We start from the raw sequence: 54,905 nt of genomic DNA on the forward strand, positions 1-54,905 counted from the left end.
AGGACTACTCCGGCGACGAGTACGTCTACACCGTGCGGGACAAGGAGTTCCGCACGAAGCTGACCCGCGAGACGCTGTCCGGCAACCCGGTGCGCCGGGTCGCGCTGCCGAAGTTCGACGACGACGCCGCGCTGCTGCGCTTCCTGCGCCGGGAGAACCTGCCCGGCTTCTACCCCTTCACCGCCGGGGTGTTCCCGTTCAAGCGGGAGGGTGAGGACCCGGCCCGCATGTTCGCCGGCGAGGGCGACCCGTTCCGCACCAACCGGCGGTTCAAGTACCTGTCGGAGAGCTCGGACGCCAAGCGGCTGTCCACGGCGTTCGACTCGGTCACCCTCTACGGCCACGACCCGGACACCCGCCCCGACATCTACGGCAAGGTCGGCACCTCGGGCGTCTCGATCGCGACCCTGGACGACCTCAAGGCCCTCTACGACGGCTTCGACCTGTGCTCGCCGACGACCTCCGTGTCGATGACGATCAACGGCCCGGCGCCGACGATCCTCGCCTACTTCCTCAACGCCGCGATCGACCAGCAGGTCGACCGGTTCCGCGACGAGCAGGGCCGCGAGCCCGACGGGGGTGAGCGCGAGGAGCTCGTCGCCTACGCGCTGGCGAACGTCCGGGGCACGGTGCAGGCCGACATCCTCAAGGAGGACCAGGGCCAGAACACCTGCATCTTCTCCACCGAGTTCTCGCTGCGGATGATGGCCGACATCCAGGAGTGGTTCATCGCGCACAAGGTGCGCAACTTCTACTCCGTCTCGATCTCCGGTTACCACATCGCCGAGGCCGGGGCGAACCCGATCAGCCAGCTCGCCTTCACCCTCGCGAACGGGTTCACCTTCGTCGAGAGCTACCTGGCGCGCGGTATGGACGTCGACGACTTCGCGCCGAACCTGTCGTTCTTCTTCTCCAACGGCATGGACGCCGAGTACACGGTGATCGGCCGGGTCGCCCGCCGCATCTGGGCGGTCGCGATGAAGGAGCGCTACGGGGCCAACGAGCGCTCCCAGAAGCTGAAGTACCACGTCCAGACCTCGGGACGGTCCCTGCACGCGCAGGAGATGAACTTCAACGACATCCGCACCACGCTGCAGGCGCTCTGCGCGCTCTACGACAACGCGAACTCCCTGCACACCAACGCCTACGACGAGGCGGTCACCACGCCCACGCAGGAGTCGGTGCGCCGCGCGATGGCCATCCAGATGATCATCAACAAGGAGTGGGGTCTGTCGCTGAACGAGAACCCGCTGCAGGGCTCGTTCGTCGTCGACGAGCTCACCGACCTGGTCGAGGAGGCCGTGCTGCGCGAGTTCGAGTCGATCGCCGAGCGCGGCGGCGTGCTGGGCGCGATGGAGACCGGCTACCAGCGCGGCCGGATCCAGGACGAGTCGATGCTCTACGAGCACCGCAAGCACACCGGTGAGCTGCCGATCGTCGGCGTCAACACCTTCCTCAAGCCGGCCGACCCGGACGAGGCGCACCAGGAGATCGAGCTGGCCCGCGCCACCGAGGCCGAGAAGCAGTCCCAGCTCGACCGGCTCGCGGACTTCCAGTCCCGGCATCGCACCGAGGCCGAGCAGGCGCTGCGGCGGCTGCAGGACGTCGCGACCGGTGACGGCAACGTGTTCGACGAGCTGATGCGGGCCGCGCGGGTGTGCTCGCTGGGTCAGCTGACGACGGCGTTCTTCGAGGTCGGCGGACAGTACCGGCGCAACATGTGACGGCGGGCGGGGCCGGTCCACCCGGCCCCGCCTCCCTCACCAGCGGCCGCGCCGGTTCGGGATCCGCGCGGCCGCCAGGCCGACCACCGCGAGCGCCACCGCCAGCACCCCGTAGGCGATCCCGGCGGCCACGCCCGGGTCCTCGGCGGCGGTGACGGCGGCGGTCAGCACCGACACCGCGGCGATGCCGCCCATCTGCCGGAACATGATGCGCAGCCCGGACACCGCAGCGACCTCGTCGGGCACCAGGTGCATACCGGCGTTGTTGGCGGCCGGCCCGGACAGGCCCGTGCCCAGGCCGAGCAGGGTGGAGCCGGCGAGCAGCCACACCGTGGGCCCGCCGAACAGGGGCGCGACCGCAGTGACCACCAGCCCGGCGACGACGGCGACCAGGCCCCCGAGCAGCAGCGGCCGGAAGCCCAGCCGGCGCAGCAGCGCGACCGCGGCCGCCGAGGTGACGATGGTGCCGATCGCGCGGCCGGTCAGCAGCGCCCCGGCGACGAACGCGGGCAGGTCGTAGCGGACCTGGGCGTAGAGCGGCAGGGTCGCCGAGAACCCGATCACCACGGCGCCGAAGACGACGTTGGTGACGTTCATGATGCCCAGACCGCGTCCGGCGAGCAGGTGGACGGGGACGACCGCGTCGGGCCGCCGCCGGGCGTGCCGGACGAACACCGCACCCGTCGTCAGCGCGACCACAGCGGCCAGGACGGTCCAGCCGGGCCCCGACCCCGGCGAGCCGAGCCGGGTGATGGTGAGCATCGTGGCCAGCAGGGTCACGACGAGCAGCGCGATCCCGACGGCGTCGATCCGCGCGGTCCGCCGGTGCGGAGGGTCGTCGACCAGGGCCAGCCCGACGGCGACGAGCAGGATCCCGATCGGCACGTTCACCAGGAAGATGCCGTGCCAGGTCCAGGTGGTGAGCACCAGCCCGCCGACCAGCGGTCCGAGGATCGCGCCGATCGGGAAGACGCTGGTGAACAGGGCGAGCGCCCGGTCCCGGTCACGTCCGAACTGGTGCGCGACGATCCCGTTGGCGGCCGGCAGCATCACGCCGCCGGCGAGGCCCTGCACCAGCCGGCAGGCGATGAGCACGCCGATCGAGGGGCTGAGCGCGCTCAGCCCGGACATCACCGTGAACACGGCGACCCCGGCCAGGAACATCCGCCGGCCGCCGAAGCGGTCGGACAGCCAGCCGCCCAGTGGCAACGCCAGGATCTGCCCGACGGCGGCGACGGTCACGACCCAGCCGGTCCAGGCCAGGTCGGCGCCGAGGTCGCCGCTGATCGTCGTCAGCGCGGTGGCGACCGACGTCCCGTCGAGGGAGAACATCAACAGCGCCAGACCGACGACGGCGAAGACCGGCACGCGCCGGGGCAGCGGGTCCTCGCCGGGCGGCCCGGCGGAGCCGTCCCCGGCCGGGCGGTGGGTGTCGTGGGCGGCGTCGGTCACGTGGTGGGCACACCTGTCTTCCCGGAGGAACCGGACATGATGTGCTTACCACAAGCTAAACAGTCGGGCGGTGGCAACGCCCACCGACGTCAGCGGCGGGGCCGGCTCCGGCGACGCCCGCGGTTCCACCCGCCGAGGATGCCGATGGCCTCGACGAACGACTCGGCGGCCTTGGAGAGCTTGCGACCGGCCTTCTTCATCGGGGGTCCTCCCGGGGTGCTGCTGGGGTGATGGGGGCTTCTCCACCGTGGCAGACGGCGGAGCGTGCCGGACGGCGGGGGTGTGCTCCACACGGGTGACGAAACGGACACATGTCCTCCCGTTCCGAAGACGATTCCACCTGCCCGGAGCACCGTCTCCCGGCGTGTCGCACACCTGCGTACGCGGACGGAGCAGCGCGCCCCGCGTTCCGGAGCGTCACTCCTCCATGCGGAGGGACCTGCCTGTGTTCACCGCGCGTGATCGCCGGCGGGGCGGGATGCTGCTCGGACGGGTCTCGTCCCGGAGGGGGATCACCGATGTCACCGGACGTCATGCTGTGGGTCGTCGTCGCCGTCGTGGTACTGGTCGTGCTGGGCCTGGCCCTCGTGGTCGGGTCCCGGGTGCGCGGCCGCCGGAGGACCGCCGCCCTGCGCCGGCACTTCGGGCAGGAGTACGACCACGTCGTCGAGCAGTCCGGTGGGAAGGACCGCGGCGAGACCGAGCTGCGCCGTCGGCTGAGCCGGCGCCGGGAGCTGGACGTACGCGACCTCGACGCCGACGAGCGCGAGCGGTTCGCCGGGGACTTCGCGGGTGCGCAGAACGCCTTCGTCCGCACCCCGCGGGCCGGGCTGCGCGACACCGACCTCCTGCTGCAGCAGGTGATGCGCACCCGCGGCTACCCGGTCGAGCACTTCTCCGAGCGCGAGGAGATGATCTCGGTCGACCACCCCGACCTGGTCGGGCACTACCGTGCGGCACACGCCGTCGCCGTCGCCGAGGACGACGCCGACACGGAGTCGCTGCGCCGGGCGATGCTGGACCACGGCTACCTGTTCGACGAGCTGATCGGCGCCGGGCACCCGGAGAGCACGCAGCGGACGCTGCCGGCGTCGTGAGCGGGACGGCCGAGCTGCCGGGCGCGGCCGGACCGGAACGCACCGACGAGATCCCGTCCGGCCTGCCGGGCGCGGGTGACGTGGTGGGCGGGCGCTACGAGCTGCGCCACGTGCTCGGCCGGGGCGGGATGTCGACGGTGCACCTGGCCCACGACCGGGAGCTGGACCGCCCGGTCGCGGTCAAGCTGCTGCTGCGCGCGGGCGACCACGGCGACGTCGCCCGGCTGCGCGACGAGGCCCGCGCCGCCGCCGCGATCGACCACCCCGGCGTCGTCACCGTGCACGACACCGGCACGACCGGTCACACGGCCTGGGTCGTCATGTCCTACGTCGAGGGCGAGACCCTCGCGCGGCGCATCGGGCGGACCGGCCCGCTGGAGCCGCGGGAGGTGACCCGGATCGGGGCGGCCGTGTCCGAGGCGCTCGCCGCCGCGCACCGGGCCGGGGTGGTGCACCGCGACGTCACCCCCGGCAACATCATCCTGCGCCCGGACGGGACCGTCGTCGTGACCGACTTCGGCATCGCGCGCCTCGGCGACGGCGCCGGGCGCACCCGGACCGGTCATGTGATCGGCACCCCGCTCTACCTGGCCCCCGAGCAGGGCCGCGGCGCCGCGCACCTCGACGGCCGTGCGGATCTGTACGCGCTGGCCTGCTGCCTGTTCACCGCGCTCACCGGACGGCCGCCGTTCACCGACGCCGACCCGCTCGCGGTGGTCGTGGCGCACCTGCGGGAGACGCCGCCACGGCCGTCGTCGCTGCGCCCGGGCGTCCCACCCGCGCTGGAGGAGGTGCTCCTGCAGTCCCTGGCCAAGGACCCGGGCCGGCGCCCGCGCGACGCCGCGGCACTCGCCGCCCGGCTGCGCGCGGTGCACGGCGACCCGGCTCCCCCGCCGGTCGGCACCCGGGAGCGACCCGCCGGTGACGACACCGTCCCGGCCGCGCCGGGGGTACCCGGGGACGGGGCGGGGACGCACGCGCTGGACAGCACGCTGGCCGAGGTCGACCACGACGACGGTGCCGCCGCGGACCGCCGTCGCAGGGCCGGAGCGCTGCTGCTGGTGCTGGCCGCGCTGCTGCTGCTCGGCGCGGTCGTGGCCCTCCTGCTGCTCTGAACCGGGCTCAGGCCGGGGCCGGGGTGCGCCGCAGGACCAGGGCGAGCCCCAGCGCCCCGGCCAGCAGGGCGCTGACGTAGCCGACGACGCCCGCCCAGCCGGCGTGGTCGTAGGCGACCCCGCCGACGGCGCCGCCGATGCTGGACCCGGCGTAGTAGCCGACCAGGTAGAGCGACGACGCCTGGGCCGGCACCGCACCGGGCAGCATCGCCGAGCGCCGCCCCACCCAGGAGCTGGCGACCGAGTGGGCGCCGAAGAAGCCGACGGTCACCAGCAGCAGCCCGGCCAGGGTGGTGAGGAGCAGGTCGGGCAGGGTCACCCAGATCCCGCCGAGCGCGACCAGCGTCGCCACCCACAGCACCGGGCGGCGCCCGAACCGGTCCCCCAGCCTGCCCGCGCCGGTGGAGGCCCAGCTGCCGGCGAGGTAGCCGAGGAACACCAGCCCCACCAGGGTGCCGGGCAGCGAGAACGGCGGGGCCAGCAGCCGGAACCCGAGGTAGTTGTAGACGGTCACGAACGCGCCCATCAGCAGGAACGCCATCCCGAACAGACAGAGCAGGCCCCGGTCGGTGAGGTGCCGGCGCAGCGGTCCGCCGAGGTCGCGCAGCCGCGTGCGGGCCGGGGCGGGCGCCGTCGCGGGCGGCAGGAGCAGCCGGAATGCGACGGTCGCGAGCACCGAGACCGCACCGACGGCGGCGAGTCCGGCCCGCCAGCCGCCGAGCTCGGCGACCCAGGACGCGACGAGCCGCCCGGACAACCCGCCGAGGGTGTTGCCGGCGATGAGCAGACCGACCGCGCCGCCGAGGTGCCGCGGCGCGACCTCGTGGGTGAGGTGGGCCATCGACAGGGCGGGCAGCGCCGCGAGGGCGATGCCCTGCAGCCCGCGGACGACGACGAGGGTCTCGAAGGTGGGCGCCAGCGGGGCGAGCAGTGCGAGGACCGCCGACGCCGCGAGCGCCCAGGTCATGACCCGCGCGCGGCCCCAGGACTCGGTGAGCGCGGACAGCGGCAGTACGGCGAGGGCGAGGGTGCCGGTCGTCGCCGACAGGACCAGGCTGGCCGTCGACGAGGGCACGCCGAACTCCGCCGAGAGCGTCGGCAGCAGCCCCTGCACGCTGTAGACCAGCACGAACGTCGCCAGACCCGAGAGCCACAGGGCGATGCCGAGCCGCCGGTAGCCGGGGGTGCCGCGCTCGTGGGGCGGGGCGGACCGGGTGGCGGTCGGAGCCGGGGGGCGCTCGGTCGTTGTCATCGCACACGACCGTAGGCGTCGGCGTCGGATGCGTCCAATGCATGCGTCGTCGACGTAGCATGCATCGATGCATGAGTCGTTGGCACCGGCGCTGCACCGCTTCGTCGCGGTCGCGCGCGACGGTCACCTCACCCGCGCCGCGGAGCGGATCGGGGTCCCGCAGCCCACGCTGTCGCGGGCGATCGCCCGGCTGGAGAGCGAACTGGGCGTCGCGCTGTTCCGGCGGTCCGGGCGCCGGCTGGCGCTGACCGCGGCCGGGCGGACGCTGCTGCCGCGGGCCGAGGCCGCGCTGGCCGAGCTCGGTGCGGGCGTCGCCGAGCTGGCGGGCGACGCCGACCCGGTCACCGGCCGGGTCGCGCTCGGCTTCCTCGGGACGATGGGCACCTTCGCGGTGCCGGGGATCCTGCGGGAGTTCCGGGAGCACCACCCGCGGGTGCGGATCGAGCTGGTGCAGGTGCCGCACGCGGCACTGCTGGAACGGGTCCGTGACGGCCGGGTCGACCTTGCCCTCACCTCCCCCGTGCCCGACGAGCCGGGCCTGGTCGCGACCCCGCTGGCCGAGGAGGAGCTGCGCCTCGCGGTGCCGTCCGGGCACCGGCTGGCGGGCGCTGGTGCCGCGGACCTCGCCGAGGTCGCCGACGACCCGTTCCTGCTGTTCGCCCGCGGCTACGGGCTGCAGGGGGTGGTGGAGTCGTGGTGCGCGCAGGCCGGGTTCCGCCCGCGCCGGGCGTTCGAGGGCGGGGAGACGGCGACGCTGCGCGGTCTGGTCGGGGCCGGGCTGGGCGTCGCGCTGCTCCCCGCCGGGCCGGACGTGCCGGGGGTGGTGCAGGTGCCGGTGCGCAGCCCGCACACCGTGCGGACGCTGGGGATGGTGCACGCGGCCGACCCGCGGCCGACGGCGCCGGTGCGGGACCTGCGGGCGTTCGTCGTCCGGCACGGGCCACGGTGGCTGGCCGACCACGGGTGAACCGGGGTCGGCGGGCCCGGCGGACGGCCGCGGTGCTGGACAGGGACGCGTCCGGCCCGGCCCCGGGATACCGTCGGCCCCATGACTGCGCGGACTGCGGCACCGGTCGACGACGAGGGCCGCGAGGTCGGAGTCCCGGGCAGCGTGCGGCGGGTCGTGTCGATCGTGCCGTCGCTGACCGAGGCACTGGAGGCGACCGCGCCCGGCATCGTCGTCGGCGCGACCGACTGGTGCACCCACCCCGGCGACCTCCGCGCGGAACGGATCCGGGGAACGAAGAACCCCGACGTCGAGCGGATCGTCGCGCTGGCCCCGGACCTGGTCGTCGCCAACCAGGAGGAGAACCGCCTCCCCGATCTGGACGCGCTGCGCGCCGCGGGGCTGCCGGTCTACGTCACCGACATCCGCGACGTCGACGGCGGCCTCGCCTCGCTGGGCCGACTGCTCGACGCCTGTGGGCTCGGCGAACCCGGCTGGCTGCGCGAGGCCCGCGAGCTGTGGGCCGACGTCGAGCCCGCGTCGCCGCGGCGGCGCGCCGTGGTGCCGATCTGGCGGCGGCCGTGGATGGCCGTCGGCTCGGACACCTTCACCGGCGCGGTGCTGGAACGGATCGGGATCGACAACGCACTCGCCGGCTCCCCCGAGCGCTACCCGCGGATCGACCCCGCGGCGCTGCCGGAGCACGACCTCGTCGTGCTGCCCGACGAGCCGTACCTGTTCACCGCCGACGACGGGCCCGAGGCGTTCGACGCGCCGTCGGCGCTGGTCAGCGGGCGGCTGCTGACCTGGTACGGGCCGAGCCTGGTGGAGGCGGCGCGGGAGCTGCCCGCCGCGCTCGGGACCCGCTGAGCGCCCCCGGGCGTCGTCACCGCGGCGGGACGAGCGCCGCGACGAGGGCACGCAGGTCGGCCGCCATGTCGAACCCGCCGGGGTCGGCGGGGTCGGCCGGGGCGACCGGGGCGCCGCCGGGAGGGCGGTCGAGCAGCCACTGGACCTGCAGCCCGTCGGCCGCGGCCAGCAGCAGCCGGGCCACCCGGTCCGGGGTGAGCTCCCCGGCGGGCGCCGCGCCGGCTCCGGGGTCGGCACCGGGGTCCGCACCCGGACCCGCTCCGGGCTCCAGCTCCGCGACGAGCGCGGTCCGCAGCCGGTCGTAGCGCCGGGCGAACCAGTCGTGGGCGGCGTGACCCGGATCGGTCGCCTCGGCCGAGGTGACCGCGTACAGCCGGACCAGACCGGGCTCGGACCCGTTGTCGCGCACGGTCTCCAGCAGCGCCTCGGGGCCGCTCCCGGGCTCGGCGCGCGCGGCGGCGGAGCGCTCGTCGCGGGCCTGCAGCACCGCGACCAGCAGCGCCTGCTTGGACCCGAAGTAGTGGAACAGGGTCGGCTCGCTGACCCCGACCCGGCGCGCGATCTCCTTCGTCGACGACGCGTGGAACCCGCCGGTCGCGAACACCTCCAGCGCCGTGTCCAGGATCTGCTCCCGCCGCTGCCGCCCCTTGGCGTAGCGCCCGCGTGCCGTCGTCACCGGTCGAGGCTAACCCACGAATCCCGAGTGTCACTAGGTTTTCACGGGTACGGTGGCCCCATGCCTTCCGTCGACGAGGACCTGCTCACCACACTCATCGCCCGGCTCGATCTGGAGGCGAAGGTCCGGCTGCTGACCGGGGCCGACTTCTGGTCCACCCCGGCCGAGCCCGCGATCGGGCTGCGCCGGATGGTGCTGTCGGACGGCCCGTCCGGGGTGCGCGGGGAGAGCTTCGACGAGCGGTCGCCGTCACTGTCGCTGCCGTCGTCGACGGCACTGGGGGCGACCTGGGACCCGGAGCTCGCCCGCCGCTACGGCTCGGCCCTGGGCGCCGAGGCCCGCCGGCAGCACGCCGACGTCGTCCTCGGGCCGACGATCAACCTGCACCGCACCCCCTTCGGCGGCCGCCACTTCGAGGCGCTGTCGGAGGACCCGCTGCTGACCGGCGAGCTCGCCGCGGCCTACGTGGAGGGGCTGCAGGCGCACGGGGTCGCCGCGACACCGAAGCACTACGTCGCCAACGACGCCGAGTCCGAGCGCTTCACCGTGGACAACGCGGTCGACGAGCGGGCGCTGCACGAGCTGTACCTGGCCGCGTTCGAACCGGCCGTCACCCGGGCCGGGGCGTGGGCGGTGATGTCGGCCTACAACGCCGTCAACGGCGCGACGATGAGCGAGAACCCGCTGCTCGCCGAGCCGCTCACCGGCGAGTGGGGCTTCGACGGGCTCGTGATGTCGGACTGGGGCGCGGTGCGCACCACGGTCGCGTCGGCGCGCGCCGAGCAGCACCTGGTGATGCCCGGCCCGGTGGGCGCCTGGGGCGAGCGCCTGGTCGCCGCGGTGCGCGACGGCGAGGTCGAGGAATCCGTCGTCGACGGCAAGCTGCGGAGGCTGCTGCGCCTGGCCGCCCGGGTCGGCGCGCTGGAGGGGGCACCGACGCCGCCCGCCGTCCCGGCCGCCGAGGACGGCGCCGCCGTGGCCCGCGGGCTCGCCGCCGCGGGCAGCGTCCTGCTGCGCAACACCGGCGAGCTGCCGTGGGACGCCTCGTCGCTCGGCACGGTCGCGGTGCTCGGGCACAACGCCGCGCTCGCCCGCACCCAGGGCGGCGGGAGCGCCACGGTCCGACCCGCCGCGGTCGTCGCGCCGCTGGACGGGCTGCGCGCCGCGCTCGGCGAGGACCGGGTGCGGTACCGGCTGGGCGCGCAGGTCGCCGAGGGCGTGCAGCCCTTCGACCCGGCCACGGTCACCGACCCGGTCACCGGGGAACCCGGACTGCGCGCGGTGTTCCGCGCCGCGGACGGCTCCGCGCTGCGCAGCGAGCACCGGCTCGGCGCCTCGCTGATCTGGATGGGCGCCGAGATCCCCGACGGCGCCGAGACCGTCGAGGTGTCGGCACGGTGGGCACCCGAGCCCGGGACGCACCGGGTCGGGGCCGCCGCCGTCGGGCACGTGACGGTGCACGCCGACGGGACGGCGGTGCTCGACACCGAGGCCGTCCTGACCGGCGACGAGGGTCCGGGCGCGGCGATCTTCGAGGCCCCCTCGGTGACCGGGGAGGTCGGCACCGACGGACCGGTCGACCTGGTGTTCCGGTTCCGCCCGTCCGGCGGCGAGGCCGGCATGGCACTGTTCGCGCTCACCGTCGGGACCGAGACCGTCGTCGCCGACCCGCAGGCCGAGGTGGCCGCGGCGGCCGCGCTGGCGGCGGCCTGCGACGTCGCCGTCGTGGTGGTCGGGACCAGTGACCGGATCGAGAGCGAGGGCTTCGACCGCACCTCGCTGGCCCTGCCCGGCCACCAGGACGACCTGGTCCGGGCCGTCGCCGCGGCCAACCCGCGCACCGTGGTGGTGGTCAACTCCGGTGCCCCGGTGCTGCTGCCCTGGCGCGACGAGGTGGCCGCGGTGCTGCTCGGCTGGTTCGGCGGCGAGCGCTTCGGCGACGCCGTCGCCGACGTGCTGCTCGGGCACGCCGAGCCGGGCGGGCGGCTGCCGACCACCTGGCCCGCCACCGGCGAGGAGCGCTCGGTGCTCTCCGGGCGCCCGACCGGCGGCGTCCTGCGCTACGACGAGGGCGTGCACGTCGGGCACCGCAACTGGCTGCGCCACGGCGAGACGCCGGCCTACCCGTTCGGGCACGGGCTCGGCTACACCACCTGGACCCTCGACGACGCCGTCGCCGGGCCCTGGTCGGCCGACGGCGTCGCGGTGACGGTCACCCTGACCAACACCGGCGACCGGGCGGGCCGCCAGGTCGTGCAGGCCTACCTGTCCCGGCCCGGCTCCGACGTCGAGCGGCCCGCCCGCCGGCTGGTCGGCTGGGCGGTCGTCGACGCCGCCCCCGGCACGACGACGGCCACCGTGGCGGTGTCACGGCGCGCGTTCCGCCACCGTGCGGGCGGGACGTGGGCGACCGAGCCGGGGACCTACGACCTGCACCTCGGGTTCTCCGTGTCCGACACCCCGCTGCACGCGACGGTGGAGGTCGTCGGCGAGGGCTGAGCGGTCAGCCCGTGGCGGGCTCGAGCGTGACCTCGTCCACCGGACCGGCGCGACGCACGTGACGCTGGACAACTCCGCCGACGACGTCCCGGTCGACGACCTCGTCGACCGGCACCTGGCGGCCGTTCCCGGCTGAGCCGGGCCGGTCGGGTCAGCCGGCGTGCGCGGCCCGCACCAGGTCCGAGCACTTCTCCCCGATCATCATCGTGGTGATGTTCGGGTTGATCGCCGGCAGGAACGGCATCGCCGACGCGTCGGCGACCCGCAGACCCTGCACCCCGCGGACCCGCAGCTGCGGGTCCAGGACGGCGCCCGGGTCGCCGTCGGCGCCCATCCGCGCGGTGCACGCCGGGTGGTAGACGGTGTTGTGGGTCTTGCCGATGTAGTCGGCGAGCTCGTCGTCGGTCACGGCGTCCGGGCCCGGCGCCAGCTCGGCGGCGATCCACTCCTTCAGCTCCGGCTGCTCGGCGATGCGGCGGGCCAGCCGGATGCCCGCGGTCATCACCCGCATGTCGTGGCCCTCGGGGTCGGTGAAGTAGCGCGGGTCGACCCGGGCCCGGTCCCGGAAGTCGCGGGTGCGCAGCCGCACGGTCCCCCGGGACCGGCCACGGGTGACGTTCGGGGTGAGGCAGAACCCGTTGTCGGTGGTCGGGTAGCCCCACCGCAGTGTGTTCATGTCGAACGGCACCGAGCCGTAGTGCATCATCAGGTCCGGCCGGTCCAGGGCCGGGTCGGTACGGGCGAACAGCCCGATCTCCCACCACTGCGTCGACTCGGTGACCATCGGCTTCGCCGCGTCCCAGAAGACCAGGCCCTCGACGTGGTCGTCGAGGTTCGAGCCGACACCGGGCAGGTCCGAGCGGACCTCGATGCCGAACTCGCGCAGGTGCTCCCCCGGGCCGATGCCCGAGAGCATCAGCAGCTTCGGGGTGTCGATCGCCCCCGCGGAGAGGATCACCTCGCGCTCGGCGTGCGCGGTCTCGCGGCCCGGACCGATGCCCCGCTGGTACTCGACGCCGGTGGCGCGGGTGCCGTCGAACAGCACCTGCGAGGCCCAGCAGTCGGTGCGCACCTCCAGGTTCGGGCGCGAGCCCAGGATCGGGTGCAGGTAGGACACCGACGCCGAGGCGCGGGTGCCGTCGGGGAAGGAGTTGATCTGGAAGTACCCGGCGCCGTCGGTGACGGTGTGGCCCTCGTTGAACCGCACCGTCGGCATGCCGACCTGCGCGGCGGCGGCCAGCACGGCGTCGCCGCAGGGGTCCTTCGCGGGGATCTGCATGAGGTTGACCGGGCCGGAGCGGCCGTGGCCGTCCCAGTCGCCGTCGTTGGTCTCCAGGCGCCGGATCAGCGGCCAGCACTCGTCGGCGGACCAGCCGGTCAGGCCGGACGCGGCCCACTCGTCGAGGTCCTCGCGCGGGGTCCAGAAGGCGATGCAGGAGTTGTGCGAGCCGCAGCCGCCGAGCACCTTCGCGCGGGCGTGGCGCATGTGGGAGTTGCCGCGCTCCTGCGGCTCGACCGGGTAGTCCCAGTCGTAGCCGGAGTCGAGCAGCGCCATCCAGTCGGTGAGCCGCAGGATGTTCGGGTCGCCGACGTCGGACGGGCCCGCCTCCAGCAGCAGCACCCGCGCCGCGGGGTCCTCCGAGAGCCGCGCGGCGAGCGCGCAGCCCGCCGAGCCGCCACCCACCACGATGTAGTCGAACCGGTCGGTCACGCCGTCTCCCCCATGCCCTGCTCGATCTCCTTCGCCCGGTGCTCGGGCAGACAGCCCAGCCCGTGGCGGCCGCGCAGCCGGAACCACGCCAGCCCGGCCAGTGCCACGACCCCGATGAACAGGAACGCGATGAACCGCAGCCACCCGGTGCCGTAGACCTCCTCGCGCGGCCAGGCCAGGTTGATCGCCATCGCCGCGCCCCACAGCACCGCGAGCACGTTCACCGGCAGGCCGAGACGCCCCAGCGAGAAGTACCCCTTCTGGCCCTCGTCCGGCCACTGCCCGCGCAGCCGCCGCACCAGCATCGGCACCGTGACCAGCAGGTACGCGATGTAGATCATGATGATCGCGACGCTGGTGACCGCGGTGAAGACCTCGGGCACGCCGACGTTCGCGACCAGGATCAGGATCGCGACCAGCCCGACGACGATCGCCGGCACCACCGGCGTCTTGTGCCTCGGGTCGATCCGCGCCAGCACGGAGCCGGCGGGCAGTGCGTTGTCGCGGGCCATCGCGAACATCAGCCGGATCGCCGCGGTGTGCACCGCGAGCAGGCAGACGATCACCGCGATGCTGATGGTGATCAGGAAGACCCGCCCGATGGTGCCGCCGGCGACCTCCAGCAGCACGAGCTGCCCGCCGCCGTCCTTGCTGCCCAGGCGCGGGTCGGCCAGGTCCGGTGCGGCCAGGATGATCCCGAGCAGGATCAGCCCGCCGAGCACGAACGACGCGACGACCGCACGCAGGATCGCCGCCGGGGCGGTGCGCCGCGGGTCGACCGTCTCCTCGCCGAGCGAGCTGGCGGTGTCGAAGCCGTACATCACGTAGGCCGAGGCGAGCGCCGCGACCAGGAACGTGCCGAAGTAGCCGCCGCCGCCCGCCGCCGGCGCCGGGGTCTCGAACAGCACCGAGACGGGGTTGCGGATGCTCAGCAGCAGCGCCACGACGATGACGACGGCGGCGATCAGCTCGATGAACACCCCGGTGGAGTTGATCCGCGCCATCAGCTTCACCCCGACCGCGTTGATCACCGTGGTGAGCACGATCAGGATCGCGCCGAGCAGCACGCCGTTGACGGCGGCGTCGCCCGCGTCGGAGGTGTCGCCGACGAGCTGGAAACCCGACCAGATCTGCGGGAACGTCAGCTGCGCGGCCAGCGCGACCGCCGCCAGCGACACCACCGAGGCGGTGAACATCATCCAGCCGGCCAGCCAGGACACGGTCGGCCCGGCCAGCTGCTTGGACCAGTTGTAGACCGACCCGGCGACCGGGTAGCGCCCGGCCAGCTCGGCGAAGGACAGCGCGACCATGAACTGGCCGGCGAACACCATCGGCCAGGACCACCAGTAGGCCGCGCCGCCGGTGCCGAAGCCGAAGTAGAACAGCTGGAACGTGCCGGTCAGGATCGAGATGTAGCTGATCCCGGCCGCGAAGCTGGCGAACTTGCCGATGCTGCGGTCGAGGGTCTGGCTGTAGCCGAACTCGGCGAGCCCTCCCCCGTCGCCGTCGGCGCCCGGGGAGCGGTCCCGCCGGGTCGGTTCGGGAACGGTCATCGTGGACCTCCTGGGCCGTTGCGTCGCGTCATCATGGCGGCCTCAGCGGCCCGAGAACCATCCCTGGGGCTGCGGAGCGGTGTTGGTCCACACGTGCTTGATCTCCTGGTACTCGGCCAGCCCGGTCGGGCCCAGCTCGCGGCCGTTGCCGGACCGGCCCATGCCGCCCCACTCCGCGCCCGGGAAGTACGGGTGGAAGTCGTTGATCCAGACGGTGCCGTGGCGCAGCGCGGACGCGACCCGGTGGGCGCGGCCCATGTCGGCGGTGAACACCGCACCGGCCAGCCCGTACTCGGTGTCGTTGCCCAGGCGGACGGCCTCCTCCTCGGTGGTGAACCGCTCGACGGTCAGCAGCGGGCCGAAGGTCTCCTCGCGGATCAGCCGCGAGTCCGGCGCGAGGTCGGTGATCACCGTCGGCAGGTAGAAGTAGCCCTTCCCGAGGTCCGGGTCGTCCGGGCGGGCGCCGCCGCAGCGGATCGTGGCGCCCTCGGCGCGGGCGGCCGCGACGAAGTCCTCGATCTTGGCCAGGTGCGCGGCGGAGACCAGCGGGCCGACCTCGACGCCGTCGGTGAGACCGTTGCCGAGCCGGATCCGCTGCGCGCGGCGCACCACCTCGTCCACGACGGCGTCGGCGACCGAGCCCTCGATGATCAGTCGGGCCCCCGCGGAGCAGACCTGACCGGAGTGCAGGAACACCGCGAGCATCACGTAGTCGACGGCGAGCTCGAAGTCGGTGTCGGCGAAGACGATGTTCGGGTTCTTCCCGCCCAGCTCGACGGCGGTGCGCTTCACCGTCTCGGCCGACGCTCGGATGATCTTCTGGCCGGTGGACAGGCCGCCGGTGAAGCTGACCATGTCCACGTCCGGGTGCTCGGTCAGCGGGGCGCCGACCGACGGCCCGTCGCCGAGCACGATGTTCACCACGCCGGCCGGGACCCCGACCTCCTCGCACAGCTCCACCAGCACGATCGAGGTCAGCGGGGTGACCTCGCTGGGCTTGATCACCATCGTGTTGCCGGCGGCGATCGCCGGGGCGACCTTCCAGGACAGCTGCAGCAGCGGGTAGTTCCACGGGGTGATCAGCGCGCAGACACCGACCGGCTCGTGCACGATCCGCGACACCACGGCCGGGTTGCCCGTGTCGACGATCCGGCCGGCGTCCTTGTCTGCCAGCCCGGCGTAGTAGCGGAAGACGGCGGTGACGTCGTCGACGTCCTGGCGGCCCTCCGCGATCGTCTTGCCGGTGTCGAGGGTCTCCAGCCGGGCGATCTTCTCGCGGTCCCGCACCAGCAGGTCGGCGATCCGCCCGAGGAGCGCACCGCGCTCGCCGGTCGTGGTCCGCCGCCACGGTCCGTCGTCGAAGGCACGGCGCGCGGCGGCGACGGCACGGTCGACGTCGTCGGGTCCGGCCTGGTCGACCTCGGTGACCGTCGAGGCGTCGTAGGGGTTGATCACCGGGGCGGTCCCGGCGGACCCGGTGGTCCAGCTTCCGTCGATGTAGAGGCTCGGCACGGCGCGAGCTTTCACCGGGAACCGGTCGGTGTGCAAACCCGGGCCGGGCACCCGTGTGCGGGGACACGGTCCCGCTTTCCAGCCGCCCCACGTGGCGACGTACGGAATGCCGGGTTAGGGTTGCGCAATGAGCAACACGGTGCGCGGACGGGAGCCCGGGGTGCAGTCGGTCGACCGGGCCATCACCCTGCTGACCCTGCTGGCCGACCGCAGCGAGGCGGGGGTCAGCGAGCTCGCGGCCTCGCTCGACGTCCACAAGTCGACCGCCTTCCGGCTGCTCGGGGCGCTGGAGGAGCGCGGCCTGGTCGAGCAGATCGCCGACCGCGGCAAGTACCGCCTCGGGTTCGGGCTGATCCCGCTCGCCGGCCGTGTCGCCGAGCGCCTGGAGGTCACCACCCAGGGCCATCCGGTCTGCGAGACGCTCGCGGAGCGGCTCGGCGAGACCGTCAACATCGCCATCCCCGACCGCGGGTGGGCGGTCAACGTCGACCAGGCCCGCGGCCCGTCGATGGTCACCACGTTCAACTGGCTCGGCCGGATCACCCCGATGCACAACACCTCCAGCGGCAAGGTGCTGCTCGCCTCGGTCGTCCTCGACGACCCGGGAACGATGCCGGACACGGTGCCGGAGCAGGCCCGCGACACGCTCGTGGAGGAGCTGCGCCGGGTCCGCCGGCACGGGTACGCGTGGTCGCTGGAGGAGCTGGAGACCGGCCTCAACGCCGTCGCCGCGCCGGTGGTGGACCACGGCGGTGCGGTGGTGGCCGCGCTCTCCGTGTCCGGGCCCGCCTACCGGCTCTCCGCCGAGCGGATCGAGCGGATCACCCCGGAGGTCGTCGCCGCGGGGCGTGAGATCAGCCGTCGCATGGGGTTCTGGCGCGACCGCTGAGCCGCGGGCCTACGGCGGCGGGGCCGGCGCGGGCCCCTGCAGGCGTTCCAGCACCGGCGGCAGGGTGCGCTCCAGCTCGTCGCCGTGCCGCTCGAACTCGCGCCGCAGGAACGGCGCCGCCAGCTTCAGCAGACCCTTGAGCCGTACCCGGGCGTGGAAGCTCACGACGCTCCCCCCACCCTCGGCCGGCTCGACGACGATCTCCTCGGTCGCGGTGACCGTCGGGTTCTCCCCGACGAACACGACCCGACCGGCCGTCAGCTCCCGCAGCGTGTGGTCGAGCTCGCTCTCCCGTCCGCCCCACACCGACACCGTGTGCCAGGCGGCGCCGACCGCGACCGGGCCGCCGCCGTCGGAGCGGGTGCTGGAGCGCACGGTGGGGTCCCAGATCTCGCTGTGCCCGTGGTCGGCCAGGTAACCGAGCACCGTCTCGGCAGGGGTGGACACCGTCATCACCCGCTGGACGCCGACCACGACGCTCCTCTCCCCGACCGGGCGCCGCTCGGGACCCGGCCCGCTGCTCCCGACCGGCGCAGATGGTCTCACGGCGACCGGTCATGATCGCGGGCCCCGTGCCGGTTTCCCCGGAACGCCCGTGCCGGGGGCGCGCGGCACGCACACTCCTCCCGACGCGGGCGGGCCGGGCGGGCCCGCCACCGACGACGGAGGTGCCGCGGTGCACGACCGAGACCGACCGGGGACGCCGTGGACGAGTGGCGGGCCCCGCCCCGGACCGCGCCCGTCGTCGGACGGGACGGCGCACTCCGACCCGGACGGTCTCGACGTCGCCGCGACGGCGCTCGACCGCGTCGCCGAGGGCCTCACCGGGGACGCGGCGCTCGTCGGCCCCGCCGTGCCGGTGCCCGGCTTCGCGGCCGGGACGGCCGCCGCGGCCTGGGAGGACGCGATGGTGCGGGCCGTCCGGGAGCACGCGGGGCACACCGCGTCGACGGCGTCGGCCCTGCGCGCGGCCGCCGCGGCCTGGCGCGCCGCCGACGACGACGCCGCGGTGGCGTTCGCCGGACGCGCCTCGTGAGCGCCGGACCCGCGCTGGGCGACCTCGTCACCGCCGACCCCGGCGCGTGGCTGCGCCGCGCCGGCACCTGGGACGGGGTGTCCCGGGCCCTGTCCGACCGCGCGGCCGAGCTGGACCGCTGCGCACCGGGGTCGTGGAGCGGGGCCGACGCCGACGCGGCCGCGCTCGCCCGCGCCGAGCAGGTGCGCAGGCTGCGTGCCGACGCGGGTACCGCGTCCCGGGCCGCGCAGGTGTTGGGCACCCACGCCGGTGAGGTGCTCGACGCCCAGCGCCGGCTCGTCGTCGCCGCGCTCGCGGTGCACCCGCAGTTCGTCGTCGACCTCGAGCGCGGCACGCTGTGCGCCGGCCTCGGCGCGCACCCGCCGGGTGTGTGGCGGCTGCCGGCGATGGTCGCCCGCTTCGGAGCGGACCTGGTCCGCCTGTCCACCGCGGTCGCCGACGCCGTCGGCGCCGCCGCCCGGTCCGACCGCGCCACGGCCGCCGCGCTCGACGCGCTCCGCCCCGCCCCCGCGGCGGTGCCCCGCCCGGTCGCGTCCGCCGCGGCGCCGCCCGCCGGTGCGGACGGCGGCGCCGTGCGGTCCTGGTGGACCGGGCTGCCCGGGGCCGACCGGGAGCAGCTGCTGCACACCCGGCCCGGGCTCGTCGGCGGGCTGGACGGTGTGCCGGTCGCCGACCGGGATCGGGCGAACCGGGTCCTGCTCGACGCCGAGCTGTCCCGGCTGCGGGCCCGGGCGGCGCTGCTGGACCGGGCCGGGGACACCGCGGGCGCGGACCGCGCCCGGCGGGCCTCGGCCGGACTGGAGACCACCCGTCGACGCCTGGACGCCGGCGACGCGTACCTGCTCCGCCTGGAGCGCGGGAACACCGGCGGGCGGCTCGTGCTCGCCGTCGGCGATCCGGACCGCGCCGCGCACGTGCTCACCCACGTCCCGGGGACGACCGCGGGCTGGGGCACGGTGCCCGGTGACCTGGCCCGGGTCGAGGCGACCCGCGCCGCCGCCCGGGCGGCCGCGCCGGACGGTGCCGTCGCCGCGGTCCTGTGGACCGGCTACGACGCTCCCCCGGACCTGCTCGCGGCGGCGGACCCCGCTGCCGCCCGCGCCGCCGCCGGGGACCTGCGGTCCTTCCAGGACGGCCTGCGGGCCGGGCACGCCGGACCGGTGCACCTGACCGTCGTCGGGCACTCCTACGGCTCGACGGTGCTCGGGAACGCCGCCCGGGGCGGCGGCCTCGACGCCGACGACGTCGTGTTCGTCGGCAGCCCCGGGACCGACACGGGGCACGCCTCCGAGCTCGGCAGCGCACCCGGGCACGTCTGGGCGACGACCGCGCGGCACGACCCGATCGGCCGGGTGCCCGGGGTCGAGGTCTTCGCGACCTCGCGCGGTCTCGCCCCGACCGGGCTCCTGCACGGCCCGGACCCGGCGGCACCGGGGTTCGGTGCACGGGTGTTCGACTCGGCCCCCGGGTCGGCGCTCCCGCGCCCGGACGACCCGGCCACCCCGAACGACGAGTCCGCGTTCGCCGCCGCGCACGGCGGCTACTGGGACCCCGGCTCGCCGAGCCTGCGCACCCTGGGCCGGATCGTCGCCGGAGCATCCGTTCCGCCGTGACACTCCGTCGTGATCGATCCGCTTTGCGAGACCACCGCACGGCCGTCCGGCCGAACGAACGACCGCTCAACGAACCAGAGATGGGCCAGGTCACAGGTAGTCGTCAGACCAACCGCGACTAGCCTGTCCCGGACGTGGGCACGGGCAGTAGCATGCGGGCGTGACCGAGACCGAGAGCAGACCGGCACGGCGCACCGGCCGTCCGCCACTGACCGACCGCGCGACACTGCTGGCCGCTGCGCGCGAGCTCGGCTTCTCCGACCTGACGGTCGGCGCGGTGACCGCCCGGGTCGGCGTGAAGTACTCCACGTTCTACCGCCACTTCCCCAGCCTGGAGGCGCTCGTCGCCGCGCTGGTGGACGACGTGGTGACCGACGACGTCTTCCCCGCGACCGACGAGGGCCGGTGGCAGGAGCAGATGCTGGCGTTCGCGGCGGCGACGTTCGACGTGATGGCCGAGCACCCGGGCCTCGCCCCCGCGATGGTGCGGCTGCCGGAGTCACCCGACGCGATGATGTCGGCGTTCCGGCGACTGACCGACCGGCTGCTGGAGGCGGGCTTCACCGCCGAGGACGCGGCGCTGGGCGCCTCGACCGCCATCCACATGGGAATGCAGCCGTGGCTGACGGCCAGCTCCTCCGGCACCGGGGACGCGCGCCGGCGCGACCAGGTGCTGGAGTCGGCCGAGCCGTTCGACGCCCAGATCCGGGCGGTGTTCCGCGACCGGATCGACGACCCACCGCGCAGCTGGACGCTGAGCCGCGTCGAGCTGGTCGTCGCCGGGCTGGAGACCCGTCTGGCGTCCTGACCCCCGACACGACGACGCCCGGGGTGCTTCGCGTGAGCACCCCGGGCGTCGGCGTCGGATCAGGCGGTCAGGTGGGAACGACCTGGTCCGCCTGCGGACCCTTCTGACCCTGGGTGACCTCGAAGGTCACGGTCTGCCCCTCGTCGAGGCTGCGGTATCCGGAGGACTGGATCGCGCTGAAGTGGACGAACAGGTCCTGCCCGCCTCCGTCCGGCGTGATGAACCCGTACCCCTTCTCCGCGTTGAACCACTTGACGGTTCCCTGTGGCATCCGGATGTCTCCTCGCGTCTTGCCGGTTCCTACGGGGTGGACATTAGCCGCACCAGAGCCCGCCGTGCTACAGGCGACGTGCGATCGGGTACCGGCGCGTCGCGTCGGGCGTCCCGTTCGCCCGTTTTTCCGGGCCCCCGGCGCGCTCAGCCGAGGATCGCGGCCAGCACCAGCCCGCCGCTGGTCGCGACGAAAGACAGTCCGCTGACGACCCGGAAGACCGGGTGCCGGACGACGTCCGGTCTCCAGGCCATCGGCACGAACAGCGCCGGGTTGACCCAGGTCCCGAACACCAGTACCGCCACGAGCCAGCCCGGCAGGTCCGGCGCGGCCAGCCCGACGGCGACCAGGATCAGCCCCATCAACACGACGTCGAGATGCGCCTGCAGCAGCCGGCGCGGCTCCACGATCCCGATCCGCCGCCACGCGTCGGGGCGGGTCACCGACACGACCACCGCCCAGCCCAGCATCGCACCGAGAGCGAGCTCGACGAGCCCGATCCGCACCATCGCGTCCATCCGGTGATCATGACGGTCAACCGGCGACGGACCGGCACCGGCTCACCGGCGCGGGATCAGCCCGCCCGCGTAGAGCGCCCACGCCACCAGCAGCGGCTGCCCGGCCAGCCGCGCGGCGCGCTTCGTGTCGGTGTCGAGACCGAACCCGTCGACGCGGTTGCGGTACTGGGAGACGTTGCCGGGGACGATCGCGGTGAAGAACGCGGCGGCCAGGCCGCCGACCCGGCGGCGCTCCTTCGGGAGGCCGGCCAGCGCGGCGCCGAGCGCGATCTCGGCGGCCCCGGAGAGCAGCACGACGTCGTCGGTGTCCATCGGGACCCACGGCGGGACCTGGGCACGGAACTCGCGGCGGGCGAAGGTGAGGTGCGAGGTCCCGGCGAACACCAGCATCGCGCCGAGCGCGAGGCGGGCGACGTCCTGCCGGGTGCGGGTGGCCGTCGTGCGCGTCATGTTCCGACCGTGCCACGACCCGGGCGGGCGGGCGCGCCGGACCGCACCGCCGGGTGCCCCGTCAGGGACGCTCGCGCAGCTCGATCCCGCCCGGGGTGGTGGCCCCCGCCAGCCCGCAGACCAGGTCGAGCTCGGCGACGACGTTCTGCAGCACCTGCGCGACGCCGCGGGCCCCGTCCAGGGCGAGCCCGTGCACGAACGGGCGCCCCAGCAGTACGGCGCGGGCGCCGAGCCGGACCGCGGTCGCGACGTCGGCCCCGGTGCGCACCCCGGAGTCGAGCAGCACCGGCAGCGCGTCGCCGACGGCGTCGACGACACCGGGCAGCGCGTCCAGTGAGGCGACAGCGTGGTCGATCTGGCGGCCCCCGTGGTTGGACACGACGACACCGTCCACACCGGCGTCGGCGGCCCGGCGGGCGTCGTCGGGATGCAGGACACCCTTGAGCAGGATCGGCAGCCGGGTCCGCGAGCGCAGGGTCGCCAGGTCCTCCCAGGACAGCCGCGGTCGCGAGTAGACCCGCAGGAAGGTCTCCACGGCCGCCCGCGGGACGGGCGAGCGCAGGTTGTCCCGGAACCGTCCCGGGGCGTTGCGGGTGATCTCGAGCAGGGTGCGCACGGCCTGCGGGGTGACCCTCGGCGGCGCCCCGGCCGACGGCGCGGCGAGGGTCTGCTCCACCAGGCCGCGGAACACCGGGTCGGAGGTGTACTGGGCGATCCCGATTCCGCGGGCGAAGGGCAGGTGGCCCAGGTCGAGGTCGCGGGGGCGCCAGCCGAGCATCGTCGTGTCGAGGGTGACGACCACGGCGTCGCAGCCGGAGGCCTCGGCGCGGCGCAGGAAGCTGTCGACGAGCTCGTCGGAGGTGGACCAGTACAGCTGGAACCAGGTGGGGCCGCCGACCGCGGCGATGTCCTCCATCGGCGTCCCCGCCTGGTTGGAGATCACCATCGGGACCCCGGCGGCCGCGGCTCCGCGGGCGACGGCGAGGTCGGCGCCGCGCCGGACCAGGTCCAGCGCGCCGATCGGGGCGAGGAGCAGCGGGGCGGGCAGCGTGCGGCCGAACAGCTCGACGGCGAGGTCGCGCTCGCCCACGTCGCGCAGCACCCGCGGAACGATCTCCCGGCGGGCGAACGCCGCCCGGTTGGCGCGCATCGTGGTCTCGGCGCCCGCGCCGCCGGTGACGTAGGCGTCGGCGCGCCGGCTCATGGCCCGCCGCGCGCGACGCTCCAGCTCGTCGGGACCGGTCGGGACCCGGGGACGGGCGCCGGAGACGCCCTCGCGGTAGATCCGTTCCTGCCGAGCCCGGCCCGGTGCCGTCATGGCGCCCTCCCCCGTCGTCGCGCGGTCAGCCTACGGGCCGTGCCGCCCGCCCCGGACGGACGCGGGACCGGACCGCGTCCAGGGGGCGGTGGGCCGGACGGTCACCGTCCCCGCAGGTCGGCCAGGGCCAGGACCTGCCCACGGATCCCCCAGCCGCCGTCGGCGACCTCGTCGACGAGGACCATGATGTTGGCGCGGACGTCGTCGCCGAAGGTGGCGGCGTAGAGGTCGGTGACCTTCTCGACGAGCTCGCGCTTGGCGTCGGCGTCGAGCAGGCCCGCAGGGACCTCGAGGTCGGCGAACGGCACGGGTGTCTCCTGTTCCGGGTGGACGGTCGGGTACGGCGTGGTGGTCAGTGCGGGTCGGCCGCGTTGAGGCGGGCGACGACCTCGGCGTACTCGCCGCGGGCCTCCGCGTGGCGCAGCGGCAGCACCCGGTCGACGAGCACCTCCCCGCCCGGTGTCGGGGACTGGAGCAGGGTCAGCACCTCGGCGACGAAGTCGTCGAGCGGCATCGCGATCGGGCTGTCCTGCTGGCCGGGCATCAGCTCCGTCGCCACCGACGGCGGCACGATCTCGACGAGCTCGACGGTGGTGTCGGCGAGCTGCAGGCGCAGCGACTCGGTGAGCATGTGCACCGCGGCCTTGGTGGCGTTGTAGCTGGGCGTCGCGGCGAGCGGGACGAAGGCCAGACCGGACGACACGGTGACCACCGACGCGACCGGCCGTCCCCGCAGGTGCTCCACGAGCGCGCCGATCAGCCGGATCGGGCCGAGCAGGTTGGTGGTGACGACCTGCTCGGCCGAGGCGAGGAAGCCCTCGGGGCCGTGCCAGTCCTCGACCCGCATGATCCCGGCCATCGCGACGAGCACGTCGAGGTCGGGGTGCCGGTCGAGGACCTCGGTGACGGCCGTCGTGACGCTCGCCGGGTCGGCCGTGTCGATCTCGACGGCGTCGAGGCCGGGGTGGGCGGCGACGAGCTCGTCGAGCAGGTCGCGCCGCCGTCCGCCGAGGACCACGGTGTTGCCGCGCTCGTGCAGCGCCAGGGCCAGGGCGAGTCCGATGCCGCTCGTCGAGCCGGGGATGAAGACGGTGCGTCCGGTGATCTGCATGTCCCCACCGTCGCCGCGCGGCGGACGGGACGGCAGAGACCGGTCATCGGGGGATCGCGGGTCCCTGGTCGCCCGGCGGGTGCCCACGGATACTCGATGCCGTGGACCGAGCAGCCCTGGCCGACTTCCTGCGCCGGCACCGCGCCGGCCTCCGCCCCGGCGACGTCGGGCTCCCCGACGGGCCGCGCCGGCGCACGACGGGGCTGCGCCGCGAGGAGGTCGCGGCGCTCGCGGTCATGTCGACCGACTACTACACGCGGCTGGAGCAGCAGCGCGGCCCGCAGCCGAGCGAGCAGATGCTGGCGTCGCTGGCCCGGGCGCTGCGGCTGGGCACCGAGGAGCGCGACTACCTGTTCCGGTGTGCGGGCCGGAACGCGCCGGCGTCGGGCCCGGTGTCCGAGCATGTGGCCCCGGCACTGTTGCGGGTGCTGGACCGGCTGCACGACAGCCCGGCCCTGATACTGACCGTGCTCGGCGAGACGCTCGTGCAGAACGACATGGCCCGGGCGCTGTTCGGCGACCACACCCACCACACCGGGCTCGCCCGCAGCGAGGTCTTCCGCTGGTTCACCGACCCGGACGCCCGGCGCATGTACCCGCCCGACGACCGGCCGCGCCAGAGCCGCGCGCAGGTCGCGACGCTGCGGGCGGCACTGGCGATGCTCGGGCCCCGGTCGCGGGCCGGGGAGCTGGTGGGGGTGCTGTCGGAGCGCAGCCCCGAGTTCGCCGCCCTGTGGGAGCTGCACGAGGTCGGGCGCCGGTTCGCCGACCACAAGACGCTGCTGCACCCGGAGCTCGGCGAGCTGGAAGTGGACTGCCAGGCACTGTTCACCGAGGACCGGTCCCAGGCGCTGCTCGTGCTCACCGCGGCGCCGCGCAGCGAGACCGAACGACGCCTGGAGCTGCTCCGGGTGATCGGCAGCGAGCAGTTCAGCGCGGGCTGAACCGGGTACCGGTCATGCGTTCAGGCGCACCGGGAGCGCCGTGAGCGCGTGGATCAGCGTGCTCTCCCGGTGCTGCCCGGGGGCGCCGGCGAGCGCCATGTCCGGGAACCGTGCGAGCAGCGTCCGGAACGCGACGTCGGCCTCGAGGCGGGCCAGCGGGGCGCCGAGGCAGTGGTGGATGCCGTAGCCGAACGCGAGGTGCCCGGAGGTGTCGCGATCGGGGTCGAACCGCTGCGGGTCCGGGTAGCGCCCGGGGTCGCGGTTGGCCCCGATCAGCGAGACCAGCACGACCTCGCCGGCCGGGATCGTCACGCCGGAGTACTCGACGGGCTCGTCGGTGAAGCGGATCGTGGCGAGGTTGACCGGCCCGTCGTAGCGCAGGAACTCCTCGACCGCCTGCGGCACCCGGTCGGGGTCGGCGCGCAGCCGGGCGTGCTGGCCGGGGTCGCGCAGCAGCGCCAGCATGCCGTTGCCGATGAGGTTGACCGTGGTCTCGTGCCCGGCGACCAGCAGCAGGAACGCCATCGCGGTGACCTCGGCGGAGCTGAGCGAGTCGCCGTCCTCCGAAGCGCGGACGATCTCGGACAGCATGTCGTCGCCGGGGTGGGCGGACTTGTCGGCGACGAGCTCGGACAGGAACTGCGCCATCGACGCGGCGGCCGCGGCGCGCTCCTCGTCGGGGCCGCTGGAGAGCAGCAGGTTCGACCAGTGCCGGAAGTCCTCGCGACGCTCCCCCGGGACGCCGAGGATCTCGGAGATGACCGTCATCGGCAGCGGGAACGCGAAGTGGTCCAGCAGGTCCAGCTCGGGACCCGCCTGCTCGGCGGCGTCGGCGAGCTCGGTGGCGATCTGCTCGATCCGCGGCCGCAGCCGGGCGATCGCGCGGACGGTGAACGCCCGCCCGACCAGCTTGCGCAGCCGGGTGTGGTCCGGCGGGTCGGCGTTGAGCATGTGCCCGACGAGCGAGTCGGCGAACTGGCGGAACGAGGTCGCACCGTGCCGCTGCAGCACCTCGGGCAGCCGCCGGGAGTTCTTCCGCAGCCGCGGGTCGTTCAGCGCGGCGCGGGCGTCGTCGTAGCGGGTGATCATCCAGAACGTCAGCCCGTTCGGGCCGGTCGCACGGGTGACCGGACGCGCGTCGCGCAGCTCGCGGTAGAGCGCATCGGGATCGTCGAAGAAGTCCTGGTCCAGCACCACCGGCCGGGTGTCGTGGTCGATCGTCATCGTCGGCTCCTCGTCCTGGGTGACCTCGGCTCTCGCCAGGATTGCACTCCTCGTGCAAAAATGCACTTGTGAGGAAAGGGACGGAACGGCGGTCGTCGGCCCGGGAGCGGAACCGGCGGTCCATCCTGGACGCCGCGCAGGCCGTGCTGCGCGAGGACCCGGACGCCTCGCTCGACGAGGTCGCGGCCCGCGCCGGCGTCGTCAGGCGCACCGTCTACGGTCACTTCACCAGCCGTCACGACCTGGTGGTCGCACTCGTCCGGGCGGCGTCGGCGGACTTCGTCGGACAGATCGGGGAGGTCGACCCCGACGCACCCGACCCGGCCGGCGAGCTCGCGGCCACCCTCCTGCGCACCTGGAGCACGTCGCGGCGCTACGGCCCGGTCATCGCACTGGCCCGCCGGACCGCCGACGACGAGATCCGCGCCGCGATGGCGCCGTTCCACACGATCATGATCCGGCTGCTGGAGAACGGGCAGCGGGCCGGTGTGTTCTCCCGGCACGTCGCGGCCCCGGTGCTGGCCGAGGTACTGCAGGCGGGGTCGATGGCCTACCAGCACGCCGCACAGGACGGGCGGTGGGACGGCGACGAGGCCGACGTCGCCCTCGGGCACCTGCTGACCCTCGGGGTCCCCGTGGCCGACGCGCGTGCCGCGGTCGCCCGGGCGACCGCGGCTTGACCTCGACCCGACTCCAGCTCCTACGGTCGCCGGCATGTTCACCGACGAGGAGATCAGCTACCTGCGCGGCCAGCGGATCGGCCGGCTCGCGACCGCCCGACCGGACGGGACGTTGCAGGTCAACCCGGTCGGATTCGGCGTCAACACGACGCTGGGGACCATCGACGTGGGCGGGTTCCGGATGGAGCGCAGCCGCAAGTTCGGCAACGTCGCCGCCAACGGTCAGGTCGCGTTCGTCGTCGACGACGTGCTGTCGACCGACCCGTGGCGGGTGCGGTTCGTCGAGATCCGGGGACGGGGCGAGGCGCTGACCGAGCCGACGGACTCCGCGGGGCAGACGACGAGGTCGGGACCGATCATCCGGATCCACCCGACGCGGGTCCTCACCCTCGCGCTGTCACCCGAGGATCAGCAGGTGGATCCGCACGAGGCGGGGATCCGGGCGCGCGACGTGGGGTGAGACCGCTACAGCATCGCGTCGATCTCGCTGCGGTGGAACGCGAGCGGCGTGGCGGGGAACCCGTAACGGTCCTGGTGTCGTGTCCCCGACCCGCACCACCCGCAGCGGCCCACCGCGTCGTAGACCGCCCGGCCCTCCAACTCGGCCCGGCGGGCCGTGACTGCACGGTCGGCGCGGGTCGGCCGCGGGGCCGACCGCCGCGCGGGGCGCGCCGTCGAGCGGCCGGACAGGCGGAAGTACAACCAGATGCCCGCCACCGGCAGCGCGACCAGACCGGCGGCGACCACGAGCCACTGCAGGACGCCGATCACCGTGCCGACGACGAGGACGGCGAGCACGACGATCCCGATCGCCTGGGCGAGCTTGAGCACGAGGTTCGACATCGCGGGTCCTCCACGTCCGGTGTGGGTGATTGCGGCCCCGATGTCGAATCGCCGCGGTATCGCGTTACACCGCCCCGGCGGGCCCGTGCACCGTCGCGCGCGGCGGTCAGCCCTCCGCTTCGCGGACGTCGGCTCCCCGCTCGGCGAGCGGCGGTACGTCTCCTCCTGCTTGCACTGCTGGTCCGCCACCCGCTGACGCTCCCGCTCCGCAGCCTGCTGTGACTGTTGCTGCGCTCGCTCCGCCGAGCGGCGGACCTTCTCAGCCTCTCGTTGAGCTGCGACGGCTTCGTCTAGCTTGAAGAGCGCCACGACCGACTCCGTCATGCGTAGGGGCATCTACCCCCGACATCGGCCGAACGGACCACCCCGTTGCATTAGGCACTTGCGAGGTGTAAACGAGATCGACTCCCGGAGCCGTTCGTGTTGGTGGCGCGGCCGCCGATGTCCGAGTTGGTCTGCGCCGTCGCGAGACGGTTGCCTTGGGGCGGTCACTCGATCGCCGTGCTCCCGGTTGTGTAGACAATTGCCCCGGGTTCCATGTTGCGCAAGGCGGCGATGACGAACGAGCTTGCCATCGCGCCGGCTCGTTCCGGGCTCGTTCGTTCGACGACGACAGCTTGGTATGTGCCATGGACGGCTACACCGATGATCATCGCGGCGATCATGTCGGCGGAGGCTGAGGCGTGCGGGTGGCGAGCGTCGAGGGTCCGGCGGACCCGCCGCGCGACCTCATCGCGGATCGTGTCGAGCAGCGTCTGACGGATGCGTGCGGCGGGTCCGGCGGCCTCGGGGCCGAACAGCAACATGAAGCCGGCGGGGTTCGTGGCGGCGTGGTGGAAGAAGGCGAGCATGTCGCCTTCGAGCTGCTCGGACACGCTCAGTACGTCGGCGGACTCGTATGCGGTCACCAGGTGGACGCGCATTCGCTCGGCCTCGCGGTGCAGGCACGCGGTGTAGAGGTCGTCCTTGCTGCCGAACCGGCTGTAGTACGTGGCTTTGGTGGCCGTGGACCGTTGGGTGATCGCGTTCATCGTCGCGCCGTGATAGCCACTCTCGCCGAAGACCAGGACGGCGGCGTCGAGGAGATCGTCGGTGCGCCACCGCATCCCGTTGCGGGTGCGGGCGCCCTCCTCGGCCGGACTCATGGAGCCAATCTACGGCCCACCCGTATCCCCTGAGTTATACCGCTCGTTCTGACTCAGTGAAGGCCATCACCGGTCGAGGAGGACGGGCATGATGAAGAAGGCAGCGGTACGGCCGCTGGCCGCAGCAGCTACCTGCGCCGCACTGGCCGGCCTCGTGATGGTCGGGCAGGCCCAGGCCGACCCGGCCCCGGCCGCAGATGCCTCGACCGCCTGCCCGTTGCCGTCCGGTTCGGCCGCACCAGGCCGCTCCGACCCGGGCGCCCAGCAACTCGACCCGGCCGCCGTGCGCGATGCCGTGGCCTACGCCCAGGCGAACATGCGGCTCTCGGTGCGGATCTACCGCAACAACTGTCTGGTCGGGACCGGACCGCTGGACCCGGCCACTCAGAACGTGCCGTTCAACGTGTTCAGCTCGACCAAGAGCGTCGTGTCGATGGCCACTGGCGTCGCCTACGGTCAGCGCAAGCTTGCCCTCGACGACCCGATCGGCAAGTACCTACCCGAGGGGCCCGGCTGGGGCGACGCCGAGCACCGAGCGATCACCATCCGCAACCTGCTCAACGAGGCCGGCGGGCTGGACGAGGCGATCCTCAGTGAGTTCGCCACGGTCGGCAACGACCCGAATGTGGCACGTCAGGCACTCGCCCTGCCGATCACTCACGAGCCCGGCACGAACTTCGACTACAGCCAGCGCACCCCGGACCTGGTCGCCTTCGTCGTCGCCCGCGCCGTCGGACAGGACTTCCAGGACTTCGTCCAGGACAACCTGTTCGACCCGGTCGGCATCGACCGCAGCAGCTACTTCTGGCTGCGCGACCGCTCGGGCAACACCTACGGCTACGCGAACCTGTTCATCCCCAGCGAGCAGTTCGCCCGCCTCGGCCTGCTCATGCAGAACGGCGGGCGCTGGAACGGTGAGCAGGTCGTCCCGGCCGACTACGTCGAACAGGTGAGCGTCCCCTCCGCGCCCAACCCCTGTTACGGACTGCTTTTCTGGACCAACCGCGGCGACACCTGTAAGACCACCGACATCCCCGCCAGCAGAGTTCTGGACCACCAGCTCACCCCGAGCGCGCCCCGGGACATGTACGCCATGGTCGGAGCCCTGCAGCAGAACAACTTCATCATCCCCAGCCTCGACATGACCGTCACCTGGACCGGAGTCCTCGGCGACAAGGCACCCGACCCGCAGGCCATCGCCAGCGCCAGCCCCAGCGCGGACCTGTACTACAACTTCTTCCGCATCCTCATGCGCGGAGTCCGCGACCAAGACGTCCCCGACCCCGGGCCGTACGTCGCCGATGCGGCGAGCCCGAACCTCGATCCCGCCAACTACCTCGATCCGAAGATCCTCGGCAACGGCATCGGGATCGGTCCGTACGCCCCACCCGGCTGCAACCTCGTGTTCTGCCCACCTGGTGACCTCACCACCGGCCCACGCCAGGAGATCCCGGACATCATCGAGTCCGTCGGCGGCGCGACCGACCCCAGCAACAACTCGTAACCGCGGGCGGGTTTCGCCCCCATCCAGACGTTGAAGCGGAACGAATCAGCACGATCCGCGGACCTGCGGTGTTCGCGATCGCACAGGGTCTGAGCTGGGTGACCGTGGCCGGGCACCTGTCGTTGCCTGTCGCAGGTGGTGGGCGCGCTGACGAAGGGCTGACGAACATGTGTGGCCTTCTGGCCGCCCCCGGCAGACTGCGAGGATGTCAACCGCTCTCCCGCCGATCCGCTCCGTCGTCGACGAGCTGCTCGCGACCCCCGTTCGCACGGAGGAGGTCCGAACGCAGGCGCCGTCGGCTCCAGGCCTCTACGCCTGGTGGGCTCCACCGGCAATCCTGCCCGAGCTCGTCGGCCCCGCCCACTCCACGGTGCCGGATCTCCGGCTGCTCTACGTCGGCCTCGCAACGAAGCTCCGCTCCCGGCTCGCCTCGAACCACCTCCGCCGAAGCGGCAGCTCGACCCTCCGGCGCACCCTCGCCGGCCTTCTGCTCGATGAGCAGGGATACCGGACCTGCTGGACCGACCGAGTCGTCCTGGTCGACGACGACGAAGCCCGGCTCACCGAATGGATGGGCGACAACCTCCGCGTCTCCTGGTGTCAGTACCCGACACCGCACGAAGTGGAGGCCCACATCATTGGGATCCTGCACCCGCCCCTCAACGTTGACCACGCCGCCGGGCCCGCTCTTCAGGTCGTCAAGGCCGCGCGGCGCCACTACTACGACAGCGCCGGGCCCCGTCCTTGAACTAGACCTCACTGAACCCCGAACCCGGAATCCGCGGAGACACGATCCACTTCTTCCGGCCGCGAACGACGACGGCGAGATCACCGACTCCGCCCTGGCCGCCTACGTCGCCAAGTACGCCACCAAGGGCACCGGCAAGAGCGAAACCACCGTCCGACCTATCCGCGACATCGCCCACCTCGACCGCCTCGACATCACCCCCGCACCACCGGCGGCTGATCGAGACGGCCTGGGAGCGCGGCGGCGGCGGGCGCGAGGAGTACGAGGGGCTGATCCTGCGCCCGTGGGCGCACATGCTCGGGTTCCGCGGCCACTTCCTCACCACGTCCCGCCCCTACCCGACCACCTTCGGCGCGATCCGCGGCGACCGACGCACCTACCGACTCGGGGAGACCCTCGCCGCCCTTGACACCCCCACCGAGCCCGGGGCGGTGCTGGTGGTCAACGACTGGTCGGTGGTCCACATCGGGCACCGCAACAACGCGGAACGAGAGATCGCACTCGGCATCCCCGCCCCGGCGCTCTACCGCTGGCGCTGCCAGGGCTGGGGACCCCTCGGCCGACGGATGGCAAGATGCTCCGCCACATCCCCGACGACGTCCGCCAGTGGGTCGCGTCGCTGCGGGACGAGGTGGCGTGATGGCCCGCCCTCCCCTACTGATCGGCACGCACGGCCGCATCCGGATCTACAAGCTGGGCCCGAAGCGGTACCGGGCCCGGACGCAGTTCCGCGACCATGACGGCGTCATCCGGCACGTGGAGCGGGTGGGGTCCAGTTCGGCCGGCGCGGAGCAGACGTCGCTCGCAGCGCTTCGTGACCGGGGCCGTGCGACGCGCAGCGGGGAGATCTCCGCGGACTCGACGATTCGTGAGCTGGGTGTGCTGTGGCTGTCGGAGATCGAGCGGGCGGTCTCGCTGTGCAGGCGGTCGCCGAACACGCTCGCGCTCTACCGGCTCCGGTTCGACATGTGCGCGACGGGCTCGGACGCCTCCGGGTGCGGGAGCTGAGTACCGGCCGTCTCGACCGGCTCGTGATCGAGGTGCACGACCGTCACGGGAGCGCGGCGGCCACGACCGTGCGCACCGTGCTGAGCGGCATGGTCGGGCTCGCGGTGCGCCACGACGCGCTGCGGGCCTCGCTGCACGAGGACGAGAAGTGCCGTGACCTCGACCTGGTCGAGCTGACCGACGTCAGGCTGGCGACGGGCCTGCGGATCGGCGAGGCGACCGCGGTCACCTGGGATGCGCTCGATCTGGAGTCCGGGACCGTGGAGGTGCGGGGCACGGTCATCCGCATCAAGGGGTCAGGTGACCACGCATGTGTACCGCGGGACGGTCGCGACGCTGATGGCCGACGCCGGACTCTCGGCCCGCCAGGCCGCGGACCAGCTCGGCCACTCGACGATCTCGATGGCGCAGGACTTCTACTGCGGGCGCACGGTGGCCGCGAGCGGGACGAAGGAGGTCCTGGAGGTCTTCGGAACGACGTCGACCCCCGGAACCCACTAGTGAGGGTTTCCTGGGGGTCGATCTTGAGTCGCTATCCGGGTCACTTCACTGACCTCGGGGAAAGCTCCTCCGATTGGACTCGAACCAATAACCGCCCGATTAACAGTCGGGTGCTCTGCCATTGAGCTACGGAGGACCGTTCACGCCGTTCCAGGTGGTGTTCCCGGCGACGAGAAGAACTCTACAACACCCCGTACAGCCCTCTCGCAACCCCCCGTTCGGCCGCTGTTCCCGCAGGTCGGAGCCCCATCCGGGTGGCGGTCGGACAGCGGCCGCGGTCCGGGTACGGTCGCGGTCGGAGGTGAGGGGAATGGTCAAATTCCTCGTGGGTGTCGCCGTCGGGTACGTCCTCGGCACCAGAGCCGGTCACGAGCGCTACGAACAGCTCGTCCGTGCCTATCACCGGGCGGCGGACCACCCCGCGGTGCAGGGCGCCGCGGGCGTCGCGCGGGCGGGTGTCGAGGGTGCGCTCGACAAGGTGCGCGGCGGCCAGAACACCGGGCACTGAGGGCTCGCCCCGTCCCGTGACCCGTCCCCGGGCCACGGGACGGGCGGGTCAGCGTGTGCGGGCCACCGCGAAGACACGGCGGAACGGGAACCAGGTGCCTCCGTCGGCGCTCGGCGGGTAGGCCGCCCGCAGCCGGGGCGCGAGCTCGCGGACGAACGCGTCGTAGGCGTCGTCGTCGAGGGCGTCGCGGACCGGGCGCAGGGCGGTGCCGGAGATCCAGCGCAGGATCGGGTCGTCGCCGTCGAGCCGCTGCAGGTAGGTCGTCTCCCAGGCGTCGACGTCGGCGCCCGCGGCGGCCAGGATGTCGGCGTAGCCGAGCGGGTCGAGCACGGTCTCGGTGCCGCGCAGCAGGATCCGGTCCCGCCACTGCGGGAGCGTCGCGACCTCGCGGGTCAGCACGTGTGAGGGGGCGTCGAAGTTGCCGGGGACCTGCACCGCGATCCACGCGCCGGGCGCGAGCGAGGCCATCCAGCGGCGCAGCACGTCGGGGTGCTCCGGCACCCACTGCAGCACCGCGTTGGTGACGAGCACCCCGGTGTCGCGGGGCGGGGTCCAGTCGCGCACGTCGACCTGCGTGGCGTCGACGCCGGCGGCGCGGGCCGCGGCGACCATGTCCGGGGAGGAGTCGAACGCCTCGACCGTCGCCGTCGGCCACCGACGGGCGAGCAGCCCGGTCAGGTGGCCGGGGCCGCAGCCGGCGTCGACGACCCGGGTCAGCGCGGGGTCGATCTCGCCCACCCGGGCCAGCAGGTCCAGGAACGGGCGCGAGCGGTGGTCGTCGAAGGCGCGGTAGAGCTCCGGGTCCCAGCTGGTCGTGGTCACGGTTCCTCCGGGAGGCGTGCGGCGATGCCCTCGGCCAGCCTCCGGGCGGCGACCGGATCGGTCCCCGGGTCGGGCCGGACCTGCAGCACCAGCCCGTCGCGGCCGGGGACCCGGCGCTGCAGCACCCAGACCCTCCCCCGGGCAGCTCACGCCGGTTGCGGGTGCGGATGGACTGGGTGACCCGCTCCTGCACGGCCTGCGGCACCTTCCCCGGTTCGACGAGGCGGAACCGCAGCGGGCGCCCGTCGGCGAGCAACTCGGTGCCGGGGGCGATCTGCTCGGCCGAGGTCGGTGTCACGACCAGGCTGGTCTTGTCCCAGGTGGCCTTCGCGATCTCGTGCCAGCCCAGCCGCTCGCCGCCGGGCGGCCAGATCCCCCACGAGGTGACCACGAGCATCCCGTCCGGGGCCTGCGCGGTGGCGACGACGGCCTCGGAGTCGGCGAGGGCGTCGGCGACCGCGTCGGGCACCGGCTCGCGGCCGAGCAGCCGTGCCCAGAAGCCCGTCACGACGCGACCCCGGACGCCTGCTCGCGCAGCTGGATCTTGTACTGCTCCAGCGGGACGAGCACGCCGAACAGGTCCATGTACTCGTCATGGTCGGTCTCGGCATTGGTGCGCTGCAGCTGCGACTTGAGGTCGGCGATCTCGCGCTCGACCAGGCCGAGCCGGACCCCGGCGAGGACGCCGTTGACGTAGCGGACCTCGTCGGTGTTGCGCTTGGGGAGCTCCAGGTTCTCCACGGCCAGCTCGCTGACCAGGCGCTTGACGTCGTCGCCCGCGCCCTCGGCGACGACGGCGTCGAGCCAGTCCGACCCGTCCAGCCCGGCGCACACCCCGCCCGCGGCCATGATCGCCCGGTGCACCGCGGCCAGCTGCGGATGGGTGAACCCGGCCTCGGGCAGCTCGTCGAAGCCGGGTCCGACGACGCCGGGGATCTGCAGGGCCGCCTTGAGCGCCTCGCGCTGCAGGTGCAGCTGGGTGTCGTCGCGCTTCGGGGCGGGCAGCGGGGCGCGGCGCCGGGAGCGGCCCCCCTCGGGCGACACGCCGGCGCTCTCGCGCACCCGTCGCACGACGACGGCGATGTCGTCCCAGCCGACCCAGCCGGCGAGGCGCCGCGCGTACTCGTCGCGCAGGTCCTCCCGCTTGATCTTCGCGACGATCGGTACGCAGCGCTGCAGGGCGGCGACACGGCCCTCGGCGGTGTCCAGCTGGAGCTTGTCCAGCTCGGTGCGGATGACGAACTCGAACAGCGGCTCCCGGCGGGCGACGAGGTCGCGCACCGCGGTGTCGCCGTGCCCGAGGCGCAGGTCGCACGGGTCCTGGTTGTCCGGCGCGACGGCGACGTAGAGCTGCGTGGCGAAGCTCTGGTCACCGTCGAAGGCCTTCTCGGCGGCCTTCTGACCGGCCGCGTCGCCGTCGAAGACGAACACGACCTCACCGCGGTCGAAGGAGTCGTCGCCGATCAGCCTGCGGATGACCGAGACGTGCTCGCTGCCGAACGCCGTGCCACAGGACGCGACCGCCGTGGTCACCCCGGCCAGGTGCATCGCCATGACGTCGGTGTAGCCCTCGACGACGACCACCTGCCGGGTCTTCGCGATCTCCCGTTTGGCCTGGTCGAGGCCGAACAGCACGTGGGTCTTGCGGTAGACCGGCGTCTCGGAGGTGTTGAGGTACTTGGCCTCGATGCCGTCGTCGTCGAACAGCCGGCGCGCGCCGAAGCCGACGACGTCGCCGCCCAGGTCGCGGATCGGCCACAGCAGACGCCGGTGGAACCGGTCGATCGCACCACGCCTGCCCTCCTTGGAGATGCCGGCCTTGATCAGCTCGTCCAGCTGGTAGCCCTGTGCCAGCAGGTGCTTGGTGACGGTGTCCCAGCCCGCCGGGGCGTAGCCGCAGCCGAACTTCTCCGCGGCCGCGGCGTCGAAGCCGCGGTCGGCGAGGAACTGCACGCCCGCGCGGCCCGCGGGGGTGGCGAGCTGCTCGGCGTAGAACGCCTGGGCCTTCTTGTTGATCTCCAGCAGGCGGCTGCGGGTGCCGCGGTCGCGCTGCACCGAGGACCCGCCGCCCTCGTAGGTCAGCCGGACCCCGCACCGCTCGGCGAGCCGCTCGACGGCCTCGGGGAACCCGATGACCTCCATCTTCATGACGAAGTCGATGACGCTGCCGTGCTCGCCGCAGCCGAAGCAGTGGAACGTGCCGTGCGAGGGGCGGACGGTGAACGACGGGGACTTCTCGTCGTGGAACGGGCACAGGCCCTTCAGCGAGCCCGCCCCGGCGCGGCGGAGGGCCACGTACTCCTCGACGATCTCCTCGACCCGCGTGCGGTTGCGGACCTCGGTGATGTCGGCGTCCCGGATCCGTCCTGCCACGCCGGCCAGTCTAGGCGTCCCCGGCCCGGCGCCCCGGTCCGCCCGCTGCCGGTGCGACGGCGTCTCCGTCCGGCTGCCCGGACGGGGCGGCGACGGCGACCACCCGGCGGCCGCGCAGGCCGGGCACCCGGCCCAGCCCGACGAACATGCCGACCAGGGCGATGCCCAGGCCCAGCACCGCCTGCACAGTGAGCGGCTCGTCGAGCACGGGCACGGCGACCAGCGCCGTCGTCGCCGGGACCAGGTTGAGCAGCGACGACACGAACACCGTCGAGCGGCGTCGCAGCAGCACGAACATCAGCACGAAGGCGCCCGCCGAGTTCACGACTCCCAGGAAGGCCACGGCCGCCCAGCCCGACGGCGCGCGGGGCAGCCAGTCCGCACCGAGGAACGGCCAGGCGACCAGGGTCGCGACCAGCGAGGTCGCCATCTGGACCACGACGCTGGTCACCACGGGCGTGCTGTCGTTGAACCGCTTCTGGTAGAGCGTGCCGGCCGCCAGCGACAGCATGCCCAGCACCGGGAAGACGAGGTTGCCGCCGAGACCGGCGCCGAGGTCGTCGGCCAGCACGACGTAGACGCCGGTGGCGCCGATCAGGAGACCCAGCACCGGTCCGACGCCCAGGCGGGTGGCCAGCAGCAACGGGGTCAGCAGTCCGACCAGCAGCGGCGCCATCCCGAGGATGAGACTCGACAGCCCGGCCGGGACGCCGGAGGCGAGCCCGCTGTAGACGAAGGTGAACTGCCCGACCTGCAGCAGCAACGCCGTGACCGCGAGGTGCAGCCAGGACCGGCCGCGCGGCAGGCCCGGTCGCAGCACCGCGACCGCGGCGAGCATCACGACCAGCGCGATCACGAACCGCCAGAACAGGACCGCGGGCACGTCGGTCGACCCGGTCGCGATCTTGCCCGCGATGAAGCCGGACGCCCACAGCGGGACGAAGAGCACGGCCAGCACCGGGACGAGCCAACGCGAGGAGGTCACGCCCTCACTCCATCGCAGTGCTAACGATCGGGGCAAGCCGGGGTGGCGGGAGCCTCACCCCCAGGTCCGGTCAGGCCGCGACGACGGCCGGTGGCTCCAGGTCGGCGAGCGCCGAGGCCAGGTCCGGGTGGTTGCGCATCCCGTGCAGGACCGCGCGGGCGCCCGGCACCATGCGCGGCGCGACGCGTGCGGCGCCGATCAGCCGGACGTCCAGGCCGCGGTTCCGCGCCACGTGGCGCAGGTGGTGCAGCGCCCGCGCCCCGCGCGCGGTGACCCCGGTGCCCAGGTCGACGAGGACGTGCCGCACCGGCACCCACCCGGCGCCGGCGACGGCGAGGTGCGCATCGACCTGACGCAGCAGCGACGCGCCCGCCGCCGCGTCCAGCTCGCCCTCCACTCGGATGCGGAGGACGTCCTCCCGGGGACGGTCGGTGCGGACCCTGCTCTCGTTCATCACGCTCTCCTCCCGGATCGTCGTCTCCCTCATATCTGTAGCGCATGGTGAAAATTTTCGCCATTGAGCAGCTACACTCGGAGTCGACGGACGACCGGCCCGGGTGTCCGGGAGTGCGCCGCGGGCCGCGAGAGAGGACCGACCATGGCACTGGACCGACTCGACGACCCCGACTACCCGACCGTCGCGATGGGCCAGGCCGCGCACCTGCTGGAGGTCGAGCCCGCCTTCCTGCGCAGCCTGGACAGCGCGGGCGTGGTGAATCCGCACCGCTCCGCCGGCGGGCACCGCCGCTACTCGCGCAACCAGCTGGAGCAGGCCGCCCGCCTGCGCACCCTGCTGGACGAGGGACACCCGCTGGGGTCGGCGTCGTGGATCGACCGGCTGCGCGGGGAGCTCGCCGACAGCGAGGACCGCCTCGGCGCCGCGCACCGCGAGATCGAGCGGCTGCGCACGGAGCTCGCGCAGCTGCAGACCGAGCTCGGCGACGCCGCGCCCCCGATCGCTTGACAGCAGAAAATCTCAAGCTATAACTGGAGATATCCGGAGCTCCTCTCCGGAGTACCGATCCGACGAAGGACGACGAGGAGTCAGCCGTGCCCGGTCGCGAACCGGCACGGCTGGAAGGGAGTGGTTCACGATGCTGCTGCGTACCGACCCGTTCCGGGCCCTGGACCGGCTCGCCGCGCAGGCGTTCGAGTCCGGCGGCACCTGGTCGCGCCCCGCGGCGATGCCGATGGACGCCTGGCGTCACGGTGACGAGTTCGTCGTGGAGTTCGACCTGCCCGGCATCGACCCGGACGCCGTCGAACTCTCCGTCGAGCGCAGCACCCTGACGGTGAAGGCGGAACGACGGCCCACCCACACCGGAACCACCGACCAGGTCGAGTGGGTCGCCTCCGAGCGGGCCTACGGCGTGTTCGCCCGTCAGCTGCTCCTGGGCGACAACCTCGACACGTCCGCCATCCACGCGTCGTACGACGCCGGAGTGCTGCGCATCCGCATCCCGGTCGCCGAGGCGGCCAAGCCGCGGACGATCACCGTGGAGTCCGGGCACGATGCCGACCGGCCGAGGATCGGCACCTGACCCCCGTGCCCGGGCCCGGCCGACTGCCGGGCCCGGGCACCGGGCGGCCGCAGCCGTCACCGCGCCCGGGTCCGGGCCACCGCTCTGCGCGGAAGGCGGGCTGCCCTGCCTGTCCCGGCACGCGCCGGGCGGGCAGCCCGTCCTGGGCGTGCCGGGCCGGCCATGGCGTCATCTCGACGAGCGCGAGCACGAGTACCCCGAGCGTTCCCCCGGCCGCCCCGGCCGTGGTGGACGACAGGTCGATGAGCGTGATCACGCCCCCGCGGTCCGCCCCGACCCTGTGAACGGACCGGGAGCCTCCTGGCAAGCTACTTCACCCTGAGTGACGAACACGCGGCGTGTTGGCGCGGTTCCGGCGCGCGCGTTCGCGACCATCTACGGCGTGCGTGTACGAGGTGTGCGGGTCGCCGGGCTTCTGGCGACGATGATGGTCATGGCCGGGTGCGGATCCCCCGGGTCGTTCGTGGACGTGCTGGACGCGGCGCTCGACACCGGCGCCGTCGACGTCGGTGTGGTCGCCCCGGTGACACCCGGGACCGTGGAGGGCGCGGCCGCGGGCAGCGCGTCGACGACGCTGAAGACGCTGGCGGTGAAGGGCCGGGCGCCGAAGACCGGCTACACCCGCGAGCAGTTCGGACGCCGCTGGACCGACATCGACCGCGACGGCTGTGACCAGCGCAACCAGGTCCTCGCCCGGGACATGGACCGCGAGACGTTCAAGGCGGGCACCCACGACTGCGTCGTGCTCACCGGGTCGCTGCGCGACTCCTACACCGGCACCACCATCTCCTTCACCCGCGGTCAGGGCACCAGCGAGAAGGTGCAGATCGACCACGTCGTCGCGCTGTCCGACGCCTGGCAGAAGGGCGCCCAGCAGCTCGACGCGACCACCCGGGAGAAGATCGGGAACGACCCGCTGAACCTGATCGCGGTCGACGGCCCGACCAACGGCCGCAAGGGCGACGGCGACGCCGCGACCTGGCTCCCGCCGGACAACCGCTACCGCTGCGCCTATGTCGCGCGGCAGGTCGCGGTGAAGAAGAAGTACAAGCTGTGGGTGACCAGCGCCGAGCGCGACGCGATCGACAGGGTCCTCGGGACCTGCCCGACCCGCGCCGTGACCAGCGAGGCCGACGCGGCGAAGCCCGCGGTCACCCTGCGCTGACCCCTGCCGACCCGGCCCCGCCGTCCGACCGGGCGGCGGGGCCGGTCGGCGTCCCGGGGCCGGTGTGGTCTCAGGGCCGGCAGAGCGTGCGGTGCCAGGCGTGCGCCTGCGGGTCGGTCAGCGTCGCGACCTGGTCGATCACGACGCGCAGCCGCGCCCGGTCGTCGGGGGCGGCCGTCCAGTCCTCCGCGCGGGCCGGGTCCAGGGCACCGGGCCCCCGGGCGCACAACGCCGCGACGAGGTCGTGCAGCAGATCGCGCTGGCGGGACTGCATCTCCAGCCGCCGCGGGTCGCTCATCACGTAGCGGGTGGCCAGCGCCTTGAGCACCACGACCTCCGCCGCCGCGACGACCGGGACCACCAGGTCGGCGCGGTGCCGGGCCAGCGGTGCGTCGCCGTAGGTGTCCAGGGTCGCGTCGGTGGCGGCCAGCGCGAACCGGCCCACCAGCTCGGAGGTCATCCGCTTCATCGCGACCAGGTCGTCGCCCGCGGCGGTGGCGGCGTCGAACCCGCGGACCGCACGGACCACCGGCAGCGCGTCGAGCCGGGCGGCGGCCTCGGCGCAGGCGCAATCGTCCTCGCCGAAGCGCAGCGACGCCTCCACCGCGAGCGCCGCGCGCTCCGCGGGCGAGGACAGCACGGCCAGGTCCATGCGGCCGGCGTGCACCGCGTCCTCGACGTCGTGTACCGAATAGGCGACGTCGTCGGCCCAGTCCATGACCTGGGCCTCCATGCTCCGCACCCCCGGCCGGGCCCCGGCGCGCAGCCACTCCAGGGCGGGCAGGTCGTCGGTGTAGGCACCGAACTTGCGCTCCGCGCCGCGCCGCGCCCACGGGTACTTGGTGGCGGCGTCCAGCGTCGCCCGGGTCAGGTTGAGCCCACCGGGGACGAGACCGTCGCCGGAGCGTGCCTTCGGCTCCAGGCGGGTCAGGATGCGCAGGGTCTGGGCGTTGCCCTCGAACCCGCCGCACTCCGCACCCGCGACGTCGAGCGCCCGCTCGCCGTTGTGCCCGAACGGCGGGTGGCCGATGTCGTGGGCGAGCCCGGCGGCGTCGACGACGTCCGGGTCGAGCCCCAGCTCCTCGGCGACGCCGCGGCCGATCTGAGCGACCTCCAGCGAATGGGTCAGCCGGGTCCGCGGGATGCCGCTGACCTCGGCGCCCTCCCCCGGCCCGACCACCTGGGTCTTGCCCGCGAGCCGGCGCAGCGCCGCGCAGTGCAGCACCCGGGCCCGGTCCCGGGAGTAGGGGCTGCGCCGCTCGACGCGGCCGCGCTCCCCCAGCCCGGACCCCTTCGGGGCCTCGGGGTGGCGGCGCTCCGCGTCGGCAGCGGTGTAGCCCGGATCGGCCGGGGCGTGCTGGACGCTCATCCCAGACCGCTGCTCGCGGTGTCGACCGAGGCGTGGGTCAGCTCGTAGAACAACAGCGCACCGGTCTCGCGGTAGATGTAGCGGAGCTGCGTCTCACGGGTCTGCACGATCGGGCCGCTGCGGGTCGGGGAGGTGTAGGCCTTCAGCCCGGCGTCGCGGGCCATGGTGCGGGCCCGCAGGCTGTGCCACGGGTCGGACACCAGCAGCGCCGAGGACCAGCCCTGCTGCCGCGCGGTCGCCGCGACCGCCTGCAGGCTGCCGAGCGTGTCCGCGCCCTCGGGCACGGCCTCGACCGCCGAGGACGGCACGCCCTGCTCGATCAGCCAGTCCCGGCTGGCCTCCGCCTCGGTGTAGCGGTCCCCCGTCCGCCCGCCGCCGACGGTGACGATCCGCGGGGCCACGCCGTCGCGCCACAGCTGCTCGGCGTGTTTGAGACGGTTGGCCAGCACCGCGCTGGGCTCGCCGTTGTACTGGGCGGCGCCGAGCACGACGACCGCGTCACTGGGGCGCTGGTCGTCGACCCGGGCGACCTGCCACACCCGCAGCGCGGTCACCCCGACCACCGCGACGAGCATGACCAGCCCGCCGACGAGCAGCCGCGCGCCCCAGGTCATGCCGGTCCGCACCGGGCGCCGCACGGAGCGCCGGTCCGGACCGGGCTCCGGCGGTGCGCCGCCGAGCCCGCGCCGCGACGACGTGCCGGTCATCCGCCGATCCGACCGGCGGAGGAGGCGAGCGCCGACGCCGAGCGCCCGGCGCGCAGCGCGACGACCTGGGCGACGATCGACACCGCGGTCTCGGCCGGGGTGCGGGCACCGAGGTCGAGACCGACCGGCCCGTGGACCGCGGACAGGGCGTCCTCGGTGACCCCGGCGGCGAGCAGCCGCTCGCGGCGCGCGGCCTGGGTGCGCCGCGACCCGAGCGCCCCGAGGAACCCGCGACCGTGGGCGAGGCCGTCGAGCAGGGCCGCGTCGAAGGCCGGGTCGTGGTCGAGCAGCACCAGCACGTCGGCCTCGGTGAAGGCGGCGACGGCGGCGCGCGCGTCGTCGACGGTGGTGACGGTGCGGGCGCTCCAGCCGAGCAGGCCCGCCTGGGCGTGCAGGGCGGCCCCGAGCGCACCCTCGCCGACGACCAGCACCGACGGGACCGGCACCAGCAGGTCGACCAGGACCGCGGTGCCGTCGACGTCGAGCCGCTCGGTGGCCGTGGCCCCCCGGCGCAGCAGGGCGCGGGCCTGCTCGGCCGCCGCGGCGGTGACCCCGCCGAGGTCACCGGTGGGCTCCTCCAGGCCGGGCCCGGTGAGCACGAGGGCCGCGCCGGTGTCCACGACCGACAGCAGCGCGGCGGGCCGACCGGCCTCCAGCGCCTCCCCCAGCGCGGCGGCGGGAGCGGCGGGCAGCGGGTGGGCGAGCAGCGTCGCCCCGCCGGCGCAGGCGAGTCCGGCCGCGACCGCGGAGGACTCCCCGACGTGCGCCTCGCGCACCGTGGCCGTCCCGGACGCCGCCTCGGCGGCGAGCGGGTGCGCGGAGTCGTCGAGGGCGCCGAGGTAGAGCAGGCCGCCGACCTCGCCGTCGGTGGTGCCCGCGACCAGCTGGCCGGACTCGACGGAGCCGAACCCGTGCCGGTCGAGCACCCGGACGACGCCGATCCCCGGGCCGCCGGTCACCGCCCAGCGGCGCAGGGCCGCGCCCAGGTCACGACGGGGGTCGGCCGGTGGCCGTGCCGCGGAGGAGGTCGCCGAGGTGCTCACGGTCGCCAGGGTAGCGACGGGGCCTGACGGTGAGCTGAGAACGGGCTACAGCGCGCCGCTCACGAGGACCGTCCGTCGCGGTGGCCCGATCTCGTCGGCGGCGTCGGACGGTGCCGACCGCACGGTGGCGGCCGCGACCACCACCCAACCAGGACCAGCACCGCGAACAGCACCACCGCCGCCCCGACGACCGGGGGCAGCGCCGTCCGCGCGGCCAGCGCGTTCGTGCCGGGCACCAGGGTGCCGAACGGGACGGTCACCGCCCACCAGGAGGCGCTGAAGGGCATCCCCCGGCGCAGGGCGTGGCCGATCAGCACCGCCGACAGCACCGTCCAGCCGGCCGCGAAGCCCCAGGCGGGCGCGCCGTAGCGCAGTCCCGCACCGATCGCGAGGCCGGCGAACGGCTCGGGCAGCAGCCCCTGTGCCTCCCCCGCGAGCAGGTTCGCCGCCGTCACCGACTGCCCGAAGGGCCCCAGCACGATGACGACGGTCGGGGTGTCGGCCAGGGCGAGCCCGGCCGTGCCGAGCCGGACCAGCACCCGTCGCAGCACGCCCAGCGCCACCAGCGACGCCGCCGCGAGCAGCCACAGCACGGTCCCCACGACGCGCAGGCCCGGCTCCGGCACCGGGAACGAGGTGGTCGCGACCGCGACGAACCCGGTCCCCATCACCGCCCCGGACCAGGGCGGACCGGCCTGTCCCGGGCGGGACGTGATCACGGACGGGGATGACCCGCCCCGGCGTTGCACCGAACACCGGTACCGCCGTTCGGGCCATCACAGGGTGACCACCGCGACGGCTGCGTTCCGGAACCGTACGATTCCGGCACGCGTTGAACGCGTCAGACACCCATCAGACCGCGAGTCAGGAGTCATGGACCCCACCTGCAGTCCGCGCGCCGACCGTCCCCGTGACGGCCGGCGACCCCGCATCGTCCTCGTCCCCGCCCCCGCCGTGCACATCCCGGCCGGGCCCGAGACCCGGGCGGTGACCTCCCGGTGATCGGCACGATCCTCGGCATCCTCCTGGGCATCCTGGTCGTCCTCGTGATCACCGCCCTGACCGGCTACTTCGTGGCCCAGGAGTTCGGCTTCATGGCCGTCGACCGCTCCCGGCTCAAGGCCCGTGCGGCCGAGGGCGACACCGGAGCGTCCCGTGCCCTCGACATCACCCGTCGCACCTCGTTCATGCTGTCGGGCGCCCAGCTCGGCATCACCGTCACCGGTCTGCTGGTCGGTTACGTCGCCGAGCCGCTGATCGGTAACGGCATCGGTGAGCTGCTGGGCCTGGTCGACGTCCCGCTCGGCGTCGGTGTCGCGATCGGCACCGTGATCGCGCTGCTGTTCGCCACCGTCGTCCAGATGGTGTTCGGCGAGCTGTTCCCGAAGAACCTCGCCATCGCACGGCCGGAGCCGGTCGCGCGGTGGCTGGCGCTGTCCACCAAGACCTACCTGGCGCTGTTCGGGTGGCTCATCCGGATCTTCGACGCGGCCTCGAACCTGCTGCTGCGTGCGCTGCGGATCGAGCCGGTGCACGACGTCGAGCACTCGGCCACCCCGCGCGACCTCGAGGCGATCATCGACGACTCGAAGGACTCGGGTGACCTCAACCCGGAGTTCGCGGTGCTGCTGGACCGCGCCGTCGACTTCGGCGACCGCACCGCGCGGGCCGCGATGATCCCGCGGCCGCGGGTGTCGTGGGTCCGCGCCGACGCGACCGTCGAGAGTCTGGTCGGCCAGATGGCCGTCCAGCACTCGCGGTACCCGGTGCTCGGGCCGCCCGCCGAGGCGACGGACACGGAGAACGCGCTGGAGCTGGTGGGCGTGGTCTGCCTGAAGGATGTGCTGGCCCTCGCCGACCGCGACGACCGGCCGTTCGACGAGGTGCTGGTGTCGGACCTGATGCGGGCCCCGGTGCTGGTGCCGTCGTCCCTGCCGCTGCCGCAGGTGCTGGCCCAGCTGCGTGCCGACGACGAGGAGCTGGCGTGCGTGCTCGACGAGTACGGCGGCCTGGCCGGCGTCATCACCGTCGAGGACGTCGCCGAGGAGCTCGTCGGTGAGATCACCGACGAGCACGACCAGGCCGGGACGGATCAGGCACTGCGGTCCGACGACGGCTGGGTCGTGCCGGGTGACCGGCACGTCGACGAGGTCGGCAGGCTGATCGACGCCGAGCTGCCCGAGGGCGACTACCAGACCGTCGGCGGTCTGGTCATGGCCGAGCTGCAGCGGCTGCCGGACGCCGGGGACGCGGTCGTCGTGACGATCCCGGCCGAGAGCCCGGACGACGGGGACCGCGCCCTGCGTCTCGTGGTGCAGGAGGTCGACCGGCGGGTCCCGTCGGCGGTCCGCCTGGAGTGGACCGAACCGGTGACCGCCGGTTCCGAGCAGGACAGCGACGAGCGGGAGGTGCGGGCATGAGTGCCTTCGAGATCGTGGTGTCGATCCTGCTCGTCGCGGCGAGCGCATTCTTCGTGGCCGTCGAGTTCGCGCTCGTCGCAGCCCGGAACTACCGGCTGGAGGAGGCGGCGCTGACCTCGGCGTCGGCACGGGCGGCGTTGCGCAGCGCCAAGGACATCTCGCTGCTCCTGGCTGGGTCCCAGCTGGGCATCACGCTGTGCGTGCTGGGGCTCGGTGCGATCACCAAGCCGGCCGTGGACGACGCGCTGCGCCCGGTCCTGGAGGGCTGGGGCGTCCCCGGCGGGGTCGCGGGGGTGGCGTCGTTCGTCGTCTCGCTGATCGTGGTGACGTTCCTGCACCTGGTCGTCGGGGAGATGGCGCCGAAGTCCTGGGCGATCTCGCACCCGGAGCGCTCGGCGATCATGCTCGCGATCCCGATGCGTGCGTTCATGGTGACCGCCCGCCCGGTGCTGCTGCTGCTCAACGGCGCCGCCAACCGCTGCCTGCGCTGGTGCGGGGTGGAGCCGGTGGACGAGATGGCCTCGGGCCGCAACGCCGACGACCTGCGCCAGCTGGTCGACCACTCGGCGAAGACCGGCACCCTGGACCAGGGGCGCCGTGACCAGCTGGTCACGGCGCTGGAGCTGGAGCGGACCCCGCTGGGCGAGCTCGCCCGCAAGCCGTCCGCGGTGGCCGCGGACGACGACGTCGTGGCGATCCAGGCGACCTGCCGCCGGACCGGTCACCTCCGGCTCGTCGTGCGGGACGGGGACACCCCGATCGGGTACGTGCACGTCCGCGACACGCTGACGCGCGAGCCGGGGACCCGGGCCCGGGACCTGATGCGCCCGGTGCTCACCCTGCCGGCGGACACGCAGTACCACACTGCGGTGAACACGATGCGTGAGCAGCGTGCGCACCTGGCGCTGGTGGAGTCCGACGACCGCCCGGTCGGCATCGTCACCCTCTCCGACCTGGTCGAACGGCTCCTTCCCGAGCCGGTGTAGGAGCGACCCCGGACCGGGTACCCGCGCTGCGCCCGGTCCGGGGCGGTCCTACTCTGGGTCGCCTCCCGATCACCCACGGAGGTTGTGATGACCGCTCCGACGCTGCGCCCCGCCGATCTCGACGACACGGCGCTGGCCAGGCTCAAGCAGCTCGAGGACCGCATCGGCGGCCCGCTCGTGGCCTACCGGCCCGAGTCGCCCTACGCCGCGCTGACCGCCGAGCAGCTGGAGGAGGTGCGCCGCGCCGAGTCCGAGCTGGGCGTGCAGCTGCTGGCCTACCGACGCTGACCGACTCACGACGAACGCCCCTGCCCGGATCCCGGGCGGGGGCGTTCGTGGGTCCGGACCCTGCTCAGCAGCCGAGCAGGCGCGTCGCCAGGTAGGTCTCGACCTGGTCGAGGGCGACCCGCTCCTGCGCCATCGAGTCGCGCTCGCGGATCGTCACCGCCTGGTCGGTGAGGGTGTCGAAGTCGACCGTGATGCAGAACGGGGTGCCGATCTCGTCCTGGCGGCGGTACCGGCGGCCGATGGCGCCGGCGTCGTCGAAGTCGACGTTCCAGTTCTTGCGGAGCTGCGCGGCCAGGTCCTTCGCCTTGGGCGACAGGTCGGCGTTGCGCGACAGCGGCAGCACCGCGGCCTTGACCGGGGCGAGCCTGCGGTCGAGCTTCAGCACGACCCGCTTGTCGACGCCGCCCTTGGCGTTGGGCGCCTCGTCCTCGGTGTAGGCCTCGATGAGGAAGGCCATCATCGACCGGCCGACACCGGCCGCGGGCTCGATCACGTACGGCTTGTACCGGGTGTCGGAGGCCTGGTCGTAGAACGACAGGTCGACGCCCGAGTGGTTCGAGTGCGCCGTGAGGTCGAAGTCGGTGCGGTTCGCGATGCCCTCGAGCTCGCCCCACTCCTGGCCGGTGAAGTTGAACCGGTACTCGATGTCGACGGTGCGCTTCGAGTAGTGGGAGAGCTTCTCCTTGGCGTGCTCGTAGTGCCGCAGGTTCTCCGGGGAGATGCCCAGGTCGGTGTACCAGCGGGTGCGCTCGTCGATCCAGTACTGGTGCAGCTCCTCGTCGCTGCCGGGCTCGACGAAGTACTCCATCTCCATCTGCTCGAACTCGCGCGTGCGGAAGATGAAGTTGCCCGGGGTGATCTCGTTGCGGAAGCTCTTGCCGATCTGGCCGATGCCGAACGGCGGCTTCTTGCGCGAGGTCGTCTGCACGTTCAGGAAGTTTACGAAGATGCCCTGCGCGGTCTCCGGGCGCAGGTAGTGCAGACCCTCCTCGGACTCCACCGGGCCGAGGAAGGTCTTGAGCATCATGTTGAACTCGCGGGGCGCGGTGAACCGGCCGCGGGTGCCGCAGTTCGGGCAGGGGACCTCGGAGAGGTCGTTCTGGTCGGCCTGCTCCGGGTCGCGGCCCTTGCGCTCGGCGAACTCCTCGGCGAGCTGGTCGGCACGGTAGCGCTTGTGGCAGGACTCGCACTCGACCAGCGGGTCGGAGAAGGTGCCGACGTGGCCCGACGCGACCCAGGTCTGGCGCGGCAGGATGACCGAGGAGTCCAGGCCGACGACGTCGTCGCGGCCGGTCACCATGGTCTTCCACCACTGGCGCTTGATGTTGTCCTTCAGCTCGACGCCGAGGGGCCCGTAGTCCCACGCCGACCGGGTACCGCCGTAGATCTCACCGGAGGCGAAGACGAATCCGCGCCGCTTGGTCAGCGCGACGATGGTCTCGATCTTGGCGGAGGTGGGCTTGCTGGCCACTGGCGGTACTCCAGAGAAGGTGGTTCGGAGGTCCCCCGGATACGGGGCGTCCCAGGTTACCGACCCGCCGTGCATCCCCACCCCTTGCCCCATCCCACTTCCGCCGCGGTGGCTCCGACCGGCCGACCTCGCACAGGTTCCTGCGACCTCGCACACCCTGCAGGGGCTGCGAGGTCGCAGAACGGTCTGCGAGGTCGAGCGCTCACGCGGCACGGTCCAGGGCACGGTGCAGGCGGGCGACGGTCGGGGCGAACGACGCCGCGCTGTGCAGGTCGCCCCACACCCGGCGCACCACCGCGACACCCTCGGCCCGGATCGCGTCCTCCCGCATCTTCTCCCGCCACAGGACCGCTTCCAGGTCGCCGCCGGGGTCGAGCCGCCGGCCGTACGTGATGCGCCCGTCGAACTCCCCCGCCACCCGGGCCTGCTCCCACCAGAAATCGACCCGGCCGAGGACCCGTCCCGCCGGATCCCGCAGCTCCTGCTGGGTGGCCGGTGCGGGCAGGCCGCAGGAGTGGAGGAAGACCCTCCTGCGGGTCTCCCCGGGCCGTCCGCGCCGCCGTCGGCCGCGGCGAGCACCCGGCGGGCGGCCGGGGTGCCGGGACGCCGCGCGGACCGGGCCACGGCGGCAGCGAGTCCGTCGGCGGTGACGGCTCCGGCGTGCAGCGCCGCGTCGGTGACCGCGACCGCCACGACGAAGGGCAGAGCGCGGGCCAGGTCGACGACCGTGCGCGGGACCGTCGTCACCGGGACGCCGTCGACGACGGTGATCTCGTCCGCGACGAGCGTCGCCGCGTGGAACCGCGCCGACGGCGCCGTCCGCGCACCGCTGCGCCGGTTCCTGGTCACCTCCACCCGGTCGAGCGGGACCCGCCACAGCCCGATCCCGTGCATCGCGGCCGCCGAGACGTGGCTGGACACCGCGTCCGGGGACAGGGTGCGGACCGCCGCACGCACGGTCTGCCGGTGTCGTTCCACCGGCCCGAGGTCACCGGCTCCGACGTAGGCGCCGCGGCGCAGCCGGACGAGTCGGCCCGAGGCCCGGAGCCTGCGGAGCTCGTCGTCGCCCACGCCCGCCGCGACCAGGTCCCGGCGCAGCACGGGGGCGGGCGAACCGTGCGCCGGCCGCGGGTCGGGGTCCATACCCCCCACCGTCGCCGTGTGCCGGGAGCGGGGGAAGCCCGTCACCCGTCCGGCTGTGGACGGTCCCGGCTCACGACGGGCGTCGAGCGCGCGCTGTGGACAACCCGACCCCGCCGCACCTCGCACACGTTCCTGCGACCTCGCACCGTCTGCATCGGCTGCGAGGTCGCAGGAACGGTGTGCGAGGTCGGGGGTCAGCTCAGCAGGCTGGGGTGGTGGACGGGGGCGGCGCCGGCGGTCACCGTGATCAGGGACTCGTAGGTTGCCTCCGTGGTCGTGTCGGCCTCGGCCAGCAGCGGGTGCACGTGCTCACGGACCGCGAACGGCCCCAGGGCGCGCCGGTAGGCGTCGACGGAGTCGAACCGGACGGTCAGGACCCACTGCCCGGCATCCTCGATCGCCCGGCCCGCCTCACCCCCGCGGCAGCCCGGCCGGGCGGCCAGGAGCTCCAGCGCGCGGGCCGCGCGCGCGGTGAACGCGGCCTCCTCGGAGGGGGACACGCGGAAGCGGCAGACCAGCAGCACGGCGCGACGATAACGAACACGCCTACCATGTGGGGTGCGGCCGGCACGGCACAGCAGCGCCGGGGGGTGTGGCCGCCGCCTCCGGGGAACGGACGGGTCCACCACATGTCTGCCGCAGCCCAGACCACGCACGCACCGGGAGCCGGCCCGGGTGCGGACGACGACCACCACCCCGCGCCCGAGCCCGGCCCGACCCGTGACCCGCGCACCCTGGCCGCCGCGGGCGACCTGCTGCGGGCACTCGCCGCACCGGTCCGGATCGCCATCGTCCTGCAGCTGCTGGAACACTCCCGGTGCGTCCACGACCTGGTGGACGCGCTCGGGGTCACCCAGCCCCTGATCAGCCAGCACCTGCGGGTCCTCAAGGCCGCCGGGGTGGTCGAGGGCGAGCGGAAGGGCCGTGAGGTGCTGTACTCGCTGGTGGACGACCACCTGGCGCACATCGTGGTGGACGCCGTCGCCCACGTCGAGGAGGACACGTGACGGAGACGACCGACCGGACGACCACGGCGACGATGACGCAGCGGTCCACCGCCGGGCCGCGCGGCATCCGCGCCACCCGGCAGCGGGCCGCCGTCACCGCGTTGCTCGACCGTCTGGAGGACTTCCGGTCCGCCCAGGAGATCCACGAGGAGCTGCGGCGCGCCGGTGAGGGCATCGGTCTGACCACGGTCTACCGGACGCTGCAGACCCTCGCCGACGGCGGCGAGGTCGACGTGCTGCGGGTCGCGTCCGGCGAGGCGGTCTACCGGCGCTGCGAGACCGAGCACCACCACCATCATCTGGTGTGCAGCCGGTGCGGCGCCGCCGTCGAGATCGAGGGCCCCGCGGTGGAGTCCTGGACCGAGTCGGTCGCGCAGAAGCACGGCTTCACCGAGGTGTCGCACACCCTGGAGATCTTCGGCCTCTGCGGCCGCTGCTCGGCGGGGTGACTCCCGGGGCTCAGTCCCCGCAGCCGGGGACGGCCTGCAGCTCCCGGTCCCGGGCGAACGGGTCGGCCGGGCGCGGGTCCGGGGTGGGCGCCCACCGACCGTCGACGAGGGCGTAGGTCCAGGCCGGACCGCGCCGCGCCAGGTCGGTCAGCGCGTCGACCAGCCGGTCGACGTCGGAGGAGCCGGTGCGCAGGCCCAGCGAGGCGCGCACCGCGTCGCGGCCGCCGGTGAGCCGCTCCAGCAGCGGGTGCGCGCAGAACCGCCCGTCGCGGACGCCGATGCCGTACTCGGCGGACAGCGCCGCCGCGACGAGGCCGGCGGGCAGCTCGCCGAGGGTGAACGAGACGGTCGCGGTGCGGTCGGCGTCGGGCCCGTCGTCGAAGCAGGACAGGATCCGCAGGCCGCGGACGGTCGCCAGACCCGCGCGCAGCCGGGCGGCGAGCTCGCGCTCGTGGGTGGGCACGGCGTCGTCGATCAGGTCCTCGAGGGTGCGGCAGGCCGCGCCCAGCGCGGCGGCGCCGAGCACGTTCGGGGTGCCGCCCTCGTGGCGTTGCGGCGCGGGCAGCCACTCGGTGACGGTGCCGCCCGGGCCGTCGACGGCGTCGTCGGCCGTGACGCCGACCGACCGGACCGCTCCCCCGCCCGCGACGTGCGGCTCGGCGGCGTCGAGCCAGTCCCGGCGGCCGACGAGGACCCCGGCACCGAAGGGCGCGTAGAGCTTGTGCCCGGACAGCGCGACGTAGTCCGCGCCCCACCCGGCCAGGTCGATGCGCCGGTGCGGGGCGAGCTGCGCTGCGTCGACGCACAGCCGGGCGCCCGCGGCGTGCGCGATCCGGGCGATCTCGGCGACCGGGAGGAGCTCGCCGGTCACGTTGGACGCACCGGTGACCGCGACCAGCGCGGCGTCGGGACGGGCGGCGAGCTCGGCCCGCAGCGCGTCGAGGGTCGCGGCGATGCTGTGGCCGGCCCGCACGACCCGGTGCTCGGCGCCACCGGAACCGCCCCGCCAGGCCAGCAGCGTCGCGTGGTGTTCCAGGTCGAGGGTCACCACCGGGCCGGGCACGGCGCGCGCGAGCAGGCCGAGCGCGTCGGTGGTGTTGCGGGTGAACACCACGATGTCGTCGGCGCGGGCCCGGACGAACCGGGCGACGTCGGCGCGGGCGTTCTCCACCAGGGCAGTGCAGACCTTCGAGGTCCAGCCGGCGCCGCGGTGCACGCTGCCGTGGTAGGGCAGCACCTGCGCAACGTGCGCGGCGACGCTCTCCAATGCCGGCGCCGACGCGGCGGAGTCGAGGTCGCAGTAGCGGGCCCACCTGCCGTCGACGAGCGGGACGGTGAGGTCCGCGCCGACGACACGGGGCAGCGCGTGCTGGACGGGACGCGACAGGGCGAGGGTCATGATCGGGCCTCCGGCCGATCTCGGGGACCCGGCGTGGCGCACGGATCCGCGCTTGCCGACTGCGGGTGTCGCGTCGGCCCGGTCATCACCCGGGGCACCCCACCGCGGAGGAGGGTTGCCGTCCAGCGAGCCGGGGCTTCGCGCTGGCACTCGTGACCTTCGCGGCCGAAGCTAGCAGACCGTCTCAGAAGGAGACACCGTGACCGTCGCCACCCCGGATAGCGTCTGAACGATGACCGACACGCAACCCGCCCCAGGCACGGTACGGCGGATCGACGTCCCGGAGTCCGGCGAGCTTGCCCAGCTGGCGGCGGTGTTCGACGACCTGCAGTACGTGCTGCAGTGCTGCGAGCACCTGGTGACCGCGCTCGGCGGTCCGGAGTCCGGTCCGGTCCGGGTGGCCGCCGACCCGGCCCTGGTCGAGGCACTGTGGACCGGCGCGGTGATCGGCTACGTGCGCTGCTTCTCCGGCCGCACCAAGACCCTCACGAAGGACGACCTGTCCACCCTGGAGCTCGAGGGTGACGTCACCGGGTTCCACGACATGATGTCGACGCTGCGCGACCACTACGCGTCGCGGCACGTCAACCCGCGTGAGTCCTACGAGATCGGCGTCGCCCAGTCCAACGACGGCGACCCGCGCGGTGTCGCGGTCGTCTCCACCCCGCGCCCCCAGGTCGACGAGACCACGGTGCGGCTGCTCGGCCGGGTCGCCTACAGCCTGTCCGGCCTGGTGGACGCGCGGATGACCAAGGCCCAGAACGACGTGCTGGGCGTGGCGCACGCGATGACCGCGGGCCAGCTGGCGGCGCTGCCGATCGTGCACCTCAGCGACTCCGGGGACGCCGCCGGGGAGACCACGGACACCGACGGCTGACGGGTGCGGCCGTCCGTGCATGGACGGCCGCACACCGGCTACCCGGTCACCGAACGTCCACGACGAGAGGTGACCCATGACAGCCCGTACGACGACCGCCGACGCCGTCCGCAGCGCCCTGCACGGTCTGGAGTTCCCCGCTTCCAAGGACGACCTGGCGTGGACCGCCGAGCGCAACGGCGCCGACGCCGCGACGGTCGAGGCCCTGCGGGCGGTCCCGGCCGAGGAGTACTACACCTCGATCGGTGCCGTGGTCTCCGCCACCGACCTGCGCGAGGACGACCCGGCCGCGCAGACCGCGGGCGACACCGACGGGGAGACCCGCGAGGAGACCGAGCAGCTGCGCCGGCAGCGACGCACCGGACACAACGCCTCGGGCCTGTCGGAGTCCGGCACGGACGCCGACCCGGTCAACCCGATCGCCGAGGAGCTCGGGACCAACCGCAAGAAGTGACCGGGCCACGGCCGGGGGTGCGCCCCCGGCCGGCCGGTCTCAGCTCTCGACCAGCTCCGCGCGCATGCTCGACGCCGAGGACACGACCAGCATCAGCAGGGTGCCCATCGGCCCCTCATCCAGCCCGGCCGCGGGGAAGGCGTAGCGCAGGGTCACGTCCCAGCCGCGCTCGCCGCGCACCGCCCGGGGCGTGCCGAACAGGCCCTCCCCCACCCCGAGGCCGACCCGGCGCGGCACGTCGTGCTCCGGGTCGTCGGACTCCGGCAGGTCCCACGCGACGACGCAGGTCAGGTTGAGGACGGGCAGGCCCTCCTCCAGCTCGGTGCCCTGCACCACGCACAGCACGCCGCCGTGGGCGAAGGTCAGCGCGCCGTCGTCGTCGGTGGTGACGTCGTGGAACCGCTCCAGCGCCCTCCTGGCGGTGGTGAGCATCCCGGAGATCACATCGGTGGTCACGGTGTCACTCCATCGTTCGGGACGGCGGCGGCCGTGTCGATGCTCGCGCCCGCTCCGCGACGCTCGGAAGCTCCCCCGAAACGCCGGTCCCGGCGCGCGTAGATCTCGATCGCCTGCCAGATGTGGCGCCGGTCGAAGTCCGGGAACAGCGTGTCCAGGAAGACCATCTCGGCGTAGGCGCTCTGCCAGAGCAGGAAGTTCGACGTCCGCTGCTCCCCCGAGGAGCGCACGAACAGGTCGACGTCGGGCATGTCCGGCTCGTCGAGGTACCGGGCCAGCATCCGCTCGTCGATCTTGTCGGGGTTGATCCGGCCCTCCGCGGCGAGGCGGGCGAGATGCCGCACGGAGTCGACGATCTCGGCGCGGCCGCCGTAGTTGACGCACATGGTCAGGTTCAGCACGTCGTTGCCACGGGTGCGCTCCT

At 73.8% G+C, this 54,905-nt stretch carries 61 protein-coding genes, 1 tRNA gene, 1 pseudogene and 1 riboswitch (2 of these 64 cut by a window edge); of the genes and pseudogenes, 30 read left to right on the top strand and 33 right to left on the bottom strand.

Annotation, left to right across the window (positions count from 1 at the left end; all coding sequences use genetic code 11):
- On the top strand, positions 1–1,724 hold the 3' portion of the coding sequence (gene icmF, locus DMP15_RS20930) for a fused isobutyryl-CoA mutase/GTPase IcmF (RefSeq protein WP_073574036.1). 1,540 nt of this gene lie to the left of the window's left edge; only the last 1,724 of its 3,264 coding nucleotides appear in the window; its start codon lies off the left edge, out of view; the stop codon is at positions 1,722–1,724.
- 36 nt (positions 1,725–1,760) lie between these two features.
- On the opposite strand, the gene DMP15_RS20935 is transcribed toward icmF, so the two are convergent.
- Positions 1,761–3,176 (bottom strand): MFS transporter, encoded by a 1,416-nt coding sequence (locus tag DMP15_RS20935; RefSeq protein WP_073574037.1) that lies wholly within the window; start codon positions 3,174–3,176, stop codon positions 1,761–1,763.
- A gap of 518 nt (positions 3,177–3,694) precedes the next feature.
- On the opposite strand from DMP15_RS20935, the gene DMP15_RS20940 reads away from it, so the two are divergent.
- Together DMP15_RS20940 and DMP15_RS20945 are read left to right on the top strand one after the other, a co-directional pair.
- Positions 3,695–4,273 (top strand): hypothetical protein, encoded by a 579-nt coding sequence (locus DMP15_RS20940; RefSeq protein ID WP_073574038.1) that lies wholly within the window; start codon positions 3,695–3,697, stop codon positions 4,271–4,273.
- Positions 4,270–5,388, top strand: coding sequence for a serine/threonine-protein kinase (locus DMP15_RS20945; RefSeq protein ID WP_073574039.1), 1,119 nt, complete (start codon positions 4,270–4,272; stop codon positions 5,386–5,388). The genes DMP15_RS20940 and DMP15_RS20945 overlap by 4 nt, the downstream gene beginning before the upstream one ends.
- Positions 5,389–5,395: 7 nt before the next feature.
- On the opposite strand, the gene DMP15_RS20950 is transcribed toward DMP15_RS20945, so the two are convergent.
- Positions 5,396–6,640, bottom strand: a complete 1,245-nt coding sequence (locus DMP15_RS20950) for an MFS transporter (RefSeq protein ID WP_073574040.1) — start codon at positions 6,638–6,640, stop codon at positions 5,396–5,398.
- A gap of 67 nt (positions 6,641–6,707) precedes the next feature.
- Here DMP15_RS20950 and DMP15_RS20955 point away from each other — a divergent pair, with 67 nt between their 5' ends.
- Positions 6,708–7,607 (top strand): LysR family transcriptional regulator, encoded by a 900-nt coding sequence (locus DMP15_RS20955; protein ID WP_337826338.1) that lies wholly within the window; start codon positions 6,708–6,710, stop codon positions 7,605–7,607.
- An 81-nt stretch (positions 7,608–7,688) separates the two neighbouring features.
- Positions 7,689–8,456: a helical backbone metal receptor gene (locus DMP15_RS20960; protein WP_337826339.1), complete on the top strand. Its 768-nt coding sequence runs from the start codon at positions 7,689–7,691 to the stop codon at positions 8,454–8,456.
- 16 nt (positions 8,457–8,472) lie between these two features.
- Here DMP15_RS20960 and DMP15_RS20965 read toward each other — a convergent pair whose 3' ends face one another.
- The gene (locus DMP15_RS20965; protein ID WP_337826340.1) at positions 8,473–9,132 is read right to left on the bottom strand and encodes a TetR/AcrR family transcriptional regulator; all 660 of its coding nucleotides are present in this window, start codon (positions 9,130–9,132) and stop codon (positions 8,473–8,475) included.
- Positions 9,133–9,192: 60 nt separating this feature from the next.
- Between DMP15_RS20965 and DMP15_RS20970 the strand changes: the two genes are divergently transcribed.
- Positions 9,193–11,631, top strand: a complete 2,439-nt coding sequence (locus tag DMP15_RS20970) for a glycoside hydrolase family 3 C-terminal domain-containing protein (protein ID WP_073574044.1) — start codon at positions 9,193–9,195, stop codon at positions 11,629–11,631.
- Positions 11,632–11,782: 151 nt separating this feature from the next.
- Here the strand turns inward: DMP15_RS20970 and DMP15_RS20975 are convergent, their stop codons facing one another.
- The 3 genes from DMP15_RS20975 to DMP15_RS20985 are packed head-to-tail and all read right to left on the bottom strand — an operon-like array spanning position 11,783 to position 16,407.
- A complete protein-coding gene (locus DMP15_RS20975) occupies positions 11,783–13,342 on the bottom strand; it encodes a GMC family oxidoreductase N-terminal domain-containing protein (RefSeq protein WP_161152707.1) in 1,560 nt (519 codons plus the stop codon).
- The gene (locus tag DMP15_RS20980; protein ID WP_073574046.1) at positions 13,339–14,895 is read right to left on the bottom strand and encodes an APC family permease; all 1,557 of its coding nucleotides are present in this window, start codon (positions 14,893–14,895) and stop codon (positions 13,339–13,341) included. Before DMP15_RS20980 ends, DMP15_RS20975 begins: the two co-directional genes overlap by 4 nt.
- Positions 14,896–14,937: 42 nt before the next feature.
- Positions 14,938–16,407 carry an aldehyde dehydrogenase family protein gene (locus DMP15_RS20985; protein WP_337826341.1) on the bottom strand — a complete coding sequence of 490 codons (1,470 nt, stop codon included), beginning with the start codon at positions 16,405–16,407 and terminating at the stop codon, positions 14,938–14,940.
- Positions 16,408–16,534: 127 nt separating this feature from the next.
- Here DMP15_RS20985 and DMP15_RS20990 point away from each other — a divergent pair, with 127 nt between their 5' ends.
- The gene (locus tag DMP15_RS20990; protein WP_174565841.1) at positions 16,535–17,296 is read left to right on the top strand and encodes an IclR family transcriptional regulator; all 762 of its coding nucleotides are present in this window, start codon (positions 16,535–16,537) and stop codon (positions 17,294–17,296) included.
- A 9-nt stretch (positions 17,297–17,305) separates the two neighbouring features.
- On the opposite strand, the gene DMP15_RS20995 is transcribed toward DMP15_RS20990, so the two are convergent.
- Positions 17,306–17,770, bottom strand: coding sequence for an SRPBCC family protein (locus DMP15_RS20995; protein WP_073574048.1), 465 nt, complete (start codon positions 17,768–17,770; stop codon positions 17,306–17,308).
- 202 nt (positions 17,771–17,972) lie between these two features.
- On the opposite strand from DMP15_RS20995, the gene DMP15_RS21000 reads away from it, so the two are divergent.
- From DMP15_RS21000 to DMP15_RS21010, 3 genes are all read left to right on the top strand, one after another.
- Positions 17,973–18,332: a hypothetical protein gene (locus DMP15_RS21000; RefSeq protein WP_073574049.1), complete on the top strand. Its 360-nt coding sequence runs from the start codon at positions 17,973–17,975 to the stop codon at positions 18,330–18,332.
- The gene (locus DMP15_RS21005) at positions 18,329–19,945 is read left to right on the top strand and encodes an alpha/beta hydrolase (protein ID WP_337826342.1); all 1,617 of its coding nucleotides are present in this window, start codon (positions 18,329–18,331) and stop codon (positions 19,943–19,945) included. Before DMP15_RS21000 ends, DMP15_RS21005 begins: the two co-directional genes overlap by 4 nt.
- Before the next feature lie 160 nt (positions 19,946–20,105).
- Positions 20,106–20,753, top strand: coding sequence for a TetR/AcrR family transcriptional regulator (locus DMP15_RS21010; protein WP_073574051.1), 648 nt, complete (start codon positions 20,106–20,108; stop codon positions 20,751–20,753).
- A 67-nt stretch (positions 20,754–20,820) separates the two neighbouring features.
- Here the strand turns inward: DMP15_RS21010 and DMP15_RS21015 are convergent, their stop codons facing one another.
- From DMP15_RS21015 to DMP15_RS21040, 6 genes are all read right to left on the bottom strand, one after another.
- Positions 20,821–21,024: a cold-shock protein gene (locus DMP15_RS21015; protein ID WP_020624259.1), complete on the bottom strand. Its 204-nt coding sequence runs from the start codon at positions 21,022–21,024 to the stop codon at positions 20,821–20,823.
- Positions 21,025–21,170: 146 nt separating this feature from the next.
- Complete coding sequence (locus tag DMP15_RS21020) at positions 21,171–21,542, bottom strand: hypothetical protein (RefSeq protein ID WP_179760540.1); 372 nt, start codon at positions 21,540–21,542, stop codon at positions 21,171–21,173.
- Positions 21,543–21,584: 42 nt separating this feature from the next.
- The gene (locus DMP15_RS21025) at positions 21,585–21,992 is read right to left on the bottom strand and encodes a DoxX family protein (protein WP_073574052.1); all 408 of its coding nucleotides are present in this window, start codon (positions 21,990–21,992) and stop codon (positions 21,585–21,587) included.
- Positions 21,993–22,053: 61 nt separating this feature from the next.
- Positions 22,054–23,310 carry an alpha-hydroxy-acid oxidizing protein gene (locus tag DMP15_RS21030; RefSeq protein ID WP_337826343.1) on the bottom strand — a complete coding sequence of 419 codons (1,257 nt, stop codon included), beginning with the start codon at positions 23,308–23,310 and terminating at the stop codon, positions 22,054–22,056.
- Positions 23,311–23,411: 101 nt separating this feature from the next.
- The gene (locus DMP15_RS21035; RefSeq protein WP_337826344.1) at positions 23,412–23,618 is read right to left on the bottom strand and encodes a tautomerase family protein; all 207 of its coding nucleotides are present in this window, start codon (positions 23,616–23,618) and stop codon (positions 23,412–23,414) included.
- A gap of 44 nt (positions 23,619–23,662) precedes the next feature.
- Complete coding sequence (locus tag DMP15_RS21040) at positions 23,663–24,421, bottom strand: SDR family oxidoreductase (RefSeq protein ID WP_337826345.1); 759 nt, start codon at positions 24,419–24,421, stop codon at positions 23,663–23,665.
- Positions 24,422–24,522: 101 nt separating this feature from the next.
- On the opposite strand from DMP15_RS21040, the gene DMP15_RS21045 reads away from it, so the two are divergent.
- A complete protein-coding gene (locus DMP15_RS21045; protein ID WP_337826346.1) occupies positions 24,523–25,365 on the top strand; it encodes a helix-turn-helix transcriptional regulator in 843 nt (280 codons plus the stop codon).
- A 12-nt stretch (positions 25,366–25,377) separates the two neighbouring features.
- Here DMP15_RS21045 and DMP15_RS21050 read toward each other — a convergent pair whose 3' ends face one another.
- Complete coding sequence (locus DMP15_RS21050; protein WP_337826347.1) at positions 25,378–26,589, bottom strand: cytochrome P450 family protein; 1,212 nt, start codon at positions 26,587–26,589, stop codon at positions 25,378–25,380.
- Between the two features lie 68 nt (positions 26,590–26,657).
- Between DMP15_RS21050 and DMP15_RS21055 the strand changes: the two genes are divergently transcribed.
- Positions 26,658–27,269 carry a TetR/AcrR family transcriptional regulator gene (locus DMP15_RS21055; RefSeq protein ID WP_337826348.1) on the top strand — a complete coding sequence of 204 codons (612 nt, stop codon included), beginning with the start codon at positions 26,658–26,660 and terminating at the stop codon, positions 27,267–27,269.
- Between the two features lie 34 nt (positions 27,270–27,303).
- Positions 27,304–27,729 (top strand): PPOX class F420-dependent oxidoreductase, encoded by a 426-nt coding sequence (locus DMP15_RS21060; RefSeq protein ID WP_073574058.1) that lies wholly within the window; start codon positions 27,304–27,306, stop codon positions 27,727–27,729.
- Between the two features lie 5 nt (positions 27,730–27,734).
- On the opposite strand, the gene DMP15_RS21065 is transcribed toward DMP15_RS21060, so the two are convergent.
- Together DMP15_RS21065 and DMP15_RS21070 are read right to left on the bottom strand one after the other, a co-directional pair.
- On the bottom strand, positions 27,735–28,112 hold the full coding sequence (locus tag DMP15_RS21065) for a hypothetical protein (protein ID WP_073574059.1): 378 nt from the start codon (positions 28,110–28,112) through the stop codon (positions 27,735–27,737).
- A 488-nt stretch (positions 28,113–28,600) separates the two neighbouring features.
- Positions 28,601–29,257, bottom strand: a complete 657-nt coding sequence (locus DMP15_RS21070; RefSeq protein ID WP_083658041.1) for a TetR/AcrR family transcriptional regulator — start codon at positions 29,255–29,257, stop codon at positions 28,601–28,603.
- A gap of 88 nt (positions 29,258–29,345) precedes the next feature.
- Between DMP15_RS21070 and DMP15_RS21075 the strand changes: the two genes are divergently transcribed.
- The 5 genes from DMP15_RS21075 (at position 29,346) to DMP15_RS21095 (ending at position 33,018) form a co-directional block, all read left to right on the top strand.
- Positions 29,346–30,761, top strand: coding sequence for a serine hydrolase domain-containing protein (locus DMP15_RS21075; RefSeq protein ID WP_237454279.1), 1,416 nt, complete (start codon positions 29,346–29,348; stop codon positions 30,759–30,761).
- 205 nt (positions 30,762–30,966) lie between these two features.
- Positions 30,967–31,509 (top strand): GIY-YIG nuclease family protein, encoded by a 543-nt coding sequence (locus DMP15_RS21080; protein WP_161152776.1) that lies wholly within the window; start codon positions 30,967–30,969, stop codon positions 31,507–31,509.
- A 218-nt stretch (positions 31,510–31,727) separates the two neighbouring features.
- A complete protein-coding gene (locus tag DMP15_RS21085; protein ID WP_337826712.1) occupies positions 31,728–32,249 on the top strand; it encodes a replication initiator in 522 nt (173 codons plus the stop codon).
- On the top strand, positions 32,149–32,517 hold the full coding sequence (locus DMP15_RS21090; RefSeq protein ID WP_174565918.1) for a hypothetical protein: 369 nt from the start codon (positions 32,149–32,151) through the stop codon (positions 32,515–32,517). The genes DMP15_RS21085 and DMP15_RS21090 overlap by 101 nt, the downstream gene beginning before the upstream one ends.
- Positions 32,518–32,817: 300 nt before the next feature.
- On the top strand, positions 32,818–33,018 hold the full coding sequence (locus DMP15_RS21095) for a site-specific integrase (protein WP_179760548.1): 201 nt from the start codon (positions 32,818–32,820) through the stop codon (positions 33,016–33,018).
- A 64-nt stretch (positions 33,019–33,082) separates the two neighbouring features.
- Here DMP15_RS21095 and DMP15_RS21100 read toward each other — a convergent pair.
- Positions 33,083–33,154: transfer RNA gene (locus DMP15_RS21100), tRNA-Asn, on the bottom strand.
- A 174-nt stretch (positions 33,155–33,328) separates the two neighbouring features.
- On the opposite strand from DMP15_RS21100, the gene DMP15_RS21105 reads away from it, so the two are divergent.
- Positions 33,329–33,526, top strand: coding sequence for a hypothetical protein (locus tag DMP15_RS21105; RefSeq protein ID WP_073577971.1), 198 nt, complete (start codon positions 33,329–33,331; stop codon positions 33,524–33,526).
- Between the two features lie 48 nt (positions 33,527–33,574).
- On the opposite strand, the gene DMP15_RS21110 is transcribed toward DMP15_RS21105, so the two are convergent.
- The 5 genes from DMP15_RS21110 to DMP15_RS21130 form a co-directional block, all read right to left on the bottom strand.
- Positions 33,575–34,348 (bottom strand): trans-aconitate 2-methyltransferase, encoded by a 774-nt coding sequence (locus DMP15_RS21110; protein ID WP_337826349.1) that lies wholly within the window; start codon positions 34,346–34,348, stop codon positions 33,575–33,577.
- Positions 34,345–34,473 carry a hypothetical protein gene (locus tag DMP15_RS21115; protein WP_337826350.1) on the bottom strand — a complete coding sequence of 43 codons (129 nt, stop codon included), beginning with the start codon at positions 34,471–34,473 and terminating at the stop codon, positions 34,345–34,347. The genes DMP15_RS21110 and DMP15_RS21115 overlap by 4 nt, the downstream gene beginning before the upstream one ends.
- Positions 34,474–34,852: 379 nt before the next feature.
- On the bottom strand, positions 34,853–36,721 hold the full coding sequence (gene dnaG / locus DMP15_RS21120) for a DNA primase (protein WP_073577974.1): 1,869 nt from the start codon (positions 36,719–36,721) through the stop codon (positions 34,853–34,855).
- 10 nt (positions 36,722–36,731) lie between these two features.
- Complete coding sequence (locus DMP15_RS21125; protein ID WP_337826351.1) at positions 36,732–37,706, bottom strand: DMT family transporter; 975 nt, start codon at positions 37,704–37,706, stop codon at positions 36,732–36,734.
- A gap of 70 nt (positions 37,707–37,776) precedes the next feature.
- Positions 37,777–38,160: a hypothetical protein gene (locus DMP15_RS21130; RefSeq protein ID WP_337826352.1), complete on the bottom strand. Its 384-nt coding sequence runs from the start codon at positions 38,158–38,160 to the stop codon at positions 37,777–37,779.
- A 144-nt stretch (positions 38,161–38,304) separates the two neighbouring features.
- Between DMP15_RS21130 and DMP15_RS21135 the strand changes: the two genes are divergently transcribed.
- The 3 genes from DMP15_RS21135 (at position 38,305) to DMP15_RS21145 (ending at position 40,412) form a co-directional block, all read left to right on the top strand.
- Entirely contained in the window at positions 38,305–38,670 is a 366-nt protein-coding gene (locus DMP15_RS21135; protein WP_073577977.1) for a helix-turn-helix domain-containing protein, read from the top strand.
- Between the two features lie 130 nt (positions 38,671–38,800).
- The gene (locus DMP15_RS21140) at positions 38,801–39,247 is read left to right on the top strand and encodes an Hsp20/alpha crystallin family protein (RefSeq protein WP_073577978.1); all 447 of its coding nucleotides are present in this window, start codon (positions 38,801–38,803) and stop codon (positions 39,245–39,247) included.
- Between the two features lie 382 nt (positions 39,248–39,629).
- Entirely contained in the window at positions 39,630–40,412 is a 783-nt protein-coding gene (locus DMP15_RS21145) for an HNH endonuclease family protein (RefSeq protein WP_337826353.1), read from the top strand.
- Positions 40,413–40,482: 70 nt separating this feature from the next.
- Here DMP15_RS21145 and DMP15_RS21150 read toward each other — a convergent pair whose 3' ends face one another.
- The 4 genes from DMP15_RS21150 to DMP15_RS21165 all read right to left on the bottom strand — a co-directional run bounded on the left by DMP15_RS21150 (position 40,483) and on the right by DMP15_RS21165 (position 44,250).
- Complete coding sequence (locus tag DMP15_RS21150; protein WP_337826354.1) at positions 40,483–41,781, bottom strand: deoxyguanosinetriphosphate triphosphohydrolase; 1,299 nt, start codon at positions 41,779–41,781, stop codon at positions 40,483–40,485.
- Positions 41,778–42,395: a YdcF family protein gene (locus DMP15_RS21155; RefSeq protein WP_062404469.1), complete on the bottom strand. Its 618-nt coding sequence runs from the start codon at positions 42,393–42,395 to the stop codon at positions 41,778–41,780. Before DMP15_RS21155 ends, DMP15_RS21150 begins: the two co-directional genes overlap by 4 nt.
- An 89-nt stretch (positions 42,396–42,484) precedes the next feature.
- Positions 42,485–43,531 carry an XdhC family protein gene (locus DMP15_RS21160; protein WP_301549183.1) on the bottom strand — a complete coding sequence of 349 codons (1,047 nt, stop codon included), beginning with the start codon at positions 43,529–43,531 and terminating at the stop codon, positions 42,485–42,487.
- Between the two features lie 59 nt (positions 43,532–43,590).
- The gene (locus DMP15_RS21165) at positions 43,591–44,250 is read right to left on the bottom strand and encodes a hypothetical protein (RefSeq protein WP_139283003.1); all 660 of its coding nucleotides are present in this window, start codon (positions 44,248–44,250) and stop codon (positions 43,591–43,593) included.
- A 279-nt stretch (positions 44,251–44,529) separates the two neighbouring features.
- Here DMP15_RS21165 and DMP15_RS21170 point away from each other — a divergent pair, with 279 nt between their 5' ends.
- From DMP15_RS21170 to DMP15_RS21180, 3 genes are all read left to right on the top strand, one after another.
- Positions 44,530–45,951 carry a hemolysin family protein gene (locus tag DMP15_RS21170; protein WP_073577981.1) on the top strand — a complete coding sequence of 474 codons (1,422 nt, stop codon included), beginning with the start codon at positions 44,530–44,532 and terminating at the stop codon, positions 45,949–45,951.
- Positions 45,948–46,937, top strand: coding sequence for a CNNM domain-containing protein (locus DMP15_RS21175; protein WP_073577982.1), 990 nt, complete (start codon positions 45,948–45,950; stop codon positions 46,935–46,937). The genes DMP15_RS21170 and DMP15_RS21175 overlap by 4 nt, the downstream gene beginning before the upstream one ends.
- A gap of 87 nt (positions 46,938–47,024) precedes the next feature.
- Complete coding sequence (locus DMP15_RS21180) at positions 47,025–47,225, top strand: hypothetical protein (RefSeq protein WP_073577983.1); 201 nt, start codon at positions 47,025–47,027, stop codon at positions 47,223–47,225.
- A gap of 64 nt (positions 47,226–47,289) precedes the next feature.
- Here the strand turns inward: DMP15_RS21180 and DMP15_RS21185 are convergent, their stop codons facing one another.
- Both DMP15_RS21185 and DMP15_RS21190 read right to left on the bottom strand, forming a co-directional pair.
- Positions 47,290–48,696 carry a glycine--tRNA ligase gene (locus DMP15_RS21185; protein ID WP_073577984.1) on the bottom strand — a complete coding sequence of 469 codons (1,407 nt, stop codon included), beginning with the start codon at positions 48,694–48,696 and terminating at the stop codon, positions 47,290–47,292.
- Positions 48,697–48,898: 202 nt separating this feature from the next.
- The gene (locus DMP15_RS21190) at positions 48,899–49,114 is read right to left on the bottom strand and encodes a hypothetical protein (RefSeq protein ID WP_083659053.1); all 216 of its coding nucleotides are present in this window, start codon (positions 49,112–49,114) and stop codon (positions 48,899–48,901) included.
- A 309-nt stretch (positions 49,115–49,423) separates the two neighbouring features.
- Between DMP15_RS21190 and DMP15_RS21195 the strand changes: the two genes are divergently transcribed.
- Positions 49,424–49,702: a hypothetical protein gene (locus tag DMP15_RS21195; RefSeq protein WP_083659054.1), complete on the top strand. Its 279-nt coding sequence runs from the start codon at positions 49,424–49,426 to the stop codon at positions 49,700–49,702.
- Between the two features lie 38 nt (positions 49,703–49,740).
- Here the strand turns inward: DMP15_RS21195 and DMP15_RS30365 are convergent.
- Together DMP15_RS30365 and DMP15_RS21200 are read right to left on the bottom strand one after the other, a co-directional pair.
- Positions 49,741–49,839, bottom strand: a pseudogene (locus DMP15_RS30365) (hypothetical protein); the annotation flags it as partial.
- Between the two features lie 194 nt (positions 49,840–50,033).
- Positions 50,034–50,363, bottom strand: coding sequence for an antibiotic biosynthesis monooxygenase (locus DMP15_RS21200; protein WP_073577985.1), 330 nt, complete (start codon positions 50,361–50,363; stop codon positions 50,034–50,036).
- Between the two features lie 105 nt (positions 50,364–50,468).
- Here DMP15_RS21200 and DMP15_RS21205 point away from each other — a divergent pair, with 105 nt between their 5' ends.
- Both DMP15_RS21205 and DMP15_RS21210 read left to right on the top strand, forming a co-directional pair.
- Positions 50,469–50,846: an ArsR/SmtB family transcription factor gene (locus DMP15_RS21205; RefSeq protein WP_020624590.1), complete on the top strand. Its 378-nt coding sequence runs from the start codon at positions 50,469–50,471 to the stop codon at positions 50,844–50,846.
- 32 nt (positions 50,847–50,878) lie between these two features.
- Entirely contained in the window at positions 50,879–51,295 is a 417-nt protein-coding gene (locus DMP15_RS21210) for a Fur family transcriptional regulator (protein ID WP_073578237.1), read from the top strand.
- 10 nt (positions 51,296–51,305) lie between these two features.
- Here DMP15_RS21210 and DMP15_RS21215 read toward each other — a convergent pair whose 3' ends face one another.
- The gene (locus DMP15_RS21215; RefSeq protein WP_073577986.1) at positions 51,306–52,694 is read right to left on the bottom strand and encodes an aminotransferase class V-fold PLP-dependent enzyme; all 1,389 of its coding nucleotides are present in this window, start codon (positions 52,692–52,694) and stop codon (positions 51,306–51,308) included.
- A gap of 43 nt (positions 52,695–52,737) precedes the next feature.
- Positions 52,738–52,852, bottom strand: a riboswitch (SAM riboswitch).
- A gap of 74 nt (positions 52,853–52,926) precedes the next feature.
- Here DMP15_RS21215 and DMP15_RS21220 point away from each other — a divergent pair.
- Positions 52,927–53,571 carry a hypothetical protein gene (locus DMP15_RS21220; RefSeq protein WP_161151752.1) on the top strand — a complete coding sequence of 215 codons (645 nt, stop codon included), beginning with the start codon at positions 52,927–52,929 and terminating at the stop codon, positions 53,569–53,571.
- 76 nt (positions 53,572–53,647) lie between these two features.
- Positions 53,648–54,025 carry a DUF2795 domain-containing protein gene (locus DMP15_RS21225; RefSeq protein ID WP_083659055.1) on the top strand — a complete coding sequence of 126 codons (378 nt, stop codon included), beginning with the start codon at positions 53,648–53,650 and terminating at the stop codon, positions 54,023–54,025.
- 39 nt (positions 54,026–54,064) lie between these two features.
- Here the strand turns inward: DMP15_RS21225 and DMP15_RS21230 are convergent, their stop codons facing one another.
- Entirely contained in the window at positions 54,065–54,457 is a 393-nt protein-coding gene (locus DMP15_RS21230; protein WP_073578239.1) for a hypothetical protein, read from the bottom strand.
- A 20-nt stretch (positions 54,458–54,477) separates the two neighbouring features.
- Positions 54,478–54,905 carry the 3' portion of an isoprenyl transferase gene (locus DMP15_RS21235; protein WP_073577988.1) on the bottom strand. Its footprint extends 400 nt past the window's final position, so the window shows 428 of its 828 coding nt (coding positions 401–828); the start codon falls outside the window, past its right edge; its stop codon occupies positions 54,478–54,480.

The organism is Pseudonocardia sp. UM4_GMWB1, assembly GCF_017312155.1.
In the GTDB taxonomy this organism is placed as follows: Bacteria; Actinomycetota; Actinomycetes; order Mycobacteriales; family Pseudonocardiaceae; genus Pseudonocardia; species Pseudonocardia alni.

Coding starts and splice junctions, on each gene's coding strand:
- DMP15_RS21215 (WP_073577986.1), bottom strand. CDS start 52,694: ATGACCCTCGCCCTGTCGCGTCCCGTCCAGCACGCGCTGCCCCGTGTC.
- DMP15_RS20940 (WP_073574038.1), top strand. CDS start 3,695: ATGTCACCGGACGTCATGCTGTGGGTCGTCGTCGCCGTCGTGGTACTG.
- DMP15_RS21205 (WP_020624590.1), top strand. CDS start 50,469: ATGTCTGCCGCAGCCCAGACCACGCACGCACCGGGAGCCGGCCCGGGT.
- DMP15_RS21030 (WP_337826343.1), bottom strand. CDS start 23,310: ATGACGGCACCGGGCCGGGCTCGGCAGGAACGGATCTACCGCGAGGGC.
- DMP15_RS21020 (WP_179760540.1), bottom strand. CDS start 21,542: ATGGACGCGATGGTGCGGATCGGGCTCGTCGAGCTCGCTCTCGGTGCG.
- DMP15_RS21180 (WP_073577983.1), top strand. CDS start 47,025: ATGACCGCTCCGACGCTGCGCCCCGCCGATCTCGACGACACGGCGCTG.
- DMP15_RS21135 (WP_073577977.1), top strand. CDS start 38,305: ATGGCACTGGACCGACTCGACGACCCCGACTACCCGACCGTCGCGATG.
- DMP15_RS20970 (WP_073574044.1), top strand. CDS start 9,193: ATGCCTTCCGTCGACGAGGACCTGCTCACCACACTCATCGCCCGGCTC.
- DMP15_RS21210 (WP_073578237.1), top strand. CDS start 50,879: ATGACGCAGCGGTCCACCGCCGGGCCGCGCGGCATCCGCGCCACCCGG.
- DMP15_RS21220 (WP_161151752.1), top strand. CDS start 52,927: ATGACCGACACGCAACCCGCCCCAGGCACGGTACGGCGGATCGACGTC.
- DMP15_RS21175 (WP_073577982.1), top strand. CDS start 45,948: ATGAGTGCCTTCGAGATCGTGGTGTCGATCCTGCTCGTCGCGGCGAGC.
- DMP15_RS21155 (WP_062404469.1), bottom strand. CDS start 42,395: ATGACCTGGGGCGCGCGGCTGCTCGTCGGCGGGCTGGTCATGCTCGTC.
- DMP15_RS21025 (WP_073574052.1), bottom strand. CDS start 21,992: ATGACGCGCACGACGGCCACCCGCACCCGGCAGGACGTCGCCCGCCTC.
- DMP15_RS21105 (WP_073577971.1), top strand. CDS start 33,329: ATGGTCAAATTCCTCGTGGGTGTCGCCGTCGGGTACGTCCTCGGCACC.
- DMP15_RS20980 (WP_073574046.1), bottom strand. CDS start 14,895: ATGACCGTTCCCGAACCGACCCGGCGGGACCGCTCCCCGGGCGCCGAC.
- DMP15_RS21230 (WP_073578239.1), bottom strand. CDS start 54,457: ATGCTCACCACCGCCAGGAGGGCGCTGGAGCGGTTCCACGACGTCACC.
- DMP15_RS20960 (WP_337826339.1), top strand. CDS start 7,689: ATGACTGCGCGGACTGCGGCACCGGTCGACGACGAGGGCCGCGAGGTC.
- DMP15_RS21225 (WP_083659055.1), top strand. CDS start 53,648: ATGACAGCCCGTACGACGACCGCCGACGCCGTCCGCAGCGCCCTGCAC.
- DMP15_RS21140 (WP_073577978.1), top strand. CDS start 38,801: ATGCTGCTGCGTACCGACCCGTTCCGGGCCCTGGACCGGCTCGCCGCG.
- DMP15_RS21130 (WP_337826352.1), bottom strand. CDS start 38,160: ATGAACGAGAGCAGGGTCCGCACCGACCGTCCCCGGGAGGACGTCCTC.
- DMP15_RS21060 (WP_073574058.1), top strand. CDS start 27,304: ATGTTCACCGACGAGGAGATCAGCTACCTGCGCGGCCAGCGGATCGGC.
- DMP15_RS21050 (WP_337826347.1), bottom strand. CDS start 26,589: ATGACGATCGACCACGACACCCGGCCGGTGGTGCTGGACCAGGACTTC.
- DMP15_RS21090 (WP_174565918.1), top strand. CDS start 32,149: ATGGCCCGCCCTCCCCTACTGATCGGCACGCACGGCCGCATCCGGATC.
- DMP15_RS21080 (WP_161152776.1), top strand. CDS start 30,967: ATGTCAACCGCTCTCCCGCCGATCCGCTCCGTCGTCGACGAGCTGCTC.
- DMP15_RS20955 (WP_337826338.1), top strand. CDS start 6,708: ATGCATGAGTCGTTGGCACCGGCGCTGCACCGCTTCGTCGCGGTCGCG.
- DMP15_RS21075 (WP_237454279.1), top strand. CDS start 29,346: ATGATGAAGAAGGCAGCGGTACGGCCGCTGGCCGCAGCAGCTACCTGC.
- DMP15_RS20950 (WP_073574040.1), bottom strand. CDS start 6,640: ATGACAACGACCGAGCGCCCCCCGGCTCCGACCGCCACCCGGTCCGCC.
- DMP15_RS21065 (WP_073574059.1), bottom strand. CDS start 28,112: ATGTCGAACCTCGTGCTCAAGCTCGCCCAGGCGATCGGGATCGTCGTG.
- DMP15_RS21015 (WP_020624259.1), bottom strand. CDS start 21,024: ATGCCACAGGGAACCGTCAAGTGGTTCAACGCGGAGAAGGGGTACGGG.
- DMP15_RS20990 (WP_174565841.1), top strand. CDS start 16,535: ATGAGCAACACGGTGCGCGGACGGGAGCCCGGGGTGCAGTCGGTCGAC.
- DMP15_RS21040 (WP_337826345.1), bottom strand. CDS start 24,421: ATGCAGATCACCGGACGCACCGTCTTCATCCCCGGCTCGACGAGCGGC.
- DMP15_RS21150 (WP_337826354.1), bottom strand. CDS start 41,781: ATGAGCGTCCAGCACGCCCCGGCCGATCCGGGCTACACCGCTGCCGAC.
- DMP15_RS21070 (WP_083658041.1), bottom strand. CDS start 29,257: ATGAGTCCGGCCGAGGAGGGCGCCCGCACCCGCAACGGGATGCGGTGG.